The sequence below is a fragment of the Ruegeria haliotis genome (assembly GCF_013377785.1).
Classification (GTDB): domain Bacteria; phylum Pseudomonadota; class Alphaproteobacteria; order Rhodobacterales; family Rhodobacteraceae; genus Ruegeria; species Ruegeria haliotis.
Genome location: NZ_JABXWT010000004.1, coordinates 115,344 through 173,014, shown reverse-complemented (window position 1 = coordinate 173,014; position 57,671 = coordinate 115,344). Strand labels below are relative to the sequence as shown.

Annotated in this window: 47 protein-coding genes, 1 pseudogene and 1 riboswitch (2 of these 49 cut by a window edge); of the genes and pseudogenes, 27 read left to right on the top strand and 21 right to left on the bottom strand. The window is 56.1% G+C overall.

Annotation, left to right across the window (positions count from 1 at the left end):
- The 7 genes from HW561_RS11285 to HW561_RS11255 all read left to right on the top strand — a co-directional run.
- Positions 1–563: the 3' portion of a methionyl-tRNA formyltransferase gene (locus HW561_RS11285; RefSeq protein WP_176864765.1), read on the top strand. The gene continues 352 nt to the left of window position 1, outside the view; 563 of the gene's 915 nt are visible here — the last part of the coding sequence; its start codon lies beyond the left edge, outside the window; the stop codon is at positions 561–563.
- Positions 560–1,255: a PIG-L deacetylase family protein gene (locus tag HW561_RS11280; RefSeq protein ID WP_176864763.1), complete on the top strand. Its 696-nt coding sequence runs from the start codon at positions 560–562 to the stop codon at positions 1,253–1,255. The genes HW561_RS11285 and HW561_RS11280 overlap by 4 nt, the downstream gene beginning before the upstream one ends.
- Before the next feature lie 13 nt (positions 1,256–1,268).
- A complete protein-coding gene (locus HW561_RS11275) occupies positions 1,269–2,447 on the top strand; it encodes a DegT/DnrJ/EryC1/StrS family aminotransferase (RefSeq protein WP_176864761.1) in 1,179 nt (392 codons plus the stop codon).
- Positions 2,448–3,569 (top strand): glycosyltransferase, encoded by a 1,122-nt coding sequence (locus tag HW561_RS11270; RefSeq protein ID WP_176864759.1) that lies wholly within the window; start codon positions 2,448–2,450, stop codon positions 3,567–3,569.
- Positions 3,570–3,581: 12 nt separating this feature from the next.
- Entirely contained in the window at positions 3,582–5,516 is a 1,935-nt protein-coding gene (gene asnB, locus HW561_RS11265; RefSeq protein ID WP_176864757.1) for an asparagine synthase (glutamine-hydrolyzing), read from the top strand.
- Between the two features lie 492 nt (positions 5,517–6,008).
- Positions 6,009–6,401 (top strand): GtrA family protein, encoded by a 393-nt coding sequence (locus tag HW561_RS11260; protein WP_176864755.1) that lies wholly within the window; start codon positions 6,009–6,011, stop codon positions 6,399–6,401.
- A gap of 121 nt (positions 6,402–6,522) precedes the next feature.
- Positions 6,523–7,656, top strand: coding sequence for an SGNH/GDSL hydrolase family protein (locus HW561_RS11255; protein ID WP_176864754.1), 1,134 nt, complete (start codon positions 6,523–6,525; stop codon positions 7,654–7,656).
- Between the two features lie 10 nt (positions 7,657–7,666).
- Here HW561_RS11255 and HW561_RS11250 read toward each other — a convergent pair whose 3' ends face one another.
- The 5 genes from HW561_RS11250 to HW561_RS11230 form a co-directional block, all read right to left on the bottom strand.
- Complete coding sequence (locus tag HW561_RS11250; protein ID WP_176864752.1) at positions 7,667–8,395, bottom strand: formyltransferase family protein; 729 nt, start codon at positions 8,393–8,395, stop codon at positions 7,667–7,669.
- 144 nt (positions 8,396–8,539) lie between these two features.
- Positions 8,540–10,753, bottom strand: coding sequence for an NADP-dependent isocitrate dehydrogenase (locus HW561_RS11245; protein ID WP_176864750.1), 2,214 nt, complete (start codon positions 10,751–10,753; stop codon positions 8,540–8,542).
- A gap of 229 nt (positions 10,754–10,982) precedes the next feature.
- Positions 10,983–12,116: a tetratricopeptide repeat protein gene (locus HW561_RS11240; RefSeq protein ID WP_176864748.1), complete on the bottom strand. Its 1,134-nt coding sequence runs from the start codon at positions 12,114–12,116 to the stop codon at positions 10,983–10,985.
- Between the two features lie 96 nt (positions 12,117–12,212).
- Positions 12,213–13,271, bottom strand: coding sequence for an ABC transporter ATP-binding protein (locus HW561_RS11235; protein ID WP_176864746.1), 1,059 nt, complete (start codon positions 13,269–13,271; stop codon positions 12,213–12,215).
- A gap of 5 nt (positions 13,272–13,276) precedes the next feature.
- The gene (locus HW561_RS11230) at positions 13,277–14,074 is read right to left on the bottom strand and encodes an IclR family transcriptional regulator (protein ID WP_176864744.1); all 798 of its coding nucleotides are present in this window, start codon (positions 14,072–14,074) and stop codon (positions 13,277–13,279) included.
- Positions 14,075–14,217: 143 nt separating this feature from the next.
- On the opposite strand from HW561_RS11230, the gene HW561_RS11225 reads away from it, so the two are divergent.
- From HW561_RS11225 to HW561_RS11180, 10 genes are all read left to right on the top strand, one after another.
- A complete protein-coding gene (locus HW561_RS11225; protein ID WP_176864742.1) occupies positions 14,218–15,477 on the top strand; it encodes an ABC transporter substrate-binding protein in 1,260 nt (419 codons plus the stop codon).
- A gap of 92 nt (positions 15,478–15,569) precedes the next feature.
- Positions 15,570–16,493, top strand: a complete 924-nt coding sequence (locus HW561_RS11220) for a carbohydrate ABC transporter permease (RefSeq protein WP_176864740.1) — start codon at positions 15,570–15,572, stop codon at positions 16,491–16,493.
- 1 nt (position 16,494) lies between these two features.
- Positions 16,495–17,343 (top strand): carbohydrate ABC transporter permease, encoded by an 849-nt coding sequence (locus HW561_RS11215; protein ID WP_176864738.1) that lies wholly within the window; start codon positions 16,495–16,497, stop codon positions 17,341–17,343.
- A gap of 22 nt (positions 17,344–17,365) precedes the next feature.
- On the top strand, positions 17,366–18,706 hold the full coding sequence (melA, locus tag HW561_RS11210) for an alpha-glucosidase/alpha-galactosidase (protein WP_176864736.1): 1,341 nt from the start codon (positions 17,366–17,368) through the stop codon (positions 18,704–18,706).
- A gap of 55 nt (positions 18,707–18,761) precedes the next feature.
- Positions 18,762–20,468, top strand: a complete 1,707-nt coding sequence (locus HW561_RS11205; RefSeq protein ID WP_176864734.1) for an IlvD/Edd family dehydratase — start codon at positions 18,762–18,764, stop codon at positions 20,466–20,468.
- A complete protein-coding gene (locus HW561_RS11200; protein ID WP_176864732.1) occupies positions 20,468–21,235 on the top strand; it encodes an SDR family NAD(P)-dependent oxidoreductase in 768 nt (255 codons plus the stop codon). The genes HW561_RS11205 and HW561_RS11200 overlap by 1 nt, the downstream gene beginning before the upstream one ends.
- A gap of 4 nt (positions 21,236–21,239) precedes the next feature.
- Positions 21,240–22,133: a 2-dehydro-3-deoxygalactonokinase gene (locus HW561_RS11195; protein ID WP_176864730.1), complete on the top strand. Its 894-nt coding sequence runs from the start codon at positions 21,240–21,242 to the stop codon at positions 22,131–22,133.
- Positions 22,130–22,735: a 2-dehydro-3-deoxy-6-phosphogalactonate aldolase gene (locus tag HW561_RS11190; protein ID WP_176864728.1), complete on the top strand. Its 606-nt coding sequence runs from the start codon at positions 22,130–22,132 to the stop codon at positions 22,733–22,735. The genes HW561_RS11195 and HW561_RS11190 overlap by 4 nt, the downstream gene beginning before the upstream one ends.
- On the top strand, positions 22,732–23,592 hold the full coding sequence (locus HW561_RS11185; RefSeq protein WP_176864726.1) for an SMP-30/gluconolactonase/LRE family protein: 861 nt from the start codon (positions 22,732–22,734) through the stop codon (positions 23,590–23,592). Before HW561_RS11190 ends, HW561_RS11185 begins: the two co-directional genes overlap by 4 nt.
- Positions 23,589–25,508, top strand: a complete 1,920-nt coding sequence (locus HW561_RS11180; protein ID WP_176864724.1) for a beta-galactosidase — start codon at positions 23,589–23,591, stop codon at positions 25,506–25,508. The genes HW561_RS11185 and HW561_RS11180 overlap by 4 nt, the downstream gene beginning before the upstream one ends.
- Before the next feature lie 42 nt (positions 25,509–25,550).
- Here the strand turns inward: HW561_RS11180 and HW561_RS11175 are convergent, their stop codons facing one another.
- From HW561_RS11175 to HW561_RS11110, 14 genes are all read right to left on the bottom strand, one after another.
- Positions 25,551–26,813, bottom strand: coding sequence for an ABC transporter permease (locus tag HW561_RS11175; RefSeq protein WP_176864722.1), 1,263 nt, complete (start codon positions 26,811–26,813; stop codon positions 25,551–25,553).
- Positions 26,810–27,730, bottom strand: a complete 921-nt coding sequence (locus tag HW561_RS11170) for an ABC transporter permease (RefSeq protein ID WP_176864720.1) — start codon at positions 27,728–27,730, stop codon at positions 26,810–26,812. The genes HW561_RS11175 and HW561_RS11170 overlap by 4 nt, the downstream gene beginning before the upstream one ends.
- A gap of 12 nt (positions 27,731–27,742) precedes the next feature.
- Complete coding sequence (locus HW561_RS11165) at positions 27,743–28,855, bottom strand: ABC transporter ATP-binding protein (RefSeq protein ID WP_176864718.1); 1,113 nt, start codon at positions 28,853–28,855, stop codon at positions 27,743–27,745.
- Between the two features lie 119 nt (positions 28,856–28,974).
- Positions 28,975–30,099 (bottom strand): extracellular solute-binding protein, encoded by a 1,125-nt coding sequence (locus tag HW561_RS11160; RefSeq protein ID WP_176864716.1) that lies wholly within the window; start codon positions 30,097–30,099, stop codon positions 28,975–28,977.
- Between the two features lie 126 nt (positions 30,100–30,225).
- Positions 30,226–32,217, bottom strand: a complete 1,992-nt coding sequence (locus HW561_RS11155; protein ID WP_176864713.1) for a beta-galactosidase — start codon at positions 32,215–32,217, stop codon at positions 30,226–30,228.
- Positions 32,214–33,860, bottom strand: a complete 1,647-nt coding sequence (locus tag HW561_RS11150) for an amino acid ABC transporter permease (protein WP_176864712.1) — start codon at positions 33,858–33,860, stop codon at positions 32,214–32,216. Before HW561_RS11150 ends, HW561_RS11155 begins: the two co-directional genes overlap by 4 nt.
- Before the next feature lie 66 nt (positions 33,861–33,926).
- Positions 33,927–34,676 carry a basic amino acid ABC transporter substrate-binding protein gene (locus HW561_RS11145; protein WP_211198604.1) on the bottom strand — a complete coding sequence of 250 codons (750 nt, stop codon included), beginning with the start codon at positions 34,674–34,676 and terminating at the stop codon, positions 33,927–33,929.
- Between the two features lie 22 nt (positions 34,677–34,698).
- Positions 34,699–35,745 (bottom strand): LacI family DNA-binding transcriptional regulator, encoded by a 1,047-nt coding sequence (locus HW561_RS11140; RefSeq protein ID WP_176864709.1) that lies wholly within the window; start codon positions 35,743–35,745, stop codon positions 34,699–34,701.
- Positions 35,745–36,491 (bottom strand): sugar phosphate isomerase/epimerase family protein, encoded by a 747-nt coding sequence (locus HW561_RS11135; RefSeq protein WP_176864707.1) that lies wholly within the window; start codon positions 36,489–36,491, stop codon positions 35,745–35,747. Before HW561_RS11135 ends, HW561_RS11140 begins: the two co-directional genes overlap by 1 nt.
- Before the next feature lie 79 nt (positions 36,492–36,570).
- Positions 36,571–37,653 (bottom strand): ABC transporter ATP-binding protein, encoded by a 1,083-nt coding sequence (locus HW561_RS11130; RefSeq protein ID WP_176864705.1) that lies wholly within the window; start codon positions 37,651–37,653, stop codon positions 36,571–36,573.
- A gap of 3 nt (positions 37,654–37,656) precedes the next feature.
- Entirely contained in the window at positions 37,657–39,312 is a 1,656-nt protein-coding gene (locus HW561_RS11125) for an alpha-amylase family glycosyl hydrolase (protein ID WP_176864703.1), read from the bottom strand.
- Positions 39,313–39,321: 9 nt separating this feature from the next.
- Complete coding sequence (locus HW561_RS11120) at positions 39,322–40,470, bottom strand: carbohydrate ABC transporter permease (protein ID WP_176864701.1); 1,149 nt, start codon at positions 40,468–40,470, stop codon at positions 39,322–39,324.
- Positions 40,471–40,473: 3 nt separating this feature from the next.
- A complete protein-coding gene (locus HW561_RS11115) occupies positions 40,474–41,481 on the bottom strand; it encodes a carbohydrate ABC transporter permease (protein ID WP_176864699.1) in 1,008 nt (335 codons plus the stop codon).
- A 54-nt stretch (positions 41,482–41,535) separates the two neighbouring features.
- Positions 41,536–42,894, bottom strand: coding sequence for an ABC transporter substrate-binding protein (locus HW561_RS11110; protein ID WP_176864697.1), 1,359 nt, complete (start codon positions 42,892–42,894; stop codon positions 41,536–41,538).
- Between the two features lie 220 nt (positions 42,895–43,114).
- Between HW561_RS11110 and HW561_RS11105 the strand changes: the two genes are divergently transcribed.
- The 4 genes and pseudogenes from HW561_RS11105 to HW561_RS11095 all read left to right on the top strand — a co-directional run bounded on the left by HW561_RS11105 (position 43,115) and on the right by HW561_RS11095 (position 47,441).
- A complete protein-coding gene (locus HW561_RS11105; RefSeq protein WP_176864695.1) occupies positions 43,115–44,146 on the top strand; it encodes a LacI family DNA-binding transcriptional regulator in 1,032 nt (343 codons plus the stop codon).
- A gap of 1 nt (position 44,147) precedes the next feature.
- Positions 44,148–45,449: pseudogene (locus HW561_RS23925) on the top strand (GH1 family beta-glucosidase); the annotation flags it as partial.
- A gap of 24 nt (positions 45,450–45,473) precedes the next feature.
- Complete coding sequence (locus HW561_RS23920; protein ID WP_235962872.1) at positions 45,474–46,475, top strand: glucokinase; 1,002 nt, start codon at positions 45,474–45,476, stop codon at positions 46,473–46,475.
- A gap of 39 nt (positions 46,476–46,514) precedes the next feature.
- Positions 46,515–47,441 (top strand): carbohydrate kinase family protein, encoded by a 927-nt coding sequence (locus HW561_RS11095; RefSeq protein ID WP_176864691.1) that lies wholly within the window; start codon positions 46,515–46,517, stop codon positions 47,439–47,441.
- A 21-nt stretch (positions 47,442–47,462) separates the two neighbouring features.
- Here HW561_RS11095 and HW561_RS11090 read toward each other — a convergent pair whose 3' ends face one another.
- Entirely contained in the window at positions 47,463–49,157 is a 1,695-nt protein-coding gene (locus HW561_RS11090) for a tetratricopeptide repeat protein (protein ID WP_176864689.1), read from the bottom strand.
- Between the two features lie 319 nt (positions 49,158–49,476).
- On the opposite strand from HW561_RS11090, the gene HW561_RS11085 reads away from it, so the two are divergent.
- The 6 genes from HW561_RS11085 to HW561_RS11060 all read left to right on the top strand — a co-directional run bounded on the left by HW561_RS11085 (position 49,477) and on the right by HW561_RS11060 (position 55,933).
- Positions 49,477–51,543 (top strand): alkyl/aryl-sulfatase, encoded by a 2,067-nt coding sequence (locus HW561_RS11085; protein ID WP_176864687.1) that lies wholly within the window; start codon positions 49,477–49,479, stop codon positions 51,541–51,543.
- A gap of 438 nt (positions 51,544–51,981) precedes the next feature.
- Complete coding sequence (locus tag HW561_RS11080) at positions 51,982–52,485, top strand: hypothetical protein (protein ID WP_176864685.1); 504 nt, start codon at positions 51,982–51,984, stop codon at positions 52,483–52,485.
- A gap of 39 nt (positions 52,486–52,524) precedes the next feature.
- A riboswitch (cobalamin riboswitch) is annotated at positions 52,525–52,729 on the top strand.
- A gap of 99 nt (positions 52,730–52,828) precedes the next feature.
- The gene (locus tag HW561_RS11075; RefSeq protein WP_176864683.1) at positions 52,829–53,185 is read left to right on the top strand and encodes a DUF1636 family protein; all 357 of its coding nucleotides are present in this window, start codon (positions 52,829–52,831) and stop codon (positions 53,183–53,185) included.
- The gene (locus HW561_RS11070; RefSeq protein WP_176864681.1) at positions 53,182–53,958 is read left to right on the top strand and encodes an ABC transporter ATP-binding protein; all 777 of its coding nucleotides are present in this window, start codon (positions 53,182–53,184) and stop codon (positions 53,956–53,958) included. The genes HW561_RS11075 and HW561_RS11070 overlap by 4 nt, the downstream gene beginning before the upstream one ends.
- 12 nt (positions 53,959–53,970) lie before the next feature.
- A complete protein-coding gene (locus tag HW561_RS11065) occupies positions 53,971–54,921 on the top strand; it encodes an ABC transporter substrate-binding protein (protein WP_235962866.1) in 951 nt (316 codons plus the stop codon).
- 1 nt (position 54,922) lies between these two features.
- Positions 54,923–55,933, top strand: a complete 1,011-nt coding sequence (locus HW561_RS11060; RefSeq protein WP_176864679.1) for a FecCD family ABC transporter permease — start codon at positions 54,923–54,925, stop codon at positions 55,931–55,933.
- Between the two features lie 101 nt (positions 55,934–56,034).
- Here HW561_RS11060 and HW561_RS11055 read toward each other — a convergent pair whose 3' ends face one another.
- Positions 56,035–57,671, bottom strand: partial view of a TonB-dependent receptor gene (locus tag HW561_RS11055; protein WP_176864677.1) — the 3' portion only. The gene runs 403 nt beyond the window's last position; the window shows 1,637 of its 2,040 coding nt (coding positions 404–2,040); its start codon lies beyond the right edge, outside the window; the stop codon is at positions 56,035–56,037.

The window sequence follows — 57,671 nt, the reverse complement described above, 5'->3', positions numbered from 1 at the left end:
TCCCGTGGACTGTTGTCTTGGGGGAACGGAATGTTGGATCATCGCTGTTCTGGCTGGGCGAGGGTGCGGATGACGGGCCAATCGCAGCCCAGGCGCGGTATGCCGTTGACCCCGAGACTGTGACAGCCCGTGAGTTATACAACCGGTCGCTGCGGGCGATCTCGGGCCTTTTGCCGCCCCTGTTGGAGCAAATCGCCCTTGGGGATATCCCGCGTGAACCCCAACCGCAGGTCGGGGCCAGTGTTTGCGCCCGCCGCCGCCCCGAAGATGGATTGATCGACTGGTCGCGGTCTGCGGCCGAGATCAACCGCCTGATCCGCGCATCAGGCCCGCCTTATCCGGGGGCTTTCACCTCCGGACCGGACGGCAGCCAATTGGTCCTGACGCAGGTCAGATACACGCAACCCGATGGGTACTACATCGGCTTGCCTGGTCAGATTCAGGCTGTTGAAGGTCAAACCTTCACCGTGGCCTGTGGCGACGGACGGTGTCTGGATATTCTGGAATGGTCGGGGGCAGACATCCCTCCGGCCCTGCATTCGAAATTGGGAAAGCTTTCATGATCACCACAGATTTGATTAGTTCTGGTTCAGGCCCTGCTCTGGTCATTGCCCCTCATCCTGATGACGAGGTGCTGGGCGCTGGTGGAACGATTGCACGGCTGGCAGATGCAGGCCGCGAGGTGCATGTGGCTGTTGTGACCCGTGCCAAACCGCCGAAATTCAGCGATGAGGATACCGAAATCACCCGGACCGAAGCCCGCCGTTCTCATGACTTTCTGGGCGTTACCAAAACGCACTGGCTGGATTTCACGGCGGCAGAATTGACGGAGCAACCACATTCAGATCTGAATGCGGCCCTTGGTACGCTGGTTCGCGAGCTTGACGCCGATCTGATCCTTGCCCCGCATCCCGGCGATATCCATATGGATCATCAGCTGACTTTTCTATCCAGTCTGGTCGCCAGCCGCCCGCATCAGGACAAGTATCCGGCAACGATCGCGGCTTACGAGACCCTGTCGGAAACAAACTGGAACGCGCCCTACCTGACGCCGCCTTTTGTGCCCAATATCTTTGTCGATATCTCGGATACGCTGGAGCGCAAGCTTGAAGCGTTCGCAATGTTCGAAAGTCAGGCCAAGCAACCACCCCATGAACGCTCGGTCGAGAGCCTGAGGGCACTGGCCACCTTGCGCGGGGCAACAGTCCACAGACATGCAGCCGAAGGTTTCGTGCTGGTGCGGACGGTTGTGTAACAGGAGAGCTCTGATGTCGTCATGGCCTATATACGATCAAGAACAGATTGACGCGGTCAGCCGCGTGCTGGCCTCTGGCAAGGTCAACGCCTGGACCGGTCCGGATGTCCGTGCGTTCGAGGATGAGTACTGCGCTTACACCGATGCAGCCCATGCCATTGCGATGGCGAACGGGACAGTAACGCTGGATGCGGTCATGCATGTACTGGATTTGAATCCGGGTGATGAGGTGATCGTGACCCCCCGCAGCTTTATCGCTTCGGCCAGTTCGGTGATGCTGGCCGGAGGCACACCCGTTTTCGCCGATATCGACCCGGTTACGCAAAACCTGACGATCGACACGATTGCGCCCCTGATCACGCCGCGCACCCGAGGGATTATCCCTGTGCATCTGGGGGGTTGGCCTTGTGACATGGACGCGATCATGGATCTGGCCCGTGCCCATGATTTGTGGGTGATCGAGGATTGCGCGCAAGCGCATGGCGCGATGATTGGCAATCGGCATGTGGGGACCATCGGAACCATCGGATCGTTTTCGTTCTGTCAGGACAAGATCATGACCACTGGCGGCGAAGGCGGGTTGCTGCTGACCAATGACGACGCGCTGTGGTCGCGGATCTGGAGCTACAAGGATCACGGTAAAGGCTATGACACGGTGTTTAACACCGACCATCCCCCTGGTTTTCGCTGGTTGCACGATTCTGGCCCTGGCACGAACCTTCGGATGACGGGTCCCTCGGCGGCGCTGGGACGTGTGCAACTGAAGCGCCTGAACAACTGGCGGGCGCATCGTACTATGAATGCCGAACTTCTGGCTGATGCTCTATCCACCTGCCCTGCGTTCCGCGTACCGATTCCGCCCAAGGAACTGACTCATGCCTACTACCGGTTCTATGCTTTTGTACGCCCACAGGCCCTTGCGGCAGGTTGGTCCCGGGACCGGATCATCGCAGAAATAGCGGATACGGGCTTCCCTGCCTTCTCAGGCAGCTGCTCGGAGATTTATCTGGAAGAGACCTTCCAAAAAAACGGGCTTGGTCCAACCGAGCCTCTCCCTGTCGCGCGTGAGTTAGGCGAAACAAGTCTGGCCTTTCTGGTTGACCCAGCCTGGTCACCAGAAGATATCGCACGGCTCGCTCAGGTCATTGTGGATGTTGGCAATCGCGCACTGGCTGCGCAGAAGGCGGGATAGATGATCCTGCATGTGGTCACAGATTTTTCGACACAGGGCGGTGCGCAAGCCATGCTGGCGCGTCTGTTGTCGCATTCTGATGAGCGTGCGGTTGTCGTTGCCCTGACCGAAGTGTCTGATCGCTGTCGTGCCATGGCCGGGACCGACAAGGTCGAATACATCTCGTTGCATGCCAAGTCACCGCTATCCTTTCCGCGGGCAATCTGGCGTATCGCAAGGTTGATCCGGGTCCACAAACCCGAAGTTGTTTTGTGCTGGATGTACCATGCGATGGTTGTCGGATTGATTGCCGAGGTCCTGTCGATGCGGCGCGTTCCGGTGATCTGGACTGTTCGACAAGCGCTGGACGATCCTGCTGCTTTTACCCGCAGCACGCGAATGGCAGTATGGCTGTCACAGAAGCTTTCGCGGTTCTGTGGCGGGATTATTTACAATTCGACCCGCGCGCTGGAACAGCACACAAAATTCGGATTTGCAGATGCAAATGCCACCGTTGTTCCAAACGGATTTCACCTGCCCGAGATGCCGCAAAAGCGCAGCGGCCCTACGCGGGTTCTGGGCTTGGCTGCCCGGTTCCATCCGCAGAAAGATTTCGAGACCTTCTTTCGCGCCTTTGCAATCGCAAGACGCGCTGTGCCTGATTTGACCGCCCGGCTTGCCGGAGATGGCGTCACAGCAGAAAACCCAGCGCTGCGCGAGTTGCTTGCCAAAAACAACCTGCCGCAGGAAAGCGTTACGCTGTGCGGCGATCTGCACGACATGGCCGATTTCTACAATAGCATCGACCTGCTGGTTCTGTCTTCGCGGACCGAAGGGTTCCCCAATGTCATCGCAGAAGCCATGAGCTATGGTCGACCAGTCGTGACAACGGATGTCGGCGATGCGGCCACGATCGTGGGCGATAGCGGATATGTGGTCCCCGCCCGCGACGCGCAGGCGCTTGGACAATCGTTGACAGATGCAGCCAATTGGTCGTCCGAGAATTACATAACACGCAGCAGTGCAGCCCGTGACTGCATTGCAAACAGCTACTCACTGACAGCCATAGCCAAGGCCTACGACGCAGTGCTGAGCGGTGTTGAAACGCAAGTGCGGCACCCGACCGCCACGCATACCGGATAGGAAGGCGCATTCATGTGCGGCATAGCTGGATATCTTGCATTCAAATCTGTCAGTGCTGAGGCGGGCGCAGTTGCGTTGAAGGCGATGTGTGACAGCATTCAGCATCGCGGGCCGGATGCGGATGGGATGTTCGTGGATTCGGACACAGGCGTGGCGTTGGGGCATCGACGGTTGTCCATCGTGGATCTGTCGGAAACTGGCGCCCAGCCAATGACCTCGCCCAGCGGGCGGTACTGTATTGTCTACAACGGTGAAATCTATGGATTTCTGGACCTGCGCCAAAAGCTGATCGACCATGGGATGAGCTTTCGCGGCACCTCGGATACCGAAGTTTTGCTGGCCTCGATGGATCTGTGGGGCATTCGCAAAACATTGGATCTGGCGCATGGAATGTTCGCCTTTGCAGTGTTCGACCGGCACAGCAACCGGGTGGTTTTTGCCCGCGACCGATTGGGAAAAAAGCCGCTATATCTGGGCATCAAAGGCGGGCATCTGTTGTTCGGATCAGAATTGAAAGCCCTGCGCGCGCATCCCGCGTTTGGTGCGCCCGAGGCCGACCGCCGGGCGCAAGCCCAATACGCCCGCTACGCTTTTATCCCTGCGCCCTTAACCATCTACCGAGACGTCATGAAGCTGCCAGCTGGCACACTTGTCGAGGTGAAATTGGACGCTCCGCCCATGTCGTCAGAGGATCTGGTGGATGGGTTGCGAACTTTCTGGGACCTCCCCGACAGGGTCGAAGCATGCCGGGCTGATCCCTATGGGGATGAGGCCCAGGCCCTGAGCGGGATCGAGGATGCCCTGCTTTCAGCAGTCGGTGAGCGTATGGTTGCGGATGTCACAGTTGGCACGTTCCTGTCTGGTGGCATTGATTCCAGCCTGATCACCGCGATGATGCAGGAACAAGCGGCGGGCAAAGTGACCAGTTTCACTGTCCGCTTCGATCATGACGCCACGAATGAGGCCGATCACGCGGCAGCTATTGCCAAGCATCTGGGCACCGATCATCACGAGGTGACGGCAACGCCTGAAATGGCGTTTGACCTGCTCCGGACATTGCCAAATGTCTATGACGAGCCCTTTGCAGACCCATCAGCATTTCCGACTTTGTTGGTGTCCCAACTGGCGCGGGCGCAGCTTAAGGTGGTGATGTCAGGCGATGGAGGGGACGAGTCGTTTGGCGGTTACGAACGCTATGTTCGCATGATGGCCATGGAGCGCTTAAGTGCCAAACTGCCCGGCCCTGCGGCTTCGGCCCTGGCGGCATCGCCAGCCTTTGTCACACAAGTGGCGGCCAAGATTCTGCAGCCCCTTGCCCCTGCATCTCTTCGGGCCCAGATCACGCCGGATCGTTTGTCCAAAGTAGCGTCAATCGCGCGCCACCGGGACTTCCGAAGCCGGTATGACGCCCTTTTCACCTTGTGGGATCCGCCTTTAGCTGACTGTCAGGGTGTTTTTCGGTCACATCAAATCCCGGACAGACTGAACCCGGTAGATACAATGATGTTGCTGGATTCAGAGCTTTATTTGCCAGAGAGCATACTGGTCAAAGCCGACCGGGCCTCGATGTCAGTTGGGTTGGAAATACGCTCGCCTTTGCTGGACGATCGCGTGGTCGAGGCAGCATGGCGGTCGCCAGACTCGCTGCGGTATGACGGAAAATCCGGCAAGGTTGCCTTGCGCCGCCTGCTGGACAAACGCGTCCCCAAGGCCTTGTATGACCGGCCTAAACAAGGCTTCGGTATTCCTTTGAACGATTGGTTGCGCGGCCCGCTCAAATCCGTCGCGCAGGAGGTTTTTGCCTCCGACTCCTCTGTTGGAGAGATGTTTGATCGTGCGCAGCTTAACAAACGCTGGAACGAACATCTGTCAGGCGCCCGTAACTGGGGGCCGCATCTGTGGGTCGCGCTGATGTATCATTTCTGGCAAGAGGAGTGGCTGCGTTAAGATACCATGCGTTGGTGCACTTTTCCTGCGACCGTACAGGGCATTGGATCGCCTGCCGTAAAATTCAGATTTTTTCCAGATTCTACGAGCTTTTCTTATTCGAGTCTTTGAAGGTGTCCATGCGATCATCAGGGGAGGTGGTTTCGATGGGAGCTAAAAGCATCAGTTGCAAGATTAGTCACGTTCAGAGGAAAACCCGATACACGCTTGAAAAAACAATTACATCGAAACTTAAAACCGAAACTCCGGAGACTGTTGCAATCCTCGGGACAGAGTCGAACCCACGTGGTTGTGTTTGAAACGAAAAACAAATGCGATAACTAAAGCCAGCAAAGTTCTGATTGTACTGACAAAGTAAGACCTGAATTGCCCCTTCCAAATAGCAGCACGGGTCTCGTTTACTCCCTATTATACGGACCCGCACTTTTCCGGGCTTTTCCTTGCAATAAAGATCGGTGCATGGTGTCACCGAATTAGGACAGGAGCCACAGCGTGCCCTCAGACGAAACATATCGGCATATGCTGACTTTTGCCGTCGTTGGCTCGCTGGCCTTCTTTGTTGATGCAGGGGTGTTTACGGGGCTGGATGTGTTGGGTGCAGGGACGGTCTTGTCACGCTGCCTATCAATCCTCGCGGCTGTCACGTTTACCTGGTATCTTAATCGAACCTACACATTCAGAACCGACAAACCGGCCAGCTTTCTTGAATTTCTGAGCTATCTTGGCGGGATGCAGGTTGGATTGCTGACAAATTTCAGCACCTTCTTTGTGGTGCTGTACCTGTCCGACGTTGCCGCCGCCTATCCGATTATTGCTCTGGCGATAGCAACGCTTGCCGGAATGACCATCAACTTTTTGATTTCAAGGAAAATCCTGCAAAAATAGAGGCCTGCCTGCGGCTGAAACTCTGTTATTGCTTCAAAGAAACGCTGTCACTACTCTGAGTTTTGTCCGAATGTATTAATCGTTGTTTTACAGTGTTGATTGGTTGGAGGGTTACTCTTTCGTGTTAAAAAATTTGTTTCTGATACTCTTTAGTGCGTTCATAAGTCTGGCACTGGTCGAAATTGGGCTGCGCCTGTTCGATCCGTTGAATTTCGAACCCCATATCAGCCGAAAACAGGCAAATGTGCCGTTGGTGAATCTCGAGAACTACTTCTGCGAAGGTGGGCCGGTCCGGCGAGTTGGACATGACGTGGTCTATTCGCGAGAAACCCCGAACCAGTCCTATTTTGAGGTTCGCAATGAAATAGCTTCATTCCTCGAATTCAATGAATATGGATTTCGGGGCGCGTTTTCCTCAGGCGACGACAAAGCTCAGATAATGGTGCTGGGTGACTCGTTCACCCGGGGGACGCTGGCAGACGAGACCGAAACCATACCTGCCCTTTTGTCCCAGTGGTCTGAGGATTCTTACTTTGTGAATCTTGGCACTGGTGGTCATGGGACGCTGCAACATGCCCTGACATATGACGAGTTTCAGGACCAGATCCCGCACGACACGGTCCTGATGTTCATCTTCAACCGGAACGACCTGATTGACAATGTCATGTTCCAAGAGTGGCAGGAGAACCCCGGCACCCGCTCTCATACCCCCACTTTTTTTCAGCAAGTAAAGCGAGACCTCGGAAAGCTTTATGTTGGCAAACTGGTTTTCCGCTTCAAGCATGTCTTGTTCGATCGGGATCTTTACGCGTCGACCCCCACGGAAACAGAAAAGGCGTTGCTTTTTGAATCGCTCCGCCATCTGTCCCAATCGGTTAACTCAAACGGTGCGCGTCTGTTCGTGTTCTCGCTGCCGGATATCTCAGAGTTCATCGGCGAAGATACGATTACCTTCCGTGACAATCCGGTTGGATATGCCGACGCTTCGCGCGCCTTAATCGCACAAGCGGCAGAGGAAAACGGATTTACCTACCTGAACCTAAAACCGGCTTTGGTAGAGTTTTCCGAGGATCTGGGCATTCCCACAAGTTCTCTTTTCGGCAGCCCCGATCACCATATGCAGGAAATTGGCAATTTTGCTGTGGCAACAACAGTCGCCAGGCTTCTGGAAGATCAAGGTATTTCAGCTTTCGAGCCCGATGAGGAATTTGTTGATCGCACCCGGTTTGAACCAACCAACATTGCCTGCCCCTAAGGGGCGTGGATCAATTCTCGTCTGCCTCGCCCTGCAACACAAACCTGCGACCATGCAACGATATATGCAGCGGGTACTCTGGCAAATGCATCGAATGCAGGCGCCGGTTAAACTCTTTGGCATCGATGTCCAAAGGCAGTTGCTGCATTGCCGACAGCTCTTTCATCTTGCGTGCTTCGCCACGCCAGCTTTCTTCACCGGAGCCGGAGATCTGATTGCTCAGATAAGTCTGGCCGCCAGCCGCGACCCCGCCAACGACCTCCTGAAGCAGATGAAACAGATATAGGTGCGTGCGGGCGAGCACTGAACGCAAACCATCGTGGCGCAAGATGGGAAAGCGTAGCGCCTTGATGATCTGCCCGTTGTCGACCTTTGTGTTAATGAGGTGAGCAGTCACACCATATTCTTCTGCGCCATCATAAAGCGCGAAATTGATACACCCACTTCCGGGATATCCCGGCGGCCCCGGATGAAAGTTGATTGCCGCAATCGAAGCCGAGTCGATCAATGCCTGATTCAAAATGAAATAGCTGCGAAAGCAAAAGATGTAGTCGCCGCGCCAGTCATGCACCCAATCAGGTAAGCTCTGCCCCAACCCCCGGGACTCAACATAACTGATATCGAAACCCGCGTGGTTCATGAGCTGCAACGCTTTTTGGGTCCCGTCGCAGTTTTCCCGACCAAAGAACAAAACCTTTGGGCCATCGCCCTGTTTCGCCGGATCAATGCCGCTTGTCATCAAGATTACTCGTTCAAATCATGTTTGCCCACGCCCGAAAGGCAGGCGCGTAAGTGAAACTATGACATACAAAAAACCCGCACTCTACCGTTTCTCTCAGTCGGTGCGAAATGGCCCGCGCCAATGTGGCGCGGGCTTTGTGATCTAACCGATGATGGCGTTCAGTGTGGCGCTGGGGCGCATGATAGCCGCCGCCTTGGCGGGATCGGTGTGGAAGTACCCGCCTAGGTCAGCAGATGCGCCTTGCGCTGCGGCCAGCTCGGACAGAATCTGTTCTTCTTTCTCCGCCAATTCCGTCGCAATTGGCGCGAATTCGGCGGCCAGTTCAGCGTCATCCGATTGCGCGGCCAGCGCATCAGCCCAATACCGTGCGAACCAATAGTGGCTGTCGCGATTGTCAGGCTGGCCGACTTTACGGCTGGGGGACTTGTTGTTGTCCAGAATGCCCTGCGTCGCAGCCTCGGCCGCTGCACCCAATACGCCCGCCTTGGCATTGCCCTTGCTGTCAGCCAGAAAGTTCAGGGATTCTCCTAGCGCGCAGAACTCACCCATCGAGTCCCACCGCAGGTGGTTCTCTTCGAGCAGCTGCTGCACGTGTTTCGGGGCCGAGCCACCCGCGCCAGTTTCAAACAGGCCACCACCGTTCATCAGCTTGACGATAGACAACATCTTGGCCGACGTGCCCAATTCCAGGATCGGGAACAAGTCGGTTAAGTAATCCCGCAACACGTTGCCGGTAATGGCAATGCTGTCCTTGCCCGCAGTAATGGTCTCCAGCGACTGGCGTGTCGCCTCGCGTGGCGCCATGATCATGAATTTATCAGCAACACCAGCGTCTTCCAATGCAGGCTTGATGTATTGGATTAACTCCGCGTCATGGGCGCGGTTCGCGTCCAGCCAGAAGATCGCCTCGGAACCGGTTAGACGCTGACGGTCCAGAGCCAACTGAATCCAGTTCTCGATCGGAGCTTTCTTGACGGTGCATGCCCGCCAGATGTCGCCCTTTTCGACCTCGTGCGTGTGCAATGTCTCGCCATTGGCCAGCACGACGCGGATAGCACCGTCTGCAGGTGCTTCGAACGTGGTTGGGTGCGAGCCGTATTCTTCAGCCTTCTGCGCCATCAGGCCCACGTTGGCTACTGCGCCGACGGTGGCCGGGTTCAATGCACCATTGGCTTTGAAGAAATTGATGCTTTCATCATAGACCGTGGCGTAGCAGCGATCAGGGATAACACAATTGGTATCACCTTTGGCACCGGCCTCATCCCAACCCTTGCCACCGGCACGGATAACTGCAGGCATTGAGGCGTCGATGATTACATCCGATGGCACGTGAAGGTTGGTTATACCCTTGTCCGAGTCCACCATATACATGGTCGGACGGTAACCTTTGATTGCGTCGATTGCGGCCATGATATCGGCGTTGTCCTTGACGCGTTCCAGCAGATCCCCAAGACCTGAATTCGGGTTTACACCCAGCGCGTCCAGTTCGGCGCCGAACGTCTCGAATACTGGTGCCAGCCACGCCTTGACCGCATAACCAAAGATGACCGGGTCCGAAACCTTCATCATCGTGGCTTTCATATGCAGCGAGAACATGGTGCCGTCTTTTTTGGTGTCCTCGATGGCGTCTGCCAAGAAAGACGACAGCGCCTTGACCGACATGAATGTCGCATCGGCCACGGTGCCTTCGTCAAGTGACCAACCGTCTTTCAGAACGGTCACACTGCCGTCTTTGCCTACAAATTCGATCTTCGCATCGCCTGCTTGGGCGGCGGTGATGGTGGCCGACTTCTCGTTCGCGTAGAAATCATTGCCAGACATGGACGACACTTTGGTCTTGCTATCCGAGGCCCAGGCACCCATCGAATGTGGGTTTTTCTGAGCATAATTCTTGACAGCCTTCGCCGCACGGCGGTCACTGTTACCTTCCCGCAGAACCGGGTTCACAGCCGAGCCCTTGATGGCATCATAACGAGCGCGAACCGCCTTTTCGACGTTGGTCGAAGGCTCTTCCGGGTGGGTTGGGATGTCGTAACCCTGTGACTGCAGCTCTTCGATGGCAGCGACCAGTTGCGGCACTGAGGCCGAGATGTTTGGCAGTTTGATCACATTCGCATCTGGTGTTTTTACCAACTCGCCCAAGGCCGCCAGATCATCGGTGATACGCTGTTCGTCAGTCAGGTTCTCTGGGAAGGTGGACAGGATGCGCCCGGCCAGCGAAATATCCTTGGTGCCAACACTGACGCCCGCAGCTGAGGCGAACTTGCGAATGATGGGCAGGAACGAGGCGCTGGCCAGCTCGGGCGCTTCGTCTACAATGGTATACAATATGTCGAAGTTCGATTTATCTGCCATATTCTTTTACCTTTTTAAGCCTTTCAGGGGCGTGCGATCCAAGAGTTGAGGCCACATCGGCGTGGCGCGGGAGGGGCGCAGCGATGATACCGCCCCTGGGTGACTCTGTTTTGACAGGCCCCCCCTTAAATCACGTTTGCCCTGAAATCAATCACATCTGCCCGCGCGTTTTGACACGGTCTGTGAAAATCGGTTTCGGCATCGCAGTTTAGTCAAACGCATGTTCCGGCTATTGTACCTCGATGATTGGAAAACCGGATTTTGACGCAAGAACTTCTATGTACTCGACCAATACATCTCGCCTGTAAGCTTCTGAAAACCGAAACTTCCGTTGGTCAATGGACTGTAAGTCCTGTCTGACCATGTAGGCCAACAGTTTCTTTCCGTTTCTGCCCGTTTCATTCAGGAAGGTTTCATATTCAACCATGGCCAAGTCGGGGCGTTGCATATAGGCATATGCCATCCCTTGATGTATGTGCCGCTCTCGATTTCCGACAACATACCAAGTTGCGATCATTCTGGTAAATTGGCCCCACCAACCAGATTCGGGATTTTTCTCCTCAATCAATCGCGGTCCGTAGCCGCTAATATAGTCGATCGCTGTTTTTTCATCACCTAGCCGCATATGTACCAACGCAGGATAATACAACTCACTGTAAACTCCGGGCGCAACCCGAGCCATGTTGCTCGTTGCATTAAGCGCTTTTTCGATGTCTTTGGTAAACAACACATGCAACTGAAGATCGCGATAATATACCCAATCTTCATCCGGCCATTTTAGTTCTGCGGCTTCAAGACGCTCTTCAGCCGCGTCAAACTCTCCCGAGGTCATGAGGTAAGTTACTTCTTTTTCAGCAGCACCCGGAAAATCAGGGTCAATTTCGAGAACCCGCCGAACCCCAGCATAAGCAGAATCGTGTTCCCCGTGATCGTCATCGAACTCTGCCTTGTGAAAAAGGATCCGAGGGTTGTCTGGTGCAATCTGTAACGCCTTTACCAGGTCTGCCTCGGCTGCAGTCCGATCACCCATCGCTTCATAAATATGTGCCCGCGCGCGCAATGCGGCCAAGTCCTCAGGCAGTACTTCCAGAATGTGGTTTTCATCAGCAAGCGCCAGATCGTACTGGCTATTGCAAAAGAACGCCCAACCTCGGTCAGTCAGGAAGGCAAGCCGATATTCAGAAGGAACATCCTCTGTTTCAATTAGCTGCGTGCATGCCGAAATGATTTCCGAAAGTTGCGCCGAGCCACCTTGGCAAGTTTCCACTAACTTCGGATAATTAATCTCGGTCCTTGATGGGCTATTCAACGACAGCAGAAGCGTCGCGGCAACAATAATCAACGCGGCGAGGCGGATGTGCATGCAGGCTCCTAAAATCAAACACTAATCTACTCTAGGTAGTGATGTGTTTGTGCCTACACAAGCGCGTTTGAATGAAGATCCGGGTAACTTAGCTATCTACCGAAACCTCAACCCTGTCTCGGGATCAAACACCATCACACGCTCAGGCTGGACCGAGATTCCGATTCGTTCTCCGGTCGCGCTGCGCTGGTCTTCGCGTTCCTCGACGATCAGTTTGTCACCATTCGGCGTCAGCAAATATGTATAAGATACACCGCCAAGCGCTTCGGTCAGATCAACCGTACAGGTGTCGCCCGAGCGGTCGATCTTAATATGTTCCGGACGTACGCCCAGCGTTACCTTGCTCAAACCAGCAGGAACGCTCGCCGCCACTGGCAATGGCCGGCTTAGCGCCGGATGCGTGACATGGCCATCAGCAAAATCGCATTCCAGAAAGTTCATCGCGGGTGAGCCGATGAAACCCGCAACAAAACGATTATCAGGATCGCGGTACAGATCCATGGGCGCGCCGACCTGTTCGATCCTGCCATCTCGCAGTACGACGATCTTATCGGCCATGGTCATCGCCTCAACCTGATCATGGGTCACATAAATCATGGTTGCGCCGATTTCCTGATGCAGGCGCGCAATTTCAACACGCATTTCGACCCGCAATTCCGCATCGAGGTTCGAGAGCGGCTCGTCGAACAGAAACACCTCGGGGCCTCGCACGATCGCACGGCCAATCGCAACACGCTGACGTTGACCACCGGACAGAGCTTTGGGTTTGCGTTTGAGGTATTGATCCAACTTCAGAATGTTTGAGGCTTCCTGAACTTTCTTCTCGATCTCACCCTTGGGCACACCGTTCATACGCAGGCCAAACCCCATATTCTCGGCCACGCTCATATGCGGATAAAGCGCGTAGGTCTGGAACACCATCGCCACCCCACGTTTAGCCGGATCCATGTGGGTCACGTCGCGCGCGCCAATGTGGATAACACCTTCTGATGTCTCCTCGAGTCCGGCAATCATCCGCAATAGTGTGGATTTGCCACAGCCCGATGGCCCGACAAAAACGCAAAACTCGCCATCTTCGATCTGCAGATCAATGCCGTGAATGACCTGCGTCTGGCCATACCGTTTGATCGTTTGGTTCAGAGTTACACCCGTCATGTTATTTACATCCTGTCGTTACTGGCGTTCTGGCGGGTCTCGGGGAACCGCCAAGCCTGAGCTTCAATTCCGATCTGTTCTGCCACTCGGCGAACACGGGGAATCCAGGTTTCCAATTGTTCAAAGTCCATCCTCTCGGTCGATCCGGTTACCGAAATCGCACCCAGCATCCGACCGCCGGACGTTAAAACCGGGCAAGCAATACAGATGATACCGGGTTCATGTTCCTCGTCGTCGATGGCGTATCCCCGACTGCGGATCAGGCTCAGATCCGCGCGCAGCGCCTGTTCCGAGGTCAAAGTTTTGTCGGTAAACCGATGAAAACTCTGTTGAGACAAGGCTTTTGCAAGCGTTTCCTCATCAAGAAACGCCATCATCGCCTTGCCAACACCAGTGCAATAGGCCGGACCGACCTTTCCGGCCTGCGAATACATCTCGACCGGTTGGGTCGCGTTACGTTTGTCCACGTATAGCACCTGGCTCGAATCGAGCTGAGCCAAATGGACCGTTTCCCCGGTCTCCCTGCTCAGCGCATCCAGAAATGGCCGCGCGATGGGTGCCAGCGAACTTTGGGTCCATGCCGCGTGTGCCAGTCGAACCAGTCGCATCCCCGGTGTATAAGTCTGTCTTTCGGGGTCGTATGACAGCATGCGCTGATTGGTCAGTGATTGCAGAAACCTGTACAGCGTCGCCTTGGGAAAGTCGCTGCTTTCCAGCAGTTCTCCAAATCGGACCGGGCGCTCGAACGCCGCGACCTGATCCAGCACGTCACATGCTTTTCCTATTGTTCCGTCACCAGCCACGAGCGCCTGCTCTCCTCCGTTTACCCATCGCAAACGATACGAGGGTCTTGACAAGACTAACCGAGTCGATGTGTAGTTTTCAATATATAAAACATGGTTTCATTATATGGAACCAAAATAAGTGGAAGCTAAGGGAGGAAACCATGCATTCCATGTTTAAGCGCACCGCGATGGCTCTGGTCGCCAGTGTCGCACTTACTGCCCCGGTGGCGGCCGAGCTGACCGGTGAGCTGCGAATATTTCTCGATACATCCAACCCGGCGCCGCGTGCGACGATGGAGGCGATGATCGAGCGGTTCCAGCAGCAACACCCAGATCTGGAGATCGAAACCACTGTGATTGATCGCGAGGCATACAAGACCCAGATCCGCAACTTTCTGACAGCGGATACCCCGGACGTTGCCAACTGGTACGCCGCCAACCGTATGAAACCCTATGTCGATGCGGGGTTGTTCGAAGACGTATCGGACCTATGGGCCGAAGCGGAAATCAGCGATAATCTGGGTTCGACCAAAGGCGCCTTGACCATTGATGGCAAGCAATGGGGCGTACCCTATACCTACTATCAGTGGGGCGTTTACTATCGCAAAGACATCTTTGACGAGCTGGGCCTGAGCGAACCCACAACGTGGAAAGAAGAGCTGGCCAACTGCCAGAAGATCATCGATTCCGGCCGTACCTGCTATACGATCGGGACCAAGTTCCTATGGACCGCCGGCGGCTGGTTCGACTATCTGAACATGCGAACCAATGGCTTTGACTTTCATCAGCAGTTGGCCAATGGCGAAATTAGCTGGGAAGATGACCGGGTCAAGCAGACCTTTGCCAACTGGAAACAGCTGATCGACATGGGTGCGTTCATCGACAACCACCAAACCTATAGCTGGCAGGAAGCCCTGCCGTTCATGGTCAAGGGTGATGCTGCAGCGTATCTGATGGGCAACTTTGCTGTCGCGCCCCTGCGCGAGGCAGGATTGAGCGACGATCAGCTGGATTTTTATCAGTTCGTCGCCATCAACCCAGATGTCGAGCTGGCTGAAGATGCGCCGACCGATACGTTCCACATCCCGGCAAACGCGTTAAACAAAGAGGCCGCACGCGCGTTCCTTCGCTTCGTCGTTTCGGCTGATGAACAGACCGAGATCAACAACGGATCGAACCTCGGTCAGTTGCCGGTGAACGCACAATCTTCGGTCGATGCCGACAAGTTCCTGCAACAGGGGTTCAACATGCTGTCTTCCAACAGCCCCGGTGGCATTGCCCAGTTCTGGGATCGGGACGCCCCGGCGGAAATGGCTAAAGTGTCGATGGAGGGTTTCCAGGAATTCATGGTCAAGCCGGATAATGCCGACAAGATTCTGGCCAAGCTGGAACGCGCCCGCACGCGTATCTACGACCAGTAATTCAGGAAGGGCCGGGACAAAACCCCGGCCCACCCGCAGATTTCAGAACCGACGAGCCCTGCCCCGACCAACTCTCACTCAGGACAATTGCCATGACCGTGTCAGCAGAACTTGATAGCGAAAGTTGGTTCCACAGAAATCAACAACGCATCGCCCCCTGGCTATTTCTGGCGCCAGGCCTGCTGTTCTTTCTGTTCTATGTGATCATTCCGGTGTTTCAGTCCTTCAACCTGTCGCTTTATGAATGGGATGGTTTGGGGGCGGCGGAATACGTTGGTTTTCGTAATTATGAAGATTTGTATTGGGAATTTTCTGATCGGGACGCTTTCTATATCTCTCTCAAGAATAACCTGATCTGGCTGCTGTTGTATCTGGCGGCGATCCCCGCAGGTCTTTTCATCGCATTGTTCCTGAACCAGACGGTAAAGGGCATTCGCCTGTATAAATCGCTGTTTTTCTTCCCTTTCGTGATCTCTCAGGTTGTCGTGGGCCTTGTGTTCACATGGTTCTACGACCCGACCTTCGGCCTGCTGAATGAATTCCTCGGCCTGTTCGGAATGGGGCCGCTAAACGTGTTGGGTGACGAACGCTTTGTGACTTACGGCATTATCTTCGCCGGTCTCTGGCCTCAGACAGCCTATTGCATGATCCTGTATCTGACCGGCCTGAACGCCGTGGACCCGGAACAGATCGAGGCCGGGCGCCTGGATGGTGCCAAAGGTTTTCGGATGCTGTGGCATATCATCCTGCCGCAACTACGCCCCGCCACTTTCATCGCGTTTGTCGTGACCATCATCGGCGCGCTGCGGTCCTTCGACCTGATCTCGATCATGACCCAAGGGGGCCCGTTCGGCTCATCCCGCGTGCTGGCCTATTACATGTTCGAGGTCGCGTTGTCCGAATACGGTTTCCGCATGGGATATGGCGCGGCAATCGCAGTGATCCTGTTCCTCATCATGTTGTGTTTTATCGCCTATTTCCTTTGGTCGATGTACCGCGAAGAAAGGAGGCACTGAGATGTTTCCCAAACCCATCGAGAAACAACCCCGCGCCGCGCAGATCACCTATCAGGCCATGCTGCCACTTGCTCTGCTGCTGTGGCTTGGCCCTCTGCTGGCGGTCGCCCTGTTCTCGGTCAAACCCGAGGCTGATTTTACCAACGCCAATTATTGGGGCATGCCGTCGAGCTTTGAGGGCGCGTTCAACTATGGGCAGGTCTTCTTCAACTCGGACATGCCGCGATATCTGCTGAACTCGTTCTTTATCACCGTTCCGACAGTGATCGGCGCGGTGGCGCTTAGCTGCATGACCGGCTTTGCGCTGGGGATCTACAAGTTCAAATCGAACCTCTGGATCTTCTTCATGTTCGTCGCGGGCAATTTCGTACCGTTCCAGATTCTGATGGTCCCGGTGCGCGACCTGACGCTGGAATTGGGGCTTTATAATACTAAAACCGGTCTGGTCCTGTTCCATATCGCATTTCAAACCGGATTTTGTACGCTCTTCATGCGCAACTTTATCCGTGCCCTACCCTTTGAACTGATCGAAGCCGCGCGGGTCGAAGGCATCAGCGAATGGCGCATCTTCTGGTACGTCGTCCTGCCGCTGATGAAGCCTGCCATCGCCGCTCTTAGCGTCTTGATCTTTACCTTCATCTGGAACGACTATTTCTGGGCCGTTGTCCTGACCCAAGGCGCCGAGAGCCAGCCTGTCACCGCAGGGATCACCAGCTTTAATGCCCAATTCAGGGCCGCCTATCAGTTGATGAGTGCCGGTTCCATCGTCGCGGCGCTACCGCCGGTGGCCATGTTCTTCCTGATGCAGAAACACTTCATCGCGGGTCTGACCCTCGGAGCTGTAAAATGACGCCAAACCAAGAGTTTGCCAAATGACCAAGATTACATTTATCGGGGCGGGCTCCACGATCTTCATGCAGAACATCGTGGGTGACGCATTGCTGACCCCTGCTCTGGCCGACAGCCACTTTGCGTTGATGGACATCGACCCCGTGCGCCTGGCAGAAAGTGAGAGCGTCGCAAAGGCAATGATCCGTTCCGTCGGGACCGGCGCGACGATTTCGACGCATACAAACCGGCGCGCGGCGCTGGACGGTGCAGACTTCGTGATCACTACATTTCAAGTCGGCGGATACAAACCTTGTACGGTGACCGATTTCGAAATCCCCAAACAATACGGGTTGCGCCAGACCATCGCCGATACGCTCGGCATTGGCGGCATCATGCGTGGACTACGCACTGTTCCGGTCTTGTGGGACATCGCCCATGACATGATTCAGCTGTGCCCGAACGCCACGCTGCTGCAATACGTGAACCCGATGGCGATCAACACATGGGCACTGGCCGAACGGTTCCCAACATTAAGGCACGTGGGCTTGTGCCACTCAGTCCAGAATACGATAGAAGAGCTGGCCCATGATCTGGACCTGCCAAAGGACGAGTTCCGCTACAAGGTCGCCGGTGTGAACCATGTCGCCTTCTTCTTGCGCCTTGAGCACGAAGGCCGCGACCTCTATCCAATGCTGCGTCAGGGATATGCCAACGGGCGTTTCCCCAAACCGCCTTTGCTGATGCCACGTTGCCCGAACAAGGTGCGATATGAAGTTATGGATCATCTGGGCTATTTCTGCACCGAAAGCTCGGAACATCTGGCTGAATACGTGCCGTGGTTCATCAAGGACGGGCGGCAAGACCTGATCGAACAATTCAGCATCCCGCTGGATGAATATCCAACACGGTGCGAAGAACAGGTCGCCAATTGGAAGGAACAAGCAAAAACGCTGACTGATGGCCGCGATGTAACCGTAACCCGCAGTCACGAATTCGCGGCAAACCTGATGAACGCCATCGTTACCGACGCGCCCTATGTCGCTTATGGCAATCTGCCCAATACCGGCCAGATTCCCCAATTGCCCTTGGGTGCCGCGGTCGAAACCCCATGCCTAGTCGATGCCAACGGCGTTCAGCCCTCAGTCGTCTCTGATATCCCACTGCAACTGATTGCGCTGATGCGCACTCAGATTAACGTACAGGAGTTGACCGTTCGGGCATTGGTCGAGCAGAATCCCGATCATATCTATCACGCAGCCATGATGGACCCCCACACCGCCGCCGAGCTTGACCTGCGGCAAATCCGCAATCTGGTCAATGATCTGCTGACTGCACATACCGACTGGCTCCCGGACTGGTGCCGCCCAGCCCGCGCCGCCTGATCTTCATCTTTTCACAAATACTCAATTTCAACCCCAGCCAGAGACACACCGCCAAATGACAAAACGCCGTTCACAGCACTGGTACGGAAAGCTCGATAAGGATGGCTTCATCCACCGGTCCTGGATGAAGAACCAGGGCTTCCCCGATCACGCCTTTGATGGGCGCCCTATCATAGGCATCTGCAACACATGGTCCGAACTGACGCCCTGCAATTCAGGCCTGCGCGATCTGGCCGAAGGTGTGAAACGTGGCGTGTGGGAGGCCGGCGGCTTCCCCGTCGAATTCCCGGTCATGTCGCTGGGTGAGACGCAGATGAAGCCCACCGCCATGCTGTTCCGCAATCTTTTGGCGATGGATGTCGAGGAATCGATCCGCGCCTATGGCATTGACGGAGTTGTCCTGCTGGGTGGATGCGACAAGACCACGCCGGGTCAGTTGATGGGCGCGGCCTCAGTCGATTTACCGTCCATCGTCGTCAGTTCCGGCCCGATGCTGAATGGCAAATTCAAAGGCCAGGATATCGGTTCGGGCACAGACGTTTGGAAATTCTCCGAGGCCGTACGAGCGGGTGAGATGACACTGCAGGATTTCATGAACGCGGAATCCGGTATGTCCCGCAGTGCCGGGGTTTGCATGACCATGGGCACCGCGTCGACCATGGCCTCACTGGTCGAGGCGATGGGCATGAGCCTGCCTACCAACGCCGCCCTACCCGCCGTTGACGCCCGCCGTATGGCGCTCGCGCATCTGACGGGCATGCGGATTGTCGAGATGGTGAATGAAGACCTCAAACCCTCGGACATTCTAACCAAAGAAGCGTTTGAGAACGCCATTCTAGCCAATGCAGCTGTGGGCGGTTCCACCAACGCAGTGGTGCATTTGTTGGCGCTGGCAGGGCGTGTGGGCGTTGACCTGACATTGAAAGACTTCGAAATCGGGTCCGAGATTCCCCTGCTGGTCAACTGCATGCCATCAGGCAAATACCTGATGGAGGATTTCTGCTACGCGGGTGGCGTTCCGGTAGTGCTCTCCGAGCTCAAGCCCTTCCTGCGCCCGGCAAAGACGGTACTAAACAAAGATATTTCAGCCCATTTTGAAGGCGCCGAATGCTTCAACCGCGATGTCATCCACAGTTTTGATGATCCGGTGAAAGCAGCAGCTGGCCTGCGCGTTCTGCGTGGCAATCTGGCACCAAACGGGGCCATCGTGAAGCCTTCGGCCGCGACGGATGAACTGCTTGAAACCGAGGCCGAAGCCTATGTCTTTGAAAGCATCGAAGACCTGAAGGCCAATATCGACCGCGATGACTTACCAGTGACATCCGAGACCATTCTGGTTCTCAAAGGCTGTGGCCCCAAGGGCTATCCCGGTATGCCCGAAGTCGGCAACATGCCAATCCCGGCCAAGCTGGTGAAAGAGGGCGTGCGCGACATGATCCGTATCTCGGATGGACGCATGTCCGGTACCGCTTTTGGCACCGTGATCCTGCATGTCTCGCCAGAGGCGCATGCTGGCGGGCCACTGGCGCTGGTCAAAACCGGCGACCGAATCCGCGTTTCGGCCAGCAAGGGAAAACTGGAATTGTTGGTCAGCGAACAGGAACTGGAGACCCGCCGGACAGCGTGGCAGCCGGACCCGCCGCATTACACGCGCGGTTATGCGAAGCTTTACATCGACCATGTCCTGCAGGCCGATCAGGGTGCCGACCTTGATTTCCTCGTGGGCAAGGACACCCGACTGGTGACAAGAGAGAGTCATTGATGCAACACCCAGCCACATTCCACGACCTGCGCGACGCATCGGTCTTCATCACCGGCGGCGGTTCAGGCGTTGGTGCCGCACTGACCGACGGGTTTCTGGCGCAGGGCGCCAATGTCGCCTTCATCGGTCGTTCTGATGCCAGCAATTTCGTCGACGAGATGCGCGAAAAACACGGACGTACACCGCTCTTTCTGCAAGGCGACATCACCGACACCGATCTGCTGCACTCCACGATGACCAAAGCCACCGAAGCCCATGGGCCCCTAAACGTGCTGGTCAACAACGCCGCCAACGACAAACGGCACACGCTTGAGGAAACCACGCCTGAATTCTGGGACTGGATGGTCGCGATCAACCTCAAGGCCTATTATTTTGCCTGCCAGCAGGCCGCACGCCTGATGCACGCCAAGGGCGGGTCGATCATCAATTTCAGTTCGATCAGCTATTTGATGGGCAATTCCAGTTATCCGATCTATACGACCTCAAACGCCGGGATCACCGGCATGTCACGATCACTGGCGCGCGAACTTGGGCCGCAAAACATCCGCGTCAACGCGCTGGCGCCGGGTTGGGTCCTGACACAAAAACAACTGGACATGTGGGCGACACCCGAGGACCTGGCTGCCCATTTGGATCGTCAATGTCTGAAAGAACATCTGACACCTGAGGACATGATTGCTCCGACGCTTTTTCTGGCCTCCGAGACCAGCCGGGCGATGACCGGGCAATGCATGGTGGTCGATGGCGGTGTCGTGGGAACGGGGTGATGCGATGAATATAGAATGGATCGCCGTCGATTGGGGAACATCTCACTTGCGGGCTTGGGCGATGCAAGGCGAAACCGTACTGGATCAGGCACAATCAGATAACGGTATGGCGCGTCTGGCCAAGAGTGGGTTCCAGACCGCGCTGCTGGATGTGATCGAAGGCTGGTTGGGATCCGCCCCGCTGGACGTTGTTGCCTGCGGAATGGTTGGCGCGCGGCAAGGTTGGGTTGAGGCCCCCTATTCAACCGTACCATCAGCCCCTGTACCGGTTGTTCCGGTTTACGTACCCAACACCGACCCACGCATCCGCGTTTTCGTTGTGCCCGGTTTGAAACAAGACAACCCACCGGATGTAATGCGCGGTGAAGAAACCCAGATCGCGGGTTTTCTGGCCTCGCGACAGAATTGGGACGGTGTTCTCTGCCTGCCGGGAACACATACCAAATGGGTTCAAGTCAGTGCAGGTGAGGTTGTGAGCTTCCGCACCTTCATGACTGGAGAGTTGTTTGACTTGCTGCGTTGTCATTCGGTCCTGAGACACTCGATCAGTGACGGCTGGGATGAAACCGCATTCCTGGATGCCGTCTCGGATACATTGTCGAAGCCCGAACAACTGGCCGCGCGGCTTTTTGGTCTACGCGCCATGGATCTGCTGCAAGGGCAGGCGTCAGGCATCGCACGTGCACGACTTTCCGGGAGCTTGATCGGAGTGGAACTGGCTGCAACCCGAGCCTATTGGCTGGGGCAACAGCTGGCCATCATCGGTGCTGACAACGTGTCACAAATCTATGCAAAGGCTCTGCAGCAACAGGGCGCTTTTGTCGAAGTCGCAAACGCAACTCGATCCACGCTGGCAGGTTTGGCCCAAGCCCGAAATCTGACGAGGCAAACCGCATGAGCCGTCCCATCATCGCCATTTTGCGTGGCCTCAACCCGACAGAGGCCAAGGCCGTCGGGCACACCCTGATTGCGGCCGGAATCGACCGGATCGAAGTGCCTCTGAACTCTCCGGAGCCTCTGCAAAGTATCGGCATCCTGGCAGAAGAGATCGGAGATCGCGCATTGATCGGTGCGGGTACAGTGCTGACGCCCGAGCAGGTTGATCAAGTGGCAGACGTCGGAGGTAAGCTGATTGTCTCGCCAAACTACGACGCAGAAGTGATCGGCCGGTCGGTCGCCCTGAACTTGCAAAGCTGGCCAGGTGTCTACACCCCGACAGAGGCCTTCGCTGCACTCAAGGCGGGGGCCACGGGATTGAAGTTGTTTCCGGGCGTTGTGGCGGGTCCGTCCGGCCTAGCGGCTCTGCGCCCGGTTTTGCCTCTCGGAACCCTGATCTTTGCCGTCGGCGGGGCCGGACCCGAGAATTTCGGACACTGGCTAGCAGCTGGGGCGGATGGTTTCGGCATTGGATCAGCACTTTACAAACCCGGGATGGACATCGCTGAGATTGCCGACCGGGCCCGACAGATCGTTACTGCATATGACAAGGTCGCGGGATGAGCACAGTCTTTGATGATCGCCCTTGCGAGCTGGGCGAAGGACCCCTGTGGCACCCCGAACGGCAGCAGCTTTTCTGGTTCGACATTGTGGGTAAGCGTCTGATGACGCGCGAGGACGAAGAACAGCACAGCTGGGACTTTCCCGAACATGTGTCTGCTGCAGGTTGGATCGATCACGATACCCTGCTGATCGCCTCTGAAACCGGACTCTGGCGATTTGACCTGCCGACCGGAACACGAGAGCTTTTGGCCCCGTTGGAAGCCGATAATCCAATCACCCGCTCGAATGACGGGCGTGCCGATCCATGGGGTGGGTTCTGGATCGGGACCATGGGCAAGCAGGCAGAACCCGGGGCCGGTTCAATCTATCGCTATTGGCAAGGGGAACTGCGGCGTCTGGTGCCGGATGTGACAATCTCGAACGCGATTTGTTTCACGCCAGACCGGTCTTGCGCCTATTTCAGCGACACCCGCACCCGGCAAGTGATGCGTTGGAATCTGAGCGCCAAAACAGGCTGGCCCAAAGGCGATCCCGATGTATTTCTGGACTTGCGGAACGAAGGACTGAACCCGGATGGCGCCGTGGTCGATGTGGACGGCAACATCTGGATCGCGCAATGGGGCGTCGGTCGGGTTGCAGTCTATGGGTCCGATGGGCGGTTTTTGAAAGCCACCTCGTTTCACGCGGACCATACGTCGTGCCCGGCCTTTGGAGGCAAGGATCTGGATACGCTTTTTTGCACCACAGCCCGTGAGGGGCTGAGTGTCACTGCGATTGAAACACAGCCCTCTCACGGAATGACCTTTGCCGCAGTCAATGTAGGGCAAGGTCAGGCAGAACACAGAGTCATCTTATGAAGCCAGAACTTGGTGTTTGCTATTACCCCGAGCATTGGCCGGAAGCGATGTGGGCGGACGATGCCGCAAGCATGGTCGAGACCGGCCTGGCATGGGTCCGTATCGGCGAATTCGGGTGGAGCCGGATGGAACCGCAGCCCGGTGACTTGCAGTTTGAGTGGTTGGACAGCGCCATTGAAACCCTAGGGACCGCCGGGCTGAAGGTGGTTCTGGGCACTCCTACGACAACGCCTCCGCGTTGGATGTTGGACAAACATCCCGACATGCTGGCCGTTGATGCGCAAGGCAACCCGCGCAAGTTCGGATCGCGGCGACACTATTGCTTTAGCCACAAGGGTTATATCGACGAGTGCGTGCGCATCGCGCAGATCATGGGGAAACGCTATGGGCGCAACCCGCACGTCGCCGCATGGCAGATCGACAATGAATATGGCTGCCATGACACCACCATCAGCTACAGCCCCTCTGCCTTACTGGCCTTTCGATATTGGCTGATGGATCAATATGGCACCATCGGTGATCTGAACGAGGCATGGGGCAATGTGTTCTGGTCGATGGAATACAATGATTTCGACCAGATCGAACTACCAAACCTCACCGTGACCGAGCCCAATCCGGCCCACGTACTGGCGTTCCGCCGCTTCAGTTCGGATCAAGTGGTGGCGTTCAACAAGGCGCAGGTGGATGTTCTGCGAACCCATATCGATGCCCCTTTGCTGCACAATTACATGGGCCGCGTTCTGGATTTCGACCATTTCGAAGTCGGCGCGGATTTGGATATCGCGACCTGGGACAGCTATCCGATCGGGTTCCTGTCGGACCGGCTGGAAGCAAGTGAAGAGCATAAGACAGCATTCCTGCAGCAGGGCGATCCGGATATGCAGGCCTTTCACCACGATCTTTATCGCGCTGTTGGTCGTGGCCGATGTTGGGTGATGGAGCTACAACCCGGCCCGGTGAACTGGGCTCCGTACAACCCGGCCCCATTGCCGGGAATGGTGCGTCTGTGGTCGCTCGAAGCTGTGGCACATGGCGCTGAAGTTGTCAGTTATTTCAGGTGGCGACAGGCTCCATTTGCCCAAGAGCAGATGCATGCGGGGTTGTTGACGCCCGACAATCGAGCGGCACCAGCATTGCCTGAGGTCCGTCAAACAGCTGAAGATTTAGCCAACTTGGGAGAGGTGCATCAGACGACGGCTCAAGTGGCGATCCTGTTCGACTATGCTTCGGATTGGGCCTGGACAACGCAACCCCAAGGGGCCGGGTTCGACTATTTTCGATTGATCTTTTCCGCTTACCAGGCGTTGCGGCGGGCCGGGTTGTCTGTGGACTTCATCACTGCAAACGACGCTGCGAAGAGACAGTACAAACTGGTCCTTGGGCCGGGGATCGCCACTTTGGATAGGGATGTGGAACGGCATCTGAAAGACCGGAGTGATCTTACTGTTCTGGGGCCCCGTTCGGGCGCGATCACGCGCGATTTCCAGATACCAAAACAGGGACGCCCGGGTTTGAATTGTCTGGATTGCAACGTCGATATGGTTGAAACCCTACCGCCCGACGTTGAGCGAGCGGTCGAGGGCGGCGGAGCCGGTAAACATTGGATTGACCGGCTGTCCGGCACGGCCCAGGATTTGTTGTCCTTTGCAGACAAAACACCGGCATTAAAAGGCGCTGATGGGTTTTGGTATCTGGCCGGTTTTCCGGATACGGACCTGTGGGATCGAATCGTTGCCATGGCCGCGCAGGACACTGGCATACCCTTGCACCCCATGCCCGCTGGCCTACGGCGACGAGAAACGACGGATTATGAATTTCTGATCAACTACAACGCCGAGCCGGTAGACTGGAATGGACACACGATCAAAGGTTGTGATGTCGCAATCCTGAAACGCAATCCGCCCGGACAGAGCTAAGTCCAATCCGGGCGGATGCAGAGGTAGATATTTGCTGCGCCGCTATTGATCGCCTTGCAGACTGTTGGGATCGAAGACGCCTCCGGACCCACCGTTGTTTGAGGGTGGGTTTTCGGCATCCGAAGCCCCGTCGCCGTCATCTCCATCCAGCGCATTCGGTGCAAACACGTTGCCAAAACCGCTGTTGTTCGATGGCTTTGGTGTGGATTGCACGTCGCCCTGCTCAGCCTCTTCAGCCTCGCGCTGCTTGCGCCGTTCCTCACGGAGTTGGCGCAATTTCTGAATGCGCGTTTCGGCCTCAAGCTGCTTTTGCTCTCGCACATCAGCGATACACTGCGCCGGGTTGTAGGCCGTCGCGGTACCCACCACGGTGATTGTGGCAACTGCAAACATAACCAGCAACACCGCGGCCATATTCCCGGCAAAGAAGCTGGGCAGCCTGATCTTGCCCGCCAGTTCTTCGACCGTGGCTTGCTTACGCGCGGCAGCGACCAGTTCCTGACGCTTGAGCTTGGCCTCATTCAGCAGAGCAAAGAACACTGTCAGCGCCACGATGATGAAGGCCAGCGCCGAGATCGCAGGTGTGATGCCATAGCGGACTTTTTGGGCCAGTTCGATCGTCAGCGTCGGGTATTCCCCAAACGTGAAGGTAGTGGTGTTGTAGTTCTCGAACGACGCAAGAAACGCCAGCACCGCAGCCGAAGCAATCGCAGGTCGCATGAACGGCAACATGATCTTGCGAAACGCCTGCGCATGGGTTGCGCCGAGGTCCAGCGCGGCCTCGGTCAACGCGATATCATAGCGCTGTAGCCGCGCCACCAGCACCAGCATACAGTAGCTGGCGATAAAGGTGGATTGGCCGATCACCGTCAGGAAAATCCCGTTTGACAGAAAACTGTCAGCGCCCAAACCCAGCATTCGATTGATCCGGTCCCAGAAGACCAGAGTCGAGATACCAAGCACCACGCCGGGGATCAGGATTGGCGCGATGATGATCGTATAGTAGGTCGCGCGCAGCTTGGGCCAGATCTGTGTCAACAACAGCGCCCCGGCCAGACCCATCGCCACGGACAGAACAACTGTGCCGGCGCCGATAATCAGCGAGTTCTTGATGCCGTTCAAAATGCGCTGATCCTGAAACAGCTCGCCGAACCACTGGAAGGTCAGACATTCCCAAGGGCTCATCCTTGGGAACCCTGAGGAGTTGAACGCCGTGACCGACATGATCACCAGCGGCCCCAACAGATAGGCGAAGAAGATCGCCAGATAGACCCAGATACTTATACGGAGGAAGGAATTGTTCATTTCCCGATATCCCCCATATTCACCTTGAACAGGCGCATCACGGCCAGCACGAACAGGATACAAGTTACCAGCAATACGATGGCGTATGCGGCGCCCTGCGGCCAGTCATTATTGTCGTTGAACTGCTGATAGATCAGCTGGGTAAACCACAAGGATGACGGCCCACCCAAAATCTGTGGCGCGGCCAAAGCACCGGCAGACAACATGAAGACCATGGTACAGCCCGAACTGATGCCTGGCTTGGCATAGGGAATAACCACACGCCAGTGAATCCGCCACCAGGGCGCGCCCAGATCCCGTGCCGCCTCAATCTGGTTTTTATCCAGACTTTCGATCACGTTATACATCGGGAAAATCATCAGCAGGATGTAGGCGTACCCAAGACCTGCATAAAGCGCGATGTCATTGCGGATGAAATCGAACGGAGTATCCCAAACGCCCATCCCGACGAGCATCGTGTTCAGCACGCCGGTTTCGCCAAAGATGATGCGCAGGGCGAAGGCCCGCAGGATTTCGTTGATCCAATAGGGGATGATCAGCATGATCGCAAAGATGCGGATGTGATTACCCTTGGTTTGACCCAGATAATAGGCAATCGGATAACACAGGATCAGGTTGAAGATCGTCACGCAGACCGCCGCAACCAGAGTGCGGAAAAACACCCGCAGATCGACAGTATTGTAGTCCTGACTGCCGCCCTCAGGGCCGAAGACCAGATATCTATAGTTCTCCAGAGTATAGACATCCTTGGGCCCGCCAATCTCTGGCGGTGGCAGGTTTGGACGGAAGGAAAAGTCCAGCATCGACAGCTGGGGCAGGATAATCAGGCCAATGGTCCAGAACAGGACCAAACCCAGTATCGCCAACCCCATGCCGGTGCCGTTTCGGTTCAGAAATTCCTTAAGGAAGCCTGGCATTATCGGGCCTCCTTATTCTGCGGCCAGTTCACCCGCAGGAACAAGAACCGCATTGCGGGTCTCGTATTCCAGCGTGATGATCTGACCGGTGTGATCCTCGAAGGACTGTCCGAGATTTGGCAGCGATACCTTGATCTCTTTGCCGCCATCGCCCTCGGTAAAGATGTTGAAGGCGTTGCCTTCGAATTCCTCGTGGTTCACGCGCGCGGTGACAAAGTGGTCCCCGGTCGCGCCGTCCGGCGCAATCGCCAATGCCTCGGGCCGGATGAACATCATGGCGTCGTCACCTTCTTTCATCTTGCCTTGATTGGCCGTCGAAATCCGCGCCACCAAGTCGCCCGAGCGGTTGGTTGCAATCAGTGCTTCATTGCCCATGACGCGCTTGATCTTGCCCCGGAACACGTTGTTTTCCCCAACGAATGAGGCGGCAAAGGCTGTCGCGGGATCGTTGTAGATCGTTTTGCCGTCTGCGATCTGGTCGATCACCCCGGCGCGCATCACAGCGATGTTGTCCGACATGGTCAACGCTTCGCCCTGATCGTGGGTGATGTAGATAAATGTAATGCCGACGCGTTTTTGTATCTCGCGCAGTTCCGTCCGCATGTGTTGACGCAGCTTGAGGTCCAGCGCAGACAACGGCTCGTCCAGCAGCAGCACATCCGGTTCGGCACAAAGCGCACGTGCAATCGCCACCCGCTGACGCTGACCGCCCGACAACTCGCTGGGCAGCTTGTCACCCTGATCCGGCAGTGCAATCATCTCCAGCAACTCATCGGCGCGCTTGCGTCGCTCGGCGCTGCTGGCGCCTTTGATTTCCATCGAGAAGGTAATGTTTTCCCACACCTTCATCAGCGGGAACAGCGCAAGGTTCTGAAAGATCAGCGCGGTCGGACGCTTGTTCGGCCCGATCCCCTTCATGTTATTTCCGCCAATCAGGACATTGCCTTCGCTGGGTTCCAGAAAACCCGACACGGCCCGCAGGATCGTGGTTTTGCCACAACCCGAGGGTCCCAGGAACGAAAAGAAGTCGCCCCCGTTGATGTTTACGTTTGCATCTCGCACGGCGACAAAATCACCGAAACGGATCCACAGGTTTTCCAGATCGACTCCGACCCCTGCACTCATTTTTGGTATCTCCCTGAAGCACAACCATAGGTCGCGCTACATTACTTTCCGTCACGCCGGGGGCGGCGTACAGGTAATGACCCCCCGCGCGGACGCGAGGGGCTTGGACATCAAGGCGATCAGGCGCTCTTGAACTTGTTGACGAACTCGGTGCGGGTTTCCGCATACCAAGGTGCTTCTGCTGGCCAAGGGTTGAGGTTGGCCAAAGAGTCGCCCGGATAGGCTTCGGCAAAGTTCTTTTTGTAGGTGTCGCCGGAATACTGATCAGCACCCAGAACCGGCGAGTTGTAGCCGTGGCTGTCGATCGCCACACCTGCCGGCTTGGCCTGATAGGCAAAATCGATGAAGGCATAGACCTGATCGACATTCGCAGCACCCGACGGCATCGAGATACCATCGACCCAGGCCATCGCGCCTTCGACCGGTGCCTGATAATGCACAGGCTCGCCTGCGGATTTCAGCGCCAGCGGCGGACCATCCCATGTCTGACCGACCACAACACCTTCGTTCAGCAGGCCGTTCTTCTGGGTGTCAGCGTCGTTCCAGATCAGTTTGATTCGGTTCTTGCGCTCAACACACCAGTCGGTGATCTGACCCCAGACCTTACGCATGGTATCTTCGTCACCATACGCTGCCCAAACCGAACCCGGCTCCATCTCACCCGAGCGCTCCATGAATAGGCCCGCGCCCAGCATCATCGAGTGCGCGCGGCCCATGGTTTTGCCAGCGTTTTCTTCTGACCAGACATCGCCATAAGACGGCGCATCGCCTTCAGGCAGCCAAAGATCAGTGCGATAGGCGATACCTTCGGTGCCCCAGATATGCGGCAGCCAATGCGCGCCGCTATCATCAAAGTTCCAGGCATCGGTACCAATCTTGGCCATTGCCGGGTTCACCAGATCAAGCGGAATCTTATTCATGTCAAACGGTTGCAGCAGCTCCAGCGGTTGCCATTGCAGTGACCGGTTGTTGGTCGGCGAGACAATGTCAAAGCCCTGCCCCTTGGTGGCCTTCATCTTGTTGATGATTTCTTCGTTCGAGCCGATACCGGTGTAGTTGACCTTAATGCCAGTCAGGGTTTCGAACTCTTGAATAAAGCTGGGCGGCAGGTAATCCGACCACATCAGAATGTTGATTTCCCCTGACGAAGCCAACGCACTCTTGCTGTACAGTGGCGCCGCGAGTGCTGCTGCACCCGCGCTCTTCAAGACAGAGCGTCTGGATAGTTTGCTTCTATTAACCATAGTGTTTTCTCCCGATGTTGGACTTGGTTTTTCTTTTTATAATTTAGTGATAGGACTTTCTGTGGTGGTTCGTCAGCCAAAAAGTGACAATTTGTGGATTTAGTGTGTCCAGTTTGACCGGTTTGCTCATCCAGAGGCACAATTATCCGGGGGTTCGCCACCTTTCCAAACAGTTATATCGTACGGCTCAACAGGATCCGCGCCAATAAGAATTTGGCGCTGTACTCCGTCAGGTAAATGCAGGGCGCGATCGCCGAAATTAAAGGCAAAACTCAGCGCGCCACGTTGTGCAATGCGCAGTTCGGGCCCATGTTCGACCGCTTCAATCCCTGACCAGCTCAACACATCCCGCACGATCTTGCGCAGCAGATCTCCGCGAGGGACCATAGCCAGATACGTTGCGCGCGGTGACCTTGTGACCGCTGGGCTGCCATTTCGGTATTTGCTTACAAAATGGCCGATGATTTGGTGATCCGTCTCTATCACCTCACGCCAGCCCGTAAATTCACAAGGGGCGTTTTTTTGCAACACTACCGATTCTTTTGCCAAGTCCGGCAGAGATTCGACCCGCAGCACGCGAACACCCGTCAGATCCGCCAGCCCCCCCGGTGCCAGTTTCGGCGGCGTGTGCATATCCGGCGTCTTACTGCCGGACCGCGCGCCGATCAGAAGCTTGGCCTGCGTTTTCTCCAGACGGGCGGCAAGGTCCTCAGTTGCAATCATGCTCTGCGGCAAAATAATCAGAGAATACCCGTTCAGATCACTTTCGGGGCCAACAAAATCTAGATCAACACCCAACTCGCGCAGTGCTGCGTACCATTCGCGGATGATCTGCGCATTCGGGAAACCGTCGTCATGGGGCAGAATATCTGCGGCCCAGATCGAGGCATAATCCATTAGTATGGCGACCTTCGCTTTCGCCCGGGTTGCGGGTGGCAAGGCCGCGCGATCTTTGACAATCTGCGCCAGTTCAACCGCCGCCTGATCCGGACTGCCATCGGATCGCAACAGCGCAGTATGAAACTGTTCCTGCGCGAATTTCGCCTGCCGCCAGCGGAAGAACATCACAGCCTGCGCCCCATGCGCGTAAGCCGCCCAAGTCCACAGCCGCACCATGCCGTCAGCCGGAGACGGGTTTTTCTCGGCCCAGTCCACCGGTCCCGGTTGCTGTTCCAGAACCCACATGCGCCCACGCCCCTGAGACCGGTAGAGATCACAGTGAAACCCCTGATAATCCGGTGCACCCGTGCGCAGGTAGCGGTGTTTTTCCTGATCTGAAAGCGTCGAGCCTAGCAGGTTGCCCAACGGGTAACTATCGAACCCGACAATATCCAGATCAGTAGCCACAGCGTGGTGATCGAACTCGAAACTGCCCGCCATAAAGTTATGAGTGATATCACGGCCAGGAGAATGCTTGCGCAGGATGTCCACCTGTGCCCGATTGAACAGCTGCACCCGGTCCGAGGAATAGCGGAAGAAATCCAAGGAATGGGTCGGGTTCGGAGTCGTCACTGATCCGTTGGGAAGCTCGATCTGATCAAAGCTCGAATAGGCGGAACTCCAGAATACGGTTCCCCAGGTTTTGTTCAGCGCATCAATAGAACCATAGCGGTCCTCCAACCAGCGTCGGAAACCCTGCCGTGCTGCTTCGGAGTAACTGAGGACCGTATCGTGATCATTGTATTCGTTGTCGATCTGCCACGCGCAGACATACGGGTTCTGACCATAGCGACGCGCATACTCAGTGGCAATCCGACACGCCTCGGCCAGATAAACATCGCTGGAGAAACAGTAATGTCGGCGCGAGCCGAACCCCCGCGCGCGCCCGTCCGGGCCAACGGGCAGAATCTCGGGGTGTTCATCGATCAACCATTTGGGCGGCGCGGCGGTTGGGGTCGACATCATCACCCGTAATCCCGCCTGCCCCAGAATTTCGATCACTTCATCCAGCCAACCCCACTGGAATCGTCCACGTTCAGGTTCGATTAAGCCCCAGGTAAACTCGGCAATCCGGACCCAGTCGAGCCCCATCTCGACCATCTGCGCAGCATCGTCACGCCACTGGGACGGATCCCATTGTTCGGGGTAATAACAGACCCCAAGTTCCAAACTGCTCATCTGTTGTCCCTTGCCGTTCGCCGTTCGATCCATTTCAGGAAGCTGGCGCAGCCCAGTGTGATCACGACATATAGGATCGCCGCTGTGTTGAAGGGCGCGAACGGCAGAAAACTGGCCGCCTGAAACTCGCGCATCCGTTGGGTCATGTCGCGCACAGACAGGATGGACAGCAACGAAGTATCCTTGATCATCGCGATGAATTCATTGCCCAAGGGCGGTGTCACGATCCGCAGTGCTTGTGGCAGCACGATCAAACGCGCCGTATGCCAGCGGGACAAGCCCAGTGAACTCCCGGCTTCCAGTTGGCCCTTGGGAATAGCCTCGATACCTGACCGGAATATCTCGGCCATGTAGGCCGAATACCCGACCGAGATGGCGATGATCCCGCGCGTCATGTTCGTCATGTCGATGCCACCGCCCGTGGCATCCTTGACCGCGCCTGCCAGAGGCAAGCCAATATAAAGAATGATGACCAGCATCGGAATGCCGCGGATGGTATCTACAAAGAACTCGGCCCCCACAGCCAGCGGGTGCAACTTGTGCTGTGCCCCACCGACGGTCAGAGTCAGTAGCAGAAACCCAAACACGGCAAATGCCAGCGCCGGGTTGCGAAATTTGTCGGGCAAAAAACTGGTCCGCCAGAGAACCGGGTAGCCCTGCGTGTTGGCCTCGACCGGAACAAAGGCGCCGGAGACGCTGTCGACGGTTTCGATCTGCTCTAACGCGCTGGCCGCATCTGTCGCGCTGCGGATGCGGTATTGCTGGTCTCCGCCACCTTCAAATTCGCCAAAACGGATAATGTCTGCCTGCGCTTGCGGAGTGCCACGTACAATCGCGATGCGCGCATCCGTACTACCCACCAAGACGTAATTCACTTGCGGTTGCATGAAAAAGAAAGCTGAGATCGCCAACAATGCAAGACTGATCGATCCGTAAGTGACCGTCGTGCGCGCCTTTGCCTTGAAGGATTGCAGCCCGACCCAGATCAATCCAAGAATGGCGGCAAAAATATAGGCAAAAATCGCCGCGCGAAAGGTGATGGCGACACCGGTGGCAAACTGCCAGTGGGCCATGAACATCAGATAGAACAGAACCGCTCCGGTCAGGACTTCAAATCCCAGCCCAACATAATTGCTCAAAGGGTTATTCAAGCGGGCAGACAGTAAACACAGGCCAATGACCACAGCATAAAGGGCGAGCACAATTTGCAGACCGGTTTGAACCTGCGCGATCACTTCCGGAAACAGCACCCAAGTTTGGTTCGAACGATCAATCAGGGTCGAGGTATTCTCGCTGAGCGCGTGAAAGAACACAGTTTCGGCAAAGGGCATCAATACCTGAGGTGCCACAAAGCCCAAGATCGACAAGGCAACTGCCGCAGGGAATGCGGCCAGCGCTGAGGTACGCAACCAGCCCGGTGCATGCGCTTCGAACCGCGCGTGTCTGGCGCAGAGATAGCCCAATATGGCCACTGTCAAAATCAACAGGAACCCGACGAAAGTCGGCCCTGCATTGTTGCCTATCCCCAAGATGGAAATCAGGGACCGCAGGTATTTCGACGAGGTCGCGAACAGGTAGATGATGAACGGGGCGGCGGCGAGCAGGACAAGATTGCTTGGGCGGATCGAGCTTAGGCGCGACATGGGGTTCTCCGCTGGGACAAGGCTCCGGCGACGTTTGCCGCCGGAGCCAGAGGGTGCATCACAGGATCAGTTGGTGCTCCAGTATTTGCCGACCAAAGCGTCCAGTGTGCCGTCTTCCTTGATCGCCGCCAGACCGGCATTGATGGCATCAACCGTGGCGTCGCCTTCCTGAAATACGATGCCCAACGGATCGGATTGCAGGCCGGTGATACCAACCGTCAGTTCCCCTGCGAATTCCTGTTCATAGGCTGCGGCAGAGGTGCCATCGATGATCACACCCTGCACATCCGCATTCTGAAGCGCCAGAATGGCCGCCGAGAAGTTGTCGTAAAGGCTGACATTCTCGCGCCCGACGACATCTTCGGCCAGTTGTGCATTGGTGGTGCCGGTCTGCGCCGCCAGTTTCTGACCGCCCGCTTTAAAGTCGTCCAGCGTCATGTCCCCATTGTCGACCTGCAGCAAGATCGCCTGACTGACGACAATGTAGGGTTCAGAAAAATCCATGGTCTCTTCGCGTTCCGGCGTGATCGACACACCCGAGATCACTAGGTCGAACTCTCCTTGTTGAAGGGCTGCAAAAATGCCGTCCCAGGCGGTGTTGACGAAATTCGGGACGCAATTCACCTTTTCACAGATGGCAGTCATCACATCCACGTCGAACCCCACGATTTCACCCGTAGTTTCATCAACGGTTTCCATCGGGGGATAGGTCGCATCCGTACCTATTTTTAACACGCGCCCTTCCAGATCGGCGGCAAACGCCACAGAGACTGTCATCGCGGCCATAGTTGCGGTGGCAAGCAGTTTTTTAAACATGTCCGGTTTCTCCTTTGTTGGATCAGTTGGTTTGCGCCATTTCCGGCGCGGGCGTGTCAGGTTGGCGTTCGATTAACGTGGCCCTGATCTTTTTCTGTGTCTCGGACGGGTCAGCCCCGGCCAGTGATTTCAACATGAATTCACCCAGCAGTCGGCTGGTTTCACCGATCGGCAGGTAATATGTGCTGGGGGGCGGCACAAAATACTGGCTGAGATGCAGGTCGTCGGTCGAAATCACGACAACGTCGCGCCCAACCTGCAAGCCTGCCTTTGCCGCAGCGGATAACGCGCCCAGCGTCATTGCCTCGTTGGCGCATATGATCGCACTTGGACGGATCGACAGCTTCATCAGCATTTGGGTCGCCTGCTGACCACTCAATGCAGTCGTTGGACCGTTGAAGACCAGTTTTGGGTCAATTTCAATTCCAGCCGAGGCAAGCGCATCCGAGTATCCTTGTTCACGCTGCGCTGCATAGATCAGATCTACGGGCGGGTTAACCAACGCAATCCGACGATGGCCCAGCTTTATCAACCGAGAGGTCGCGTCGTGTGCCGCCATCTGACTGTCGAAATCCACATACGGGTGCGGGTGGTCACTCTCGCTCATGCCGTAAGTCACAAATGGAAAGCCCTGTTCCTCCAGATACGCAATACGCGGGTCGTTTCGGCGCGTGCCGGAAAAAATCACCCCGTCGACCAGCCCCTCTTGCACGATGTTTCGCAGCACAGACATCGCGCTATTAAGGTCTGAAACGCTGAACACGCTGAGCTGATAGCGCGAGCCCTGCAGCGCACTGGAAATGCCGCCAAGAATGCGGGTGAACTCAACGCCCTCCCATTCTTCGGGTGCATCCACCGAGACACCGACAAGAACGCCTATCCGGTAGGATTTATTGGTGCGCAGCTTAAGCCCGTCGAGATTGACGCGATAACCAAGCTCAGCCGCAACGGTTTGAATCTCTTCGCGGGTTTCGCGCTTGACTGACGGCGCCCCACGCAGCGCGTTTGATACTGTGCCGACAGAGAACCCCGTCCGTTTGGCAATCGATTTGATCGTCGCCCGCGCCATCACGCAATCCGCCCCAGCTGATCGGAAAGAAACCGGCGACCCGTTCGCAGCGTACGCCAGTGATCAGGCGTTTCGTCGTGTTCCACGAACAGATCCGCACAACCTGTTCGGGCCAAAGCCCTCAGCACGGCCTCCCAATCCACGACACCGTCGCCTACATCGCGCCAACGCTCATCGCCTTGCCCTGTTGGATCAATGTCTTTGGCGTGGATCGACAGGATGCATTCTGCATAACGTTGAATGAGATCTGTAGGGTCCAAGCCTGCCGCAACCAGCCAACCGATGTCAGGCTGCCAATAGATGTTTCCTTGTGCCAGAATCAAATCCAACGGCGTTTCACCGGGATATCCCACCAGATCGAAATCGTGATTGTGGTAAGCCAGCTTAATGCCCATTGTAGCTAACTGGTCAGCCCATTCGGATAACTGGCCCGACATAGCCAACCATCCTTTGGCTGTGTCAGGTCTCGCATCGGGCGCAAGCCAAGGCATGACGGCTACTTGGCATTTCAAAAGGTTCAGGACCTCGATGATTTCCGAAAACCGCCCCTCAAACTCTTCCCAATCAAAATGCGCGGAACGGACCTGCAGACCAGATTGACGAACGATATCTGCCATTTGTTGCGCGGACAGTTCGTGAAGTCCGGTCGTTTCCACGTCGGTGAAACCGCACGCCGCAGCCAATCGCAACTGATCGCTCAAATCGCCACATTGCCGCACCGTGTAGAGCTGAGCAGAAATCCGCATTCACCACCATTGAAACGTTTCAAATATGGTGAGACAGGAAGGGCTGAGTTGTCAAGTTTTGTGTCTAAATGCCCTTTTGCTACGTCCGCATCGACAACCCAGCGTGGAACAGGTGCACTTTCTCAGCCGCTGCTGTCACCGAAATCGCCTGCCCCCGCAGGTTTCGCTGAATCCCCGGAAGCTTGGCAACGACGGCCCCGGACGCTTCAGTCTTGGCAAAATACAGTAACGTGACCTCACCCAAAACCTCGGTAAAATCTACTACTCCGGTCAGGATCGCGTCGTCGTCTGCCATTACAAAATCTTCGGGGCGCACGCCGATATTGACGTGTTTGCCTTGATCGCTCGCCTTGGTTGGGATTGCCGAAATCGCAACGCAGCCCGTGTCCAAAGTCACGGTTGTCATCGGCCCTGTGCCCGTGATTGTGCCGGGCAGCAGGTTCATGGAAGGTGAGCCGATAAATTGAGCTACGAATTCGTTATCGGGTGCCTCATACAAATCCAACGGTGTGCCAACTTGCGCAATGCCTTTGTTGGCCAGAACCACGATCCGGCTCGCCAGAGTCATAGCCTCGACTTGATCATGGGTTACATAGATCATGGTGCTGTCGGGCATCGCCTCCTTTAGCCGCGCAATCTCGATCCTTGTTGCCACGCGCAGTGCCGCGTCAAGGTTCGAGAGCGGCTCGTCGAACAGATACACTTTTGGATCGCGCACAATGGCCCGCCCAATAGCCACCCGCTGACGCTGACCGCCGGACAACGCCTTGGGAAGGCGGTCCAGAAACGGTTCAAGCTGCAGAATACGGGCGGCGCGGTCGACCGCCGCGTCGATCTCGGCAGCGGGCATTTTGGCGATCTTCAGGGCGAAGGCCATGTTTTCACGCACTGTCATATGTGGATACAGTGCGTAGCTCTGAAATACCATTGCGATGCCCCGTTGCGCGGGCGGGACATCGTTCATCAACTGCCCTTCGATTTCCAGCGTTCCGCCTGTGATTTTCTCCAGACCGGCAATCATCCTTAATAAGGTGGATTTACCGCAGCCCGAAGGACCGACAAAGACAATCAGCTCGCCCTGTTCGATCTCAAGATCGATATGTTTCAGAACATCGACCGGGCCATAGGACTTTGCGACATCTGAGAGTTTCAGTTCAGACATACCCTATTCCTTTTCCCTGGCCATCAGACAGAATTGCGACGCATTCAGCATTACACTGCCCGCACCTTCGACCGCACCCAAGTCCAGACCGATGGATCGCCAATTGCCGCCGGACAACTTTACCTCGGCCGTATCTGTGCCGAGGTTGAACGAGCAAAAAACCTGCTCGGACGCATCCTCGCGTAGAAAGCTCAGGACCGACCCGTTCTGAGCCATGTCTGTCTGCGCCCCGGATGCGAGTGCGGAATGCGCGTGCCGCAGGGCAATTGCGCGGCGATAGTGATGTAGCATCGACTGCGGGTCGGCTTCCAATCTGTCCGTTGCACACTCGGCCTGCGCGGCACTAACGGGCAACCATGGATCTCCGGTACTAAACCCGGACTGTTCGTCCTGAGCGACCCAGACCATTGGCGTGCGACATCCATCGCGCCCCTTGAACTCGGGCCAAAATTCGATGCCGTAGGGGTCCTGTAGCTTTTCGAATGGTACATCCGCTTCGTGCAGCCCCAATTCCTCACCCTGATATAGGCAGGCGGACCCGCGCAGGCACATCATCAGAACCGCATATTGACGGGCGGCAACGTCGCTCAGGTTCCATCGTGACGCGTGGCGCTGCACGTCGTGATTGGAAAATGCCCAACAGGGCCATGCGTCGCCTGCTTTTGCCTCCAACTGATCAAAAACCTGTTTTGCATAGCTGGCCGTCAGAGCACGTTTTTCAAGGAATTCGAAGGCGTAGCACATGTGCATTCGCCTATCGCCAGAGGTGTATTCCCCCATGATCTCCAACCCGCGCTGCGCATCACCGACCTCGCCCAAACAAGCGCGACCTTCGTATTCGTCGGTGAGTGCCCTCAACCTCTCGAGAAACGCGATGTTCTCTGGCTGGCTTTTCGAGAATAGGTGATCCTGATGGTTATAAGGGTTTACGGCTGGCGCGATTGAGGCATTACGCTCCTCCAACGGCAAAGCCGGATTGTCGCGTAGCTGCTTGTCATGGAAGTAGAAGTTAATGGTGTCCAGGCGGAACCCATCCACACCCAGTTCCAGCCAGAACCGCGCAACGTCTAAAAGAGCATCCTGCACATCTGCACAATGGAAGTTCAGATCGGGCTGTGACGTCAGGAAGTTGTGAAGGTAGTATTGCAGACGACGGGAATCCCATTGCCACGCCGAGCCGCCGAAGATCGAAAGCCAGTTGTTTGGCGGCGTGCCGTCAGGCTTGGGGTCTGACCAAACGTACCAGTCCGATTTCGCATTCGCGCGGCTTCCTCGGCTTTCATTGAACCACGGATGCTGATCCGATGTGTGAGACAGCACTAAGTCGATCATCACTTTCAGCCCTTTTGCATGGGCTTGATTCATAAGCTCTCGAAAATCATCCAGTGTGCCGAACATGGGATCGACGTCGCGGTAATCGCTGACATCATACCCGAAATCTTTCATCGGAGATTTGAAGAAGGGCGAAATCCAGATCGCATCCACACCCAAAGAGGCGATGTAATCCAGTCTTTCGGTGATCCCCTTCAGATCTCCGACCCCGTCACCGTTGCTGTCTTGAAAACTGCGCGGATAGATCTGGTATATCACGCCCCCACGCCACCAATCGGACGATTGCCTGGTTGCTTTGACTTGTCTCGGAGTGTTCTGCACGTTCATTAGACGCCTCTATTTGACGGACCCGGCCAAAAGGCCGCGGACCAGGTATTTTTGCATTGCGAAGAAGACAACCAGCGGCACAAAGATCGACACAAAGGCCGCTGTGGCCAGAATTTCCCAGTTGCCACCGCGCGTTCCCAGCAACTCGACAATTCGGTTGGTCATCACCGTGGTCTGCCCAGTTGCGTCAATCAGGAAAACTTTGGCAACCAGCAGGTCGTTCCAGGTCCAAAGGAACTGGAAGATCGCAAAGGACGCCAATGCTGGGAAACTGAGCGGAAGGATCAGCTTAGTGAAGATCTGAAACTCGGTGGCACCATCAACCCGGGCATTTTCGATCAGATCGCGCGGCAATCCGGCCATGTAGTTGCGCAACAGGTAGATTGCTAGCGGCATCCCGAACCCGGTATGGGCAAGCCAGACACCCAGGTATCCTTTGCCGATCCCGATACTCAGGTGAAATTTCAGCAGTGGGATCAACGCCAGTTGCAACGGCACAACCAGCAGGCCGACAACGGCCGCAATCAGTAACGCTCGGCCTGGAAAGTCCATCCAGGCCAACGCATAAGCTGCAAAAGCGGCAACAAGGATCGGGATGATCGTGGCCGGGATCGTGACCGTCAGCGTGTTGAAGAACGCCTTGCCCATACTGTCGGTGCTGCTCTGGTCCAAAAGCACTTTATGGTAGTTGTCGAAAGTGAACTCAGACGGCAGTTCTGCAGTCACGAAAATACGCACTCCACGCTTTCCAGTGAATTCCTCGGCGTTTTCCATGCGGTAATCACCATCGGCGGAAACGGTAATAGTGCCACCCCGGCGCAACTCCGCCACCTCATCGGGCACGAACGCAGTCACATCACGCGAGCTAATACCCCATCTGGATATCGTCGCCTTCTGGTTTTCGTCGAACAGCTTGCCTTCAATGACATACATCCCGTTTTGCAGGACCTGCGTCTCGGGCGCGGCGCTGCGCAGAGTCAGGTTCTGCTCGGACGGGAACAGCGACCGCCACCAACCGCTTGAAGATATCTGATCCGCCGTGCGGAAGGACGAGATCAACAATCCCAACGTCGGGACAACCCAAAGCACCACAAGAAAAAGGACAGAGGCATGGACAACCCATCTGAGCGCTGGCTTGGTTCCTGCAATATCGCTCATGGCTTACTCCATCTCCTTACGCGCATTGCGCACGTTCCAGACAAGAATAGGGGCCACCAACAGCATGATTATCATGGCCGAGGCTGACCCAACCCCCCAGTCATTGGCCCGAAAAAGCTTGTCATACATGTAGTTGGCCAGAACCTGCGTCTCCCACTGACCGTTGGTCATAGCGAAGACGATGTCGAAAACCTTCAGCACGGTGATGGTGATGGTGGTCCAGACAACAAGGATGGTGGTTTTGATCTGCGGCACTTTGATCTTGAAGAAAATCTGGAACGGATTGGCCCCGTCCAAAATCGCGGCCTCGATCGTTTCCTCGGGGATGCCACGCAGAGCTGCCGACAGGATCACCATCGCAAATCCGGTCTGAATCCAGACCAGCACGATCATCAGAAAGAAACTGTTCCAGAATGGAATCGTCAGCCATGTTTGCGGGTCAGTTCCGCCGAAGAAGATGTATAGCGCGTTCAGAATGCCTATCTGATCCTGCTCGGCTGGCCGTGCATCATAAACCAATTTCCAGATCACCGATGCGCCTACAAACGAGATTGCCATCGGCATGAAGATCAGCGATTTGGCGAAATTGCCCCAGCGGATCCGGTCCGTCAGCTGTGCCACCAGCAGGCCAAACGCGGTGGACATGGCCGGCACTACGATCAGCCAGAACATGTTGTTGCGCATGGCTTCCCAGAACTTGGGCTCGGCCGCCATCTGGATGTAGTTGTCAAGGCCGACCCATTTGTACCCGCCGCCGGGCACGCGTTCCGTGAGAGAAAGGCGCATCGTTTCAACCACCGGATAAGCCAGATACAGGCCAAGCGCGGCGAGCGCCGGGAACAGAAACAGCCAAGGCCGGATCACGTTCGCGCGGTTGATGTTGCGACCCGCATTCGGCCCACGCGGCGGGAACAGGACTTTATCCAAAAACTGGTTCGAAAAGTAGAAGTAGCCCACGCAACCCGACACACCAATGACGATGGTCAGCAGGCCCTGAAGTGCCGGTGTCATGACGCTCTCATCCGTTTGGGGGCGGGACAATCCATGGATTGCCCCAAAATTTGCTTACTTTGCAGCGTCCCAGGAGGACTGGATTTCGCTTGCCACGGTCGCGGCATCTTTCGCACCCGAGGAATAGTCGACCATGCCGGTCCAGAATGTGCCCGCGCCAACTGCGCCAGGCATCAGATCAGACCCGTCAAACCGGAACGTCGTTGCGTTGGTCAGAATTTCCCCCTGCCCACGCTGAGTGTCGTTCGCATAGTTGTCCGGGTTGGCCCCAAGGTGCGGTGTCAGGAACCCGTCTTGCGACATCATGATTTCATGAGCGAAGGGCGTCTTGAGAAACTCCATGAATGCCTCGGCTGCAGGGTTCGGGTTTGTGACTGTGAAAAGGGTCCCTGCCCCAAGAACCGGTGTCCCCAGATCTTTTTCGACATATGCCGGGAAGTAGAAGAAGTCCGCATCCGCCCCCAGCTCTGTGCCTTCAGGGAAATAGGCCGGAATGAATGAAGCCTGACGGTGCATCATGCACGCGGGTGGGCTGTCAAACAGACCCTTCGGGCTGTCCCGAAAATCAATTGCCGCAGTATCATCCGCATTCCCGACGACGTAATCATCGTTGCGTGTAAAACTGCCATATTCTTCGATGGCCGCGACAACGCGGGGATCATCAAAGCTCATCTCGTTCGAGATCCAGGCATCATACACTTCGGGTGGTTGCGTACGCAGCATCAGATCTTCTACCCAATCCGTTGCGGGCCAACCAGTTGCGCCACCCGAGGCCAGACCAACGCACAGCGGCGTCTCGCCGTCGGCAACCATCTGATCCATCAGCGCCTTGAGCTCTTCCATGGTTTCAGGGACTTCATATCCGAAATCTTCGAAATTCTCAGGAATGTACCAAACCAGGGATTTGACGTTCACATTGAAGAAAAAGCCATAAAAGGCGCCGGTGCCTTCAGCATTTTGGAAAGTCCCCAGATCGACCCAGGATTGACCAGCAGCAAAATTGTCCTTGATCCAATCGGCCGAGCCATCGGCCAGCGGTGTGAGGTAACCATTCTTGGCCATGTTGGCCGCAAGGCCAGGCTGCGGGAACACCGTGAGGTTCGGTGCAGAACCGGCAGCCGCGTCAATCAGGATTTGCTGTTCCAACGAGTCTGACCCGACATAACTGGAATTGGCACCCGTTGCGTCGTCGAAATAGGCGACCAGATTTTCAAAGGATTTTCCTTCACTCGCCAACCAGGGTCCAAAGATAGTCAGGCTTTCGCCAGTCAGATCATGCGTTTCGCCAAAGGCCTGAAAGCCGTCCCAGTCGAAACTGCCTTCACCAACAGCGTGAAGTAGACCTTCCTGGGCCTGCACCGCCCCGGTCATCAAGGCAAACGTGGCCACACCAGCGTATAGCGCATGTTTCATGAGTTTTCCTCCCAACTCTCTTTTGCGCCAATCCAGACTCGTTTTCAAAGCGCTTTGGTTAGCGATGTTTATCCGCTAACATTCAAGTTCTGTCAATAACTGGTTTTCAAGTTTCTTGTTTGACAGTAATAAGTGGGTGACCAATGAAACCGGTTGACGGATGCGGAAACGACCCACAAAACAGTGAATGATTAAAACTTGAAGGCGCTTTGAAAGTAATATGAACCTCAAACAGCTCTCGGAAATCCTCGACCTTTCGCAGACGACGGTTAGCCGCGCACTGAACGGATACCCCGAGGTCAGCGAGGATACGCGGCTGCGGGTTCAGGCTGCCGCTGACAAACACGGCTATCGCCCAAACAGTCGCGCCAAAGGGCTGGCAACCGGAAAATCCATGGTCATCGGTCATGTGATTCCCAGCTCGTCCCAACATGAGATGGTGAACCCGATCTTTGGCGATTTTGTTGCCGGGGCCGCAAAGAAATACGCCGAATGCGGCTACGACATGATGTTCACCAATGCGGAAGACACTTCTATCGAACAGGCTTACCGCAATCTGTTTCAACGCGGCGCAGTTGATGGCGTCGTGTTGCAAGGCCCTAAGGTAAATGAGCCGCGGATCGAGGTTTTAAACAGGATGGCGGTGCCATTCATCGTGCATGGTCGTTCAACCGGGGTGAATGTTCCCTATGACTGGATTGATGTGAATAACAAAAGCTCATTCATGCGCGCCACACGGTTCCTGATTGACTTGGGTCATCGACGCATTGCCTTGATCAATGGGCTTGAAGATATGGATTTTGCGCAACGTCGCCGGGACGGGTTTCTCGAAGCAATGCGGCAAGCCGAACTGCCACCCGACCCCAAACTGATGCGCAGCGCAGAGATGACCGAAGTCTATGGTCACCATGAAACGCGGGACATGCTGCAGTTGGACAATCCACCCACAGCCATCCTGACCTCATCCATGATCTCGGCCATTGGTGTGCGCCGGGCGTTGGAGGAAATTGGGCTGGAAATGGGCCGGGACGTTTCAGTGATTGCCCATGATGACGACCTCTCTTACCTGAAGAACGGTCAGGATGTCCCAATCTTCACCGCGACACGATCTTCGGTACGACAGGCAGGGGAACTTGCGGCAGAAATGCTGATCGACCGCATCAAATCACCGAACGATCCGATCAAAACTAGATTGCTGGAGGCCGAACTGGTAGTCGGCAGATCAACCGGCCCCGTGCCCAACAGGTTTTAATATGAAATATACCCGTGCTGATTTTCCCAAAGATTTCCTCTTTGGTGTGGCAACCTCTGCCTATCAAATCGAAGGGCACGCTCAGGGTGGTGCGGGTCAAACCCATTGGGATACATTTGCATCGTCCCCGGGTAACGTGGTGCGGGGCGAAAACGGCGATCTGGCCTGTGATCACCTGAACCGCTTTCCGCAAGATTTTGATCTTGTGCGCGAGGCGGGGTTCGACTGCTATCGTTTTTCGACAAGCTGGGCTCGTGTTTTGCCCGAGGGGCGCGGCCAGGTCAATCAAGCGGGCTTGGACTATTACGACCGTCTGGCTGACGCATTGCTTGAGCGCGGCATCCGTCCTTGTGCCACCCTCTATCATTGGGAGCTCCCCTCGCCGCTTGCCGATCTGGGGGGGTGGCGCAACCGTGACATCGCAAGCTGGTTCGCAGATTTCACCGAAATCGTAATGGATCGGATCGGCGATCGCATGTTCAGCGTTGCCCCGATCAATGAGCCGTGGTGCGTAAGTTGGCTCAGCCATTTTGAGGGGCACCACGCCCCGGGTCTGCGCGACATCCGCGCGGCAGCCCGCGCGATGCATCATGTCCTGCTCGCGCATGGCCAATCAATTCAGGCTATGCGCAGTTTGGGCATGGGAAACCTGGGCGCCGTGTTCAATCTGGAATGGGCCGAACCTGGGGATAACAGCGCCCAGGCACGGCGCGCGGCTGACCTGTATGACGGCATCTACAACCGATTTTTCCTCGGAGGCGTGTTCAACAAGTCCTATCCGGAAAATGTGTTGGACGGGCTGGAACCCCACCTGCCCTCTGGTTGGCAGGATGATTTTGACACGATCGGAACCCCGGTCGATTGGTGTGGGCTGAACTACTATACCCGCAAGCTCATCGCGCCTGCGGATATCGAATGGCCCAGCTTAAAAGAGGTTCCCGGGCCCCTGCCCAAAACGCAGATGGGTTGGGAGATTGAGCCTGCCGCCCTGACCCGGTTCCTGACACGCACGATGCAAGAGTACACCGGTGACCTGCCGATTTACGTTACTGAAAACGGCATGGCCAGCCCCGAACGTCAGCGGGATGATGACCGTATCGATTATCTCAACCAACATCTCGGCGCTGTTCAGGATGCGCTGGATCAAGACGTCCCGGTCAAGGGGTATTTCATCTGGTCGCTGTTGGACAATTATGAATGGGCCTACGGGTATGAAAAACGTTTTGGTTTGGTAGATGTCGATTTTCATACGCTGGAACGCACACCCAAAGCCTCGTTCAACGCACTGAAATCCGCTCTTACAAAAGGGCGAAACGTCTCTTTACCGATGGCACAACCAGCAGGCGCAGTCCATGAACACTGGAATTTGGTTGCGGATATAGGCGGCACAAATACCCGGCTTGGTGTCGTGTCAAATGGTGCGCTGACTGACTTGCGAAAGCTCCCTACTGGCACTCTGCCAGATCTGCTTGAGGCATTTCATCGTCTGCGTGACGAAATTGGCACCGACCCGCAGGCTGTTGTCGCGGCCGGGGCCGGTCCGGTCAAGAACGGCACCATTCGCCTGACCAACGCACATCTGGATCTGTCCGAAACAGAGCTGGCGAAAGCCACGGGTGCGCAGCACACATTTGTCATCAATGACTTTACTGCGGCAGCATGGTCAGTGGCCGAAGCCACCATCGCAGATGTGGCCGTTCTGCAGGGCGCAGCCTCACCTCCGGCGGGCACACGGCTTGTCGTCGGCCCCGGGACAGGTCTTGGGGTTGGGGCGTTGATCTATTCCGAGGGGCGCTATCACACGGTGTCTGGCGAAGGTGGCCATGTGGGCCTGTCTCCACGACATCGGGACGAAGTTGATGTTTTTGATGCGGCACGCCATATTGCTCCTGGGTGCTTCTTTGCCGACAGTCTGGTGCTTGAGGCCGAGATGTTCCTGAGCGGCACCGGCCTTCCGATCCTTTACCAAGCCGTCGCAATGGCCAGTGGTCAATCGGATACCCCGCCCCGAACGGCCAAAGACATCCTGCAGGCCGCTCGTGATGAAGTGGACGAAGTGGCCGCCCGAACGGCCCGGATGTTCACGGCGCATCTTGGCGCTTTGATGGGTGACATGGCCGTTACATTGATGCCGGTGGGTGGCGTATTCCTCGTGGGCGGAGTGGCAGAAAAGAACCGCTGGCTTTTTGGCGATACCTTTCGCGATGCATTCAATGAAGGCGGACGATTCAGTGATTTGCGCCGCTCGATGAGCCTTTACGTGTCGGAGCAGGCTGAATTTGGCATTGTTGGCGCTAACAATTTCTGTAAAAATGCGCTTATGCGGTAAACATTCCGCCAATCGCCTTTTCCAGAAAAGGAACATGGGATGATCCTATGCTGTGGCGAAGCCCTGATCGATATGATCGCCGAACCGACGGTTTCCGGCGCACATGGCTTCGTGCCACATTCGGGCGGCGCAATTTTCAATACGGCCATCGCGTTGGGCCGATTGGGTGCACCCGTTGGGGTGCTTACCGGTCTGTCCTCGGATATGTTTGGTCAGCAACTGGCGGATGCGTTGAAAGCCAGCCATGTGGACACGACACATGTGATTGCCTCAGACCGTCCGACAACTCTGGCGTTTGTACAGATGCAGGATGGGCATGCGTCGTACAGCTTTGTCGATGAAAACACAGCCGGTCGAATACTGCAGCCCGAAGACATGCCAACCCAGCTGCCGGCTGTTTCCGCGCTCTACCTCGGTGGGATCAGCCTGGCTTGCGAACCCTGCGCCGACGCTTACGCCACTCTGCTGGATCGGCACGGGACCAACTGCGCGGTCATGCTGGATCCGAACATTCGTTCGAGTTTTATTAAGGACCAGACCCGATATCGCGCACGCCTGAACCGCATGATTGCGCAATCCGACATCGTCAAAGTGTCGGATGAGGATCTGGACTGGATCATCCCCGGACCAGAGAGCCATGCGGAAAAAGTGCCGCTTCTATTGCAGGCAGGGCCTTCTGTGGTCATCCTCACGCGCGGCAGTCAAGGGGCCACCGGCTATCTGACGAATGGCGTGGAAACAACGGTACCTGTCAACCAGGTACAGGTCGTAGACACGGTTGGCGCAGGTGATACTTTCAACGCGGGCGTTCTGGCCGAGCTGAACAAGGCCGGCCATCTGACCAAACCCGGTCTGCGCGCCCTGACTGCCAACACGTTGCGCGCAGCGCTTGCTTTGGGCGCCGATGTGGCTGCAGTTACCGTCGCGCGCGCCGGGGCAAACCCACCTTGGGCGCACGAGCTTTGATCTCGCCCCGAGAAAGGCGCGTCATCCTGACAATCCGGCTTGATGCAAACTGTTCATCAATTTCTGCTTGAACAAATCATCCAACTGCCAGATCGACAGAATATCGGGCGCTTTGACCGCAAAATTCGGCTGCAAGTTCAGCAAAGCCTCAAGGGCTGCCTCAGCCTGTGCCTCATCGCCGATTTCATGATTCAAGGCTGCGCGCCATAGATGGGTCCAAAAGAACTCGGGCATGTCGATCCGGTCCAGAACGGACAAGGCTTGATCAAAATCACCTTGATCAAACAGGTAGAAAACCCGGGGGAAATGATACCAGTGCGGATGCACCGGATTCAGGGCGATAGCGCGATCCCCTATCGCCAAACCCCGATCCCAATCACCGGCAAAGGCCAGCCGCATCCCGAAATGAGCCAGAATGGCTCCGTCATTGGGGTTGAGGTCTACAGCCCGTTGGCCCGCTTGCCTAAACCCTTGGATATCGCCTTCCACAAACAGGAGATTGGCAAGCATCAGATGACCAGTTGCCAGATTGGGATCCGCCTGAATGGCGCGCCGGGCAGCAAGATCAGCGGCTTGCAACACCTGATCGCGATCACCCCCAAGGTTAAAGCGCACTTGTTGCACATAAAGGTTCGACAATACCGCCCAGGCCTCGGCGTATTCGGGGTTTTGGTCGACCGCATTCAGGATGCAGGCTTTGACATCGCCATGCTGGTCCAGATTGATTGTGATCTGATAGCTGTAATATTCGAGTACACAGTCATATGCGTCGCGATGCGCCGGGGCTGTTCGTGCCGCCAATTGCATAGCATCTTGTGTCAGCAATCCGTATTTTCCGGCAAGTTGACCCGTCACATCCCGAATAATCTGATCCTGCACGGCGTAGATTTCGCTTGGTGCCAAACCGATTTCGTAACTTCGCACCCAGACATACCGCGCTGCGGTCAAGTCGATCAGCCGGGCCGACAGACGCAGCGTTTCGCCGGTTTCCTGCACACTGCCCTCCAGCGCGTAATCCGCATCGAACTCGGACCGGAGCTGTTGTGGGTCGATTTGACTGTCACGAAATCGCTCGACTGTGCCCAAGGGTAACACCCACAAATCACGGAACCGAACCAGCTCGGTCGTCAATTGCTGGGTTATCCCATAGGCAAGGGACTCCGGGGCTTCGCCCAGAGACTCAAACGGCAAGACGGCTACAATCGGACCTTTGGGCAAATCCGGATCGCGTCCGGGGGCCGCGCCGAGGAAAGACAGACCAATCCATATCACGCCGCATATCATCGCAGCTCCGGCCAAGACCCATATCGTTCGGCTGGACCGGTGCGGAGCGGGTTCCTCATGCCGCAAGACCTCATCGGAAACAGGGTCTGCCTTGGGGTGTGCGACCTGTTCGAACCGAGGCGCGTAGCCTCCTTTTGGAATGGACAGGCGCATGGGATCATCTCGACCCGGACCCGCATAATAACTGTCGATATCCTGCCGCAACCTGCGCGCCTCGAGCCGAACAATCGGGTCGATCTGCTGATCGAAGCTGGCGTCGCGGTTGAAAACGGACATGGCAATCGACACGCCCTTGATCTGGTCAGCGCGCCCGGCCAGATACTCGTCAACCACATAGGTCAGAAAGGCCCGACGCTGTGGGCTCGCCGGAAATTCGGGGTGATCCATGAGGCGCCGCAGCTGTGCGCGAATATCCTGATCTGAAATGGACAACCGACGAAATCCCGTCCTGAAAAACGTTTGAAACCGAGGCGTTAAGGCGTTGCCTGCCCCGCTCTTAGCGCGAGTTACAGGCCTGTAGCAACATGTTCGCACTTCACTGGGGCGTGCATGTGGCTAACACGTGCGAATGGATTGCCGCGCAGGTCGGCATCAAAGTGTCAAGGAGACCGCGTGAACGTCACCCACAACAGCTCACCGCAGATGCGCATCCGATGCGTTCCCTGCGGATAGGGACATTCAGTACGCCGAACCCTTCTTGGCCCTGCCTTCGATTATCAGGAACTCAACATCCACAGGAGCCGTTCCAAACATGGCACGACGACATATTTCACTAGTTGCAACCGCATTTCTGGGCCTCACCGCAGGGTTGGCGGCAGCCGAGAACCAAGGGTCAGAACATTTCGACCCAAAGGGCAAGCTGCCCTCTCAGTTCACAATCGACTTTCAGAACCAGATGCGCGAGTCGCTACCATTCGATGACCTGCGGGACTTTGAAGAAAGCCGCAAGGGCCTGATTGCGACGCCCGATTACAAACAGATCACCACCGAAGACGGCACAGTGGCTTGGGATATCGGCAGCTATGAGTACCTTCTGAAAGAAGGCGAAGAATTCGACTCGATCCACCCGTCGCTGCAGCGTCAGGCGATTCTGAACATGAACTTCGGTCTCTACGAGATCCAGGAAGGCACCATCTATCAGGTCCGCGGGTTCGACCTGTCGAACATCACCTTCATCCGTGGCGATACCGGCTGGATCATCTTTGACCCGCTCGCGTCAAAAGAAACCGCCGCCGCTGCGCTGAAACTGCTGACCGACACCGTGGGCGAAAGGCCGGTCAAGGCCGTTGTGTATTCGCATTCGCATGCCGACCACTATGGCGGTGTGCGCGGCGTGATTTCGGATGAAGATGTGGCCAACGGCGTCGAAGTGATCGCCCCCGAGGGCTTCATGGAACATGCGGTGTCCGAAAACGTCTATGCGGGCAACGTGATGAACCGCCGTCTGTTCTTTCAATACGGCGTGCTGCTGCCGCGCAGCCCGTTCGGGCATGTGGATCAGTCGATCGGCAAGAATATCTCGGCCGGAACAACCGGTCTGATCGAACCGACCCGCTATGTCTCTGACGCCTATGAAGAGATCACCATCGATGGCGTGCGCATGATCTTCCAGAACACGCCCGGCACCGAAGCACCGGCCGAGATGAACACCTACTTCCCCGACCTCAAAGCCTTCTGGGCAGCAGAGAATATCACCGGGACGATCCACAACATTTACACCCTGCGCGGCGCGCTGGTTCGGGATGCGTTGATGTGGTCCAAACACATCAACGATGCGTTGTACGAGTTCGGCCAGGATGCGGAGGTGATGTTTGCCTCTCACTCCTGGCCACGGTTTGGCAACGACCGCATTCAGGAAGTGATGCGAGCGCAGCGCGATACCTATGCCAACCTCAACAACGGGGTGCTGAATCTGGCCAACAAAGGCGTGACCGTCAATCAGGTTCATAACGTCTATGAAGTGCCCGAAAGCCTGCAACAACAATGGGCCGCCCGCAGCTATCATGGCTCGGTCGAGCATAACAGCCGCGCGGTGATCAACCGGTATCTGGGATACTGGGATGCCAACCCCACCACTCTGACACCCTTGTCCCCCGAAGACAGCGCCCCGCTGTTTGTCGAGATGATGGGTGGGGCTGAACCGATCCTAACCAAAGGCCAGGAACTGGTGGACAGCGGCAAGTATCTGGAAGCCACCGAAATCCTGAACAAACTGGTCTATGCCGAGCCGCAAAACCAGACTGCTAAGGATTTGTTGGCGGATGCGTTCGAGCAGATCGGGTATCAGAAAGAAAGCCCCTCGGTCCGCAACTCGTTCCTTGGTGCAGCGTTCGAACTGCGCAACGGCATCCCGCAGGGTGCGACCATCGAGACCACCGGTCCGGACACAATCAAGGCGATGCAGACTTCCATGTGGCTGGATTTCATCGCCATCCGCGTCAACAGCGCCAAGGCAGCGGACATGGAGTTCACCATCAACCTTGCGATCCCGGATCGCGACGAGAACATCGTGGTTGAGATGAGCAATGCCACGCTAACCCATATTGTTGGCCAGAATGCAGAAAATGCCGATCTGTCGATTAGCCTGAACCGCGCCGATCTGGAGCAGGTCATGACCGGCGAGCGTAAGTTGACCGAGATGCTGGCCGATGGCACCGCCAAGTCCGAAGGTAATGCTGACATTGTGACACAGCTAGCCTCGACCTTGGATCAGTTCGACATAGGTTTTGAATTGATGCCGGGCACTGGCGCGCAGGATCTGACACCTGCTGCCAACGACTTTGCCCAGCCCCCGCTGGCCAATTCCAACGGCGGCTGACCGCGTCACTCTTTCTGTTGGCCCGGGACCCCCGGCCTGGGCCAGCAGTACACTGGGCAGGTTGCCAGAATTTACTCCGCCTGCCCCGGAAAACGAGCCTGTTCTGCGGGTTCGTTTTTCGAATTGCTTTTTCTGATTATTTTTGTCAAGTATTTGTCGACCCAGTCAGATCCCTTGGAATCACGCCCGGTCATGCCCACGACCGAGAGACGATTTGACGATGACAAAATCACTTGCCGACCTGTTAGCCATGGATGCGGTTGCCAGCCAACATGGGTGCGCTTTAAAACCCAAATTACGACAGGCGATTGAAGCGGACCTCAGATTTCCGGCCCACGCGGCCTCGCCCAGACCTGATGTCGCGATTATCGACGGCAAACTGCCAGAGAACGTACACCGTATGCACAGTCCTTCCGCAAACACTGACAGGCGGCGCGCATGAGCTATTCAGCATCCGGTTCAACCGGCACTCCGGTGAAAAACCCCCAAGCGGAATTCGACGATTTTGAACGCGGCCTGCTGCCGGTCATGCGGCATTTCATCCTCAGCTTCGCTGAACCCGAGACACTGGCATGGCAGCAGGCCTACTCGATTGCGATCGAACGCTGGGGACAGGATCAGGGTCTTAACCTTGCCCACCTCGTGTTCAAGATCGTCAAGGCGACCTTGCACTGCCGCCCCGAGGGATTGGCCTTCAACGATCCACTATGCGTGGATTACCGCCTCGAGGTCACCTGTGACGAGAGGGCGTTGCTGAAGATGGTGCACCACATGCGACGGGATGAAACACCCGCCGCCCGCGACGCTGTTGGCCAGATTACCGGGGGTTACCCGGACGCGCATCTGATTCAGGCGGGCCTGACTCTGGCCAACCGGTTTCCCACTGGTAGCGCCCCCCGGAACCAACCACCACGGCGTCCCGTTCTGCGCGTGATCAAGTAACGCCAGCAACCAAAAGCTTGACAATCAATAGGACACCAGACTAGCTGACCGAGATGGTTCCCGACGGATGACCTGAGGGATGAAAATGGGAATATGGTGCGGCTTGTTCCACAAGCCAATGCCGTGACTGCCCCCGCAACTGTAGGCGGAGAGCAAAGCCAAATCACCACTGGCCACATGGCCGGGAAGGATGGCCGAGCAACGACCCGCAAGTCAGGAGACCTGCCATCAGATGTTCAACCAACCCGGGACGGGGCGTCCTGGAAGGAGGCTTTGATGACGCGTCTGTGTATGCAAATAGTTGGCACCTTCTGTCCGCACTTGGCAAGTGACGGGGCAGACAATGTCCGAGTATCCTGATCACTACGTTCTGATCTGTTCGACCTGTCAGGGGCCACTGGCAGCCGAGACAGCACAGAGAACGCTCGATGAATCGCTGCCAGACGGGTTCACAACGCGGCTGATCCCTTGCATGGCTGGCTGCAATCGGCCCATGACCGTTGGCTTTCAGACGACTGACAAGGCGCAGTATCTGTTCGGTGACATACAAAGCTCGGCAGATCTGACCGCTCTGGCCGCATTTGCCTGCCAATTCCAAAACAGTGTAGACGGCTGGACCAGCGCGTCCGAACGCCCCCCTGCCCTTTTCTACAAGACACTTTCACGGATACCTCGTCTGCCTGCGGAGGATGCGACATGAGCTTTTTGGTCGCCGAAGGTCTGGAATACTACGCGTTGAACGGAGATCTCCTGATACAGGAAGTTTCGTTCAGCCTTGAAGAGGGTTCGATTCTCGCCATCGCGGGGCCCAATGGCGCTGGCAAAACTACGCTTTTGAACCTGTTATGTGGTGTGGAACGATTGGCGCTTGGTGACGTGCGCATCTGCAACAAAAGCTTGCGCAAGTTGTCTGCGCAACAAAAAGCCCGGACAATTGCCGTCGTCAGCCAGCAGGAATTGCCGGACGGTCGATTGCGGCTGCGAGACTATGTGGCATTAGGGCAGATTCCGATTCAGGCAGACCGCTCTGCCGCGGATCACATAACTGCGTTGGACCGCGTCCTTGCGATAACCGAGTTAACCCATCTGGCCGACAAATCGATACTGCGGCTGTCAGGTGGCGAACGGCAGCGCGCCCATATCGCGCGGGCGCTGGCCCAGAACCCCTCGCTGTTGTTTCTGGACGAACCAACCAACCATCTGGATCCCGACGCCAAGGGCCACATGCTGTCTCTGGTGGCGGAATTGGGGGTCACCGTAGTCATGATTGTCCACGATCTCGTCATGATCCCGGAATTCGCCACACATGTCGCACTGATGAAATCAACGCGTCTGACCGGCTTTGGGCCCGTAGAAGAGGTGCTGACACCGGATCGCGTCCGTGACACCTTTGGCGTCGATTACCTGTGCTTTCAACATGAAGGCCGCGTGATCCCGGCGCTCGACATCCGAAAACGAAAACTGTCATCATAACAGGAGAATAGAATGATGCAGAAAATCTGGCCCGTGGTATTGCTCACCGGCCTGACAAGCGGTGCTGCGGCGCACGAAGTCACCATTGATAACTGCGGTGAGCCGCTGGTTTTTGAAACCACGCCTGAGCGGCTGGTCGTGCATGACATGAACATGACCGACATGGCCTTTGCTCTGGGTTTGCAGGACAAGATTGTTGGTCTGACAGGCATCACCGGCTGGTACAAGACCAGCCCGGATTTCGACACGCTGCGCGGAAACATCCCCGAACTGGCCCCCAAATACCCAACCATCGAGAACCTCGTAGCGGTTGAGCCTGACCTGTTCTTCGCCGGGTGGTACTATGGCATGAAGCCCGGTGGCGACGTGACGCCGGATACACTAGAGCCATTCGGCATCAAGACCATGGTTCTGACCGAAAGCTGTGTGCATCTGAACAAAGACCGCCCCGAAGCCAGCATGGACCTGTTGTTTGACGACGTTCTGCGTCTGGGCAAGGTGATGCATGTTGAAGACAAGGCTGCGGATCTGGTCTCTGGCTGGAAAGACCAGCTGTCTGCTATCGAATCCAACACCGCCGATGTGGCAAAGCCCCGTGTCTTCTTACTGGACGGCCCGGCGGATGCGCCTTTTACCGCTGGCAAGTTCGCCATCCCTGACGCAATGATTGCCGCTGCGGGCGGTGAGAACGTCACACATGATCTGGACACCAGCTGGGGCCGCACCTCGTGGGAGGCCGTCGCCGCATCAAACCCCGAGTTTCTGGTGCTGCTGGACTACCAGACCGGCAACGGCGCTGCAGACACGTTCAAGTTCCTGCAGGATCATCCGGTGATGTCCCAGACCGACGCGGTCAAGAACGAACGCTGGATCGGCCTTCGGTACGAAGAGCTGACACCCGGACCTGCGAACATTGAAGCCATCGAGAAGATGGCTCAGGCCATGCATCCGGAGATCAACTGATATGGTCCACATGGGCCGATTGCTAATGCTGGGGGCGGTCGTTTTGACCGCCCTTTTGCTGCTGTCCACGATTTATGGTACGACGCCCATCCCCGTCGCGGATGTCATCACTGCAATTGCACTTGGAACCGGCATGACCGACGGGGACATGTCCCCCCTGCACCGGATCGTATTCGACCTGCGCCTGCCTCGTGCGCTATTTGCAGCCGTCATCGGTGCCGGGCTTGGGGTTGTAGGCGTGGTTCTGCAAACGACCACGCGTAACGATCTGGCAGATCCATTCCTGTTTGGTCTGTCCTCCGGTGCGGCGGCGGGTGCTGTACTCGTCATCACCGTAACAGGCGATGTGCTGGGCATCTGGACGTTGCCTCTTGCTGCGTTTTGCGGCGGCCTGATTGCTTCGGGCATTGTTCTGGCGCTGGTCCAAAGCCTGCGGACAAGTGCCCCGGAAAAGCTGATCCTGGCAGGCCTGGCCGTGTCCTTTCTGTTCTCTGCGGTCACAAACTACCTGATCTTTGCCGGTGACAGCCGCGCGGCACATTCCGTGATTTTCTGGATGCTGGGCGGTTTGGGTCTGGCCCGATGGGAGACCTTTCCGCTTGTTCTGGTCGGTCTTGCGTTGATCCTTGGTTATGCGCTCTATCGGAGTCGGTGGCTGGATGCACTGTTAACCGGAGATTTCACTGCGGCCACGTTGGGCATTCCCGTTCAGGGCTTGCGGTTTCGAATGTTCTTTGTCGCAGCTCTTGCAACAGCAACCTTTGTCTCGGTCGCCGGTGTAATCGGGTTTGTCGGATTGATGGTCCCTCATATCGCTCGTGGCATAGCAGGAACCCTGCACCGCAATCTGCTGGTGGCATCCGCTATCGTGGGGGCGATTTTGTTGACCCTGTCTGACATTCTATCCCGACTGTTACTTGCACCACAGGAACTGCCGGTTGGAATTGTCACCACCTCCATCGGATCGCTTTTCGTATTTCTCTATTTGTTCAAATCAAACCGTCCTGATTGATGCATTCCAGACCTCCAGAGGTTTGCGATAAATGCTTCACCCCAGCAGGGCTATCGTCGGCAATCGACAATAGCCCTGCTGGGCTAAACTGTGCACCAAACTTAGAATGTGGCCGTTACGAACAGGCTGACATTCCGACCCGCTCCGGAGATTTGGTCATTGGCCCGGTACGACTTGTCCAGAATGTTATCCAACTCCAGGATCAAACGCGCATTTTCGGTCAGATCCATGGTTCCGCGGAAATTGAGCGTTGTCCAACCCGACGAAGGATTGGTGCCGGTCGGCGTTCCGGTGTCTACAATATTACCGTTTTCATCCACCAGTCTCGACGCGCTTTCACCCCGAAGGAATACATCCCAAGTGCCTGTATAGGCCGCCGCTTCCCAATCCGAGCGCAAACCAATGGTGCCGGTCCAGTCCGGCGTACCGCTGTCTTTGGTCTTTTCATCGGTCGAATACTCGAACTCGCGCGTCACGTTTGACAGAATTGCATACGGACGTACCCCACCCCAACCCGGGTCAAACTCCGCCGCCACTTCGAAGCCCCAGCTTTTAACTCGGTCGACATTGTCATAGGTGAATTGCCCCGATGAAGTTGGGTCAGCGGTAACTGCGATGTAGTCCTTTGACCGCGTGTAAAAAACCGCAGTGTCCAAAACAAGGTTTCCACGATCAACTCGGGCGCCGATTTCATAATTGGTTGCCGTTTCTGGTTTCAGATTGGGGTTCCCATTAACGGTTTGACCACCAGCTGCCGTCGTAATGTAGAGCTCTGACAGAGAAGGATAGTTGTAACCTTGTGAGATGCTGGCGCGCAGCACCGTGTCATCCGACAAATTGTAGACCAAACCAGCTGATCCCAGCCAGCGACCATCACTGTTGCTTTGACCGGGTTGGGTCACACCATTTTGGATAAATTCATCCTGATCGCTATCGACCTTGTAGTAACGCGCACCCAGCGTAGTAACAAAATCACCCATGGTTATTTCATGCTGCCCGAACACGCTGCTCGTGCGAATTTTGGCGTCCACAAAAGTAGTGGAGGTGCTGGGCGGCGGGAATGGTCCAGGGAAAATACGTGTCGTTGCTTTGTTCGTTTCAAGCCGATCATCTTCGTATTCCAACCCGACGACAGTGCGATGCCCGTCGGCGAATTCAAAATTCGCGGATGCCAGGAAACCACTTGTGGTCTGATCATCATCCGACGTGATTTCAAAACTTGGAGCAAATGGTCCAAAATTCAGATTGTTTGTGAACTCACGGTCAATCTTCTGAGTGTATGCGCTGAATTTCAGCATAGACATCCATGGCATCAGGTCCTCACCCTCATAGAAAGCGCTGTATTTGCGAAGATCACGCTTGGGCAGATCGACCTCAAAACTCGGGTTGCTGGTATACACTTCGGTAGACGCATCGTAATCCTGCGCGCGGAACCCGACATAGCTTTTGCCGAACTGGTATCCCAAGAAACCCAGAATGCCGCGGTCATCGCTGCCGGAGGGGACAAGATCTCCGTCGGGTGTCTTTCGGTCTCCCAGATCGGATTTTGAGTATGACAGACGATAGTCAAAATTGTTGACCGTACCAGCTACGCTGGCGGCTGCGCGGTAGCCATCATTTGCACCAATGTAACCGGCAGTGCCCGAAAACTCGACGGGTTTGTCCGCGCCACGTTTGGTGATGATGTTCACGACGCCACCGATGGCTCGGTTGCCCGAGACAACGGATGAGGGGCCGC

Excerpts from the sequence above, each read along its gene's own strand:
- HW561_RS11280 (WP_176864763.1), top strand. The coding sequence starts at position 560 with ATGATCACCACAGATTTGATTAGTTCTGGTTCAGGCCCTGCTCTGGTC.
- HW561_RS11275 (WP_176864761.1), top strand. The coding sequence starts at position 1,269 with ATGTCGTCATGGCCTATATACGATCAAGAACAGATTGACGCGGTCAGC.
- HW561_RS11270 (WP_176864759.1), top strand. The coding sequence starts at position 2,448 with ATGATCCTGCATGTGGTCACAGATTTTTCGACACAGGGCGGTGCGCAA.
- asnB (WP_176864757.1), top strand. The coding sequence starts at position 3,582 with ATGTGCGGCATAGCTGGATATCTTGCATTCAAATCTGTCAGTGCTGAG.
- HW561_RS11250 (WP_176864752.1), bottom strand. The coding sequence starts at position 8,395 with ATGACAAGCGGCATTGATCCGGCGAAACAGGGCGATGGCCCAAAGGTT.
- HW561_RS11245 (WP_176864750.1), bottom strand. The coding sequence starts at position 10,753 with ATGGCAGATAAATCGAACTTCGACATATTGTATACCATTGTAGACGAA.
- HW561_RS11240 (WP_176864748.1), bottom strand. The coding sequence starts at position 12,116 with ATGCACATCCGCCTCGCCGCGTTGATTATTGTTGCCGCGACGCTTCTG.
- HW561_RS11235 (WP_176864746.1), bottom strand. The coding sequence starts at position 13,271 with ATGACGGGTGTAACTCTGAACCAAACGATCAAACGGTATGGCCAGACG.
- HW561_RS11225 (WP_176864742.1), top strand. The coding sequence starts at position 14,218 with ATGCATTCCATGTTTAAGCGCACCGCGATGGCTCTGGTCGCCAGTGTC.
- HW561_RS11220 (WP_176864740.1), top strand. The coding sequence starts at position 15,570 with ATGACCGTGTCAGCAGAACTTGATAGCGAAAGTTGGTTCCACAGAAAT.
- HW561_RS11215 (WP_176864738.1), top strand. The coding sequence starts at position 16,495 with ATGTTTCCCAAACCCATCGAGAAACAACCCCGCGCCGCGCAGATCACC.
- melA (WP_176864736.1), top strand. The coding sequence starts at position 17,366 with ATGACCAAGATTACATTTATCGGGGCGGGCTCCACGATCTTCATGCAG.
- HW561_RS11205 (WP_176864734.1), top strand. The coding sequence starts at position 18,762 with ATGACAAAACGCCGTTCACAGCACTGGTACGGAAAGCTCGATAAGGAT.
- HW561_RS11200 (WP_176864732.1), top strand. The coding sequence starts at position 20,468 with ATGCAACACCCAGCCACATTCCACGACCTGCGCGACGCATCGGTCTTC.
- HW561_RS11195 (WP_176864730.1), top strand. The coding sequence starts at position 21,240 with ATGAATATAGAATGGATCGCCGTCGATTGGGGAACATCTCACTTGCGG.
- HW561_RS11190 (WP_176864728.1), top strand. The coding sequence starts at position 22,130 with ATGAGCCGTCCCATCATCGCCATTTTGCGTGGCCTCAACCCGACAGAG.
- HW561_RS11185 (WP_176864726.1), top strand. The coding sequence starts at position 22,732 with ATGAGCACAGTCTTTGATGATCGCCCTTGCGAGCTGGGCGAAGGACCC.
- HW561_RS11180 (WP_176864724.1), top strand. The coding sequence starts at position 23,589 with ATGAAGCCAGAACTTGGTGTTTGCTATTACCCCGAGCATTGGCCGGAA.
- HW561_RS11175 (WP_176864722.1), bottom strand. The coding sequence starts at position 26,813 with ATGAACAATTCCTTCCTCCGTATAAGTATCTGGGTCTATCTGGCGATC.
- HW561_RS11170 (WP_176864720.1), bottom strand. The coding sequence starts at position 27,730 with ATGCCAGGCTTCCTTAAGGAATTTCTGAACCGAAACGGCACCGGCATG.
- HW561_RS11165 (WP_176864718.1), bottom strand. The coding sequence starts at position 28,855 with ATGAGTGCAGGGGTCGGAGTCGATCTGGAAAACCTGTGGATCCGTTTC.
- HW561_RS11160 (WP_176864716.1), bottom strand. The coding sequence starts at position 30,099 with ATGGTTAATAGAAGCAAACTATCCAGACGCTCTGTCTTGAAGAGCGCG.
- HW561_RS11155 (WP_176864713.1), bottom strand. The coding sequence starts at position 32,217 with ATGAGCAGTTTGGAACTTGGGGTCTGTTATTACCCCGAACAATGGGAT.
- HW561_RS11150 (WP_176864712.1), bottom strand. The coding sequence starts at position 33,860 with ATGTCGCGCCTAAGCTCGATCCGCCCAAGCAATCTTGTCCTGCTCGCC.
- HW561_RS11145 (WP_211198604.1), bottom strand. The coding sequence starts at position 34,676 with ATGTTTAAAAAACTGCTTGCCACCGCAACTATGGCCGCGATGACAGTC.
- HW561_RS11140 (WP_176864709.1), bottom strand. The coding sequence starts at position 35,745 with ATGGCGCGGGCGACGATCAAATCGATTGCCAAACGGACGGGGTTCTCT.
- HW561_RS11135 (WP_176864707.1), bottom strand. The coding sequence starts at position 36,491 with ATGCGGATTTCTGCTCAGCTCTACACGGTGCGGCAATGTGGCGATTTG.
- HW561_RS11130 (WP_176864705.1), bottom strand. The coding sequence starts at position 37,653 with ATGTCTGAACTGAAACTCTCAGATGTCGCAAAGTCCTATGGCCCGGTC.
- HW561_RS11125 (WP_176864703.1), bottom strand. The coding sequence starts at position 39,312 with ATGAACGTGCAGAACACTCCGAGACAAGTCAAAGCAACCAGGCAATCG.
- HW561_RS11120 (WP_176864701.1), bottom strand. The coding sequence starts at position 40,470 with ATGAGCGATATTGCAGGAACCAAGCCAGCGCTCAGATGGGTTGTCCAT.
- HW561_RS11115 (WP_176864699.1), bottom strand. The coding sequence starts at position 41,481 with ATGACACCGGCACTTCAGGGCCTGCTGACCATCGTCATTGGTGTGTCG.
- HW561_RS11110 (WP_176864697.1), bottom strand. The coding sequence starts at position 42,894 with ATGAAACATGCGCTATACGCTGGTGTGGCCACGTTTGCCTTGATGACC.
- HW561_RS11105 (WP_176864695.1), top strand. The coding sequence starts at position 43,115 with ATGAACCTCAAACAGCTCTCGGAAATCCTCGACCTTTCGCAGACGACG.
- HW561_RS23920 (WP_235962872.1), top strand. The coding sequence starts at position 45,474 with ATGGCACAACCAGCAGGCGCAGTCCATGAACACTGGAATTTGGTTGCG.
- HW561_RS11095 (WP_176864691.1), top strand. The coding sequence starts at position 46,515 with ATGATCCTATGCTGTGGCGAAGCCCTGATCGATATGATCGCCGAACCG.
- HW561_RS11085 (WP_176864687.1), top strand. The coding sequence starts at position 49,477 with ATGGCACGACGACATATTTCACTAGTTGCAACCGCATTTCTGGGCCTC.
- HW561_RS11080 (WP_176864685.1), top strand. The coding sequence starts at position 51,982 with ATGAGCTATTCAGCATCCGGTTCAACCGGCACTCCGGTGAAAAACCCC.
- HW561_RS11075 (WP_176864683.1), top strand. The coding sequence starts at position 52,829 with ATGTCCGAGTATCCTGATCACTACGTTCTGATCTGTTCGACCTGTCAG.
- HW561_RS11070 (WP_176864681.1), top strand. The coding sequence starts at position 53,182 with ATGAGCTTTTTGGTCGCCGAAGGTCTGGAATACTACGCGTTGAACGGA.
- HW561_RS11065 (WP_235962866.1), top strand. The coding sequence starts at position 53,971 with ATGATGCAGAAAATCTGGCCCGTGGTATTGCTCACCGGCCTGACAAGC.
- HW561_RS11060 (WP_176864679.1), top strand. The coding sequence starts at position 54,923 with ATGGTCCACATGGGCCGATTGCTAATGCTGGGGGCGGTCGTTTTGACC.